At 64.4% G+C, this 55,040-nt stretch carries 56 protein-coding genes and 1 tRNA gene (1 of these 57 cut by a window edge); 29 read left to right on the forward strand and 28 right to left on the reverse strand.

Annotated elements, in window-relative coordinates:
- Positions 1-24: 24 nt before the first annotated feature.
- Together NKI49_RS17255 and NKI49_RS17260 are read right to left on the reverse strand one after the other, a co-directional pair.
- Positions 25-2,622 (reverse strand): TIGR02302 family protein, encoded by a 2,598-nt coding sequence (locus NKI49_RS17255; protein WP_352604712.1) that lies wholly within the window; start codon positions 2,620-2,622, stop codon positions 25-27.
- A gap of 116 nt (positions 2,623-2,738) precedes the next feature.
- Entirely contained in the window at positions 2,739-3,677 is a 939-nt protein-coding gene (locus NKI49_RS17260; protein ID WP_352604714.1) for a threonine/serine dehydratase, read from the reverse strand.
- A 50-nt stretch (positions 3,678-3,727) separates the two neighbouring features.
- Between NKI49_RS17260 and NKI49_RS17265 the strand changes: the two genes are divergently transcribed.
- Entirely contained in the window at positions 3,728-4,030 is a 303-nt protein-coding gene (locus NKI49_RS17265; protein WP_352604716.1) for an ArsR/SmtB family transcription factor, read from the forward strand.
- Between the two features lie 52 nt (positions 4,031-4,082).
- Here the strand turns inward: NKI49_RS17265 and NKI49_RS33395 are convergent, their stop codons facing one another.
- From NKI49_RS33395 to argH, 4 genes are all read right to left on the reverse strand, one after another.
- Positions 4,083-4,742 carry a BrnA antitoxin family protein gene (locus NKI49_RS33395; RefSeq protein WP_502899561.1) on the reverse strand — a complete coding sequence of 220 codons (660 nt, stop codon included), beginning with the start codon at positions 4,740-4,742 and terminating at the stop codon, positions 4,083-4,085.
- Between the two features lie 232 nt (positions 4,743-4,974).
- Positions 4,975-6,243, reverse strand: coding sequence for a diaminopimelate decarboxylase (gene lysA / locus NKI49_RS17280; protein WP_352604720.1), 1,269 nt, complete (start codon positions 6,241-6,243; stop codon positions 4,975-4,977).
- Positions 6,244-6,296: 53 nt separating this feature from the next.
- Positions 6,297-6,503, reverse strand: coding sequence for a lipoprotein (locus NKI49_RS17285; protein ID WP_352604722.1), 207 nt, complete (start codon positions 6,501-6,503; stop codon positions 6,297-6,299).
- Between the two features lie 93 nt (positions 6,504-6,596).
- Complete coding sequence (gene argH, locus NKI49_RS17290) at positions 6,597-7,997, reverse strand: argininosuccinate lyase (RefSeq protein ID WP_352604724.1); 1,401 nt, start codon at positions 7,995-7,997, stop codon at positions 6,597-6,599.
- Between the two features lie 35 nt (positions 7,998-8,032).
- Between argH and tlpA the strand changes: the two genes are divergently transcribed.
- The 6 genes from tlpA (at position 8,033) to NKI49_RS17320 (ending at position 14,388) form a co-directional block, all read left to right on the forward strand.
- Positions 8,033-8,713, forward strand: a complete 681-nt coding sequence (gene tlpA, locus NKI49_RS17295) for a thiol:disulfide interchange protein TlpA (protein ID WP_352604726.1) — start codon at positions 8,033-8,035, stop codon at positions 8,711-8,713.
- 348 nt (positions 8,714-9,061) lie between these two features.
- Positions 9,062-10,414: an extracellular solute-binding protein gene (locus NKI49_RS17300; protein ID WP_352604728.1), complete on the forward strand. Its 1,353-nt coding sequence runs from the start codon at positions 9,062-9,064 to the stop codon at positions 10,412-10,414.
- A gap of 155 nt (positions 10,415-10,569) precedes the next feature.
- Positions 10,570-11,454 (forward strand): carbohydrate ABC transporter permease, encoded by an 885-nt coding sequence (locus NKI49_RS17305; protein WP_352604730.1) that lies wholly within the window; start codon positions 10,570-10,572, stop codon positions 11,452-11,454.
- 7 nt (positions 11,455-11,461) lie between these two features.
- Complete coding sequence (locus NKI49_RS17310) at positions 11,462-12,376, forward strand: ABC transporter permease subunit (RefSeq protein ID WP_352604732.1); 915 nt, start codon at positions 11,462-11,464, stop codon at positions 12,374-12,376.
- A gap of 17 nt (positions 12,377-12,393) precedes the next feature.
- Positions 12,394-13,494, forward strand: a complete 1,101-nt coding sequence (locus NKI49_RS17315; protein ID WP_352604734.1) for a sn-glycerol-3-phosphate import ATP-binding protein UgpC — start codon at positions 12,394-12,396, stop codon at positions 13,492-13,494.
- Between the two features lie 63 nt (positions 13,495-13,557).
- Positions 13,558-14,388 (forward strand): phosphodiesterase, encoded by an 831-nt coding sequence (locus tag NKI49_RS17320; protein ID WP_352604736.1) that lies wholly within the window; start codon positions 13,558-13,560, stop codon positions 14,386-14,388.
- A 52-nt stretch (positions 14,389-14,440) separates the two neighbouring features.
- Here the strand turns inward: NKI49_RS17320 and NKI49_RS17325 are convergent, their stop codons facing one another.
- From NKI49_RS17325 to NKI49_RS17335, 3 genes are all read right to left on the reverse strand, one after another.
- Positions 14,441-15,523 carry an ABC transporter ATP-binding protein gene (locus NKI49_RS17325; protein WP_352604738.1) on the reverse strand — a complete coding sequence of 361 codons (1,083 nt, stop codon included), beginning with the start codon at positions 15,521-15,523 and terminating at the stop codon, positions 14,441-14,443.
- Entirely contained in the window at positions 15,520-17,100 is a 1,581-nt protein-coding gene (locus tag NKI49_RS17330; RefSeq protein WP_502899562.1) for an ABC transporter permease, read from the reverse strand. The genes NKI49_RS17325 and NKI49_RS17330 overlap by 4 nt, the downstream gene beginning before the upstream one ends.
- Positions 17,101-17,274: 174 nt before the next feature.
- Positions 17,275-18,282 (reverse strand): iron ABC transporter substrate-binding protein, encoded by a 1,008-nt coding sequence (locus NKI49_RS17335; protein ID WP_352604740.1) that lies wholly within the window; start codon positions 18,280-18,282, stop codon positions 17,275-17,277.
- A 305-nt stretch (positions 18,283-18,587) separates the two neighbouring features.
- Between NKI49_RS17335 and NKI49_RS17340 the strand changes: the two genes are divergently transcribed.
- The 3 genes from NKI49_RS17340 to NKI49_RS17350 all read left to right on the forward strand — a co-directional run bounded on the left by NKI49_RS17340 (position 18,588) and on the right by NKI49_RS17350 (position 21,896).
- Positions 18,588-19,124, forward strand: coding sequence for a sigma-70 family RNA polymerase sigma factor (locus tag NKI49_RS17340; protein ID WP_352604742.1), 537 nt, complete (start codon positions 18,588-18,590; stop codon positions 19,122-19,124).
- A 1-nt stretch (position 19,125) separates the two neighbouring features.
- Positions 19,126-19,764, forward strand: a complete 639-nt coding sequence (locus NKI49_RS17345) for an NrsF family protein (RefSeq protein WP_352604744.1) — start codon at positions 19,126-19,128, stop codon at positions 19,762-19,764.
- Between the two features lie 158 nt (positions 19,765-19,922).
- Positions 19,923-21,896 (forward strand): PAS domain S-box protein, encoded by a 1,974-nt coding sequence (locus NKI49_RS17350; protein WP_352604746.1) that lies wholly within the window; start codon positions 19,923-19,925, stop codon positions 21,894-21,896.
- Positions 21,897-21,969: 73 nt separating this feature from the next.
- Here the strand turns inward: NKI49_RS17350 and NKI49_RS17355 are convergent, their stop codons facing one another.
- The 7 genes from NKI49_RS17355 to NKI49_RS17385 all read right to left on the reverse strand — a co-directional run bounded on the left by NKI49_RS17355 (position 21,970) and on the right by NKI49_RS17385 (position 27,370).
- Positions 21,970-22,848 (reverse strand): 3-hydroxybutyryl-CoA dehydrogenase, encoded by an 879-nt coding sequence (locus tag NKI49_RS17355; protein ID WP_027023277.1) that lies wholly within the window; start codon positions 22,846-22,848, stop codon positions 21,970-21,972.
- Positions 22,849-22,964: 116 nt separating this feature from the next.
- Positions 22,965-23,894 (reverse strand): electron transfer flavoprotein subunit alpha/FixB family protein, encoded by a 930-nt coding sequence (locus tag NKI49_RS17360; RefSeq protein ID WP_352604748.1) that lies wholly within the window; start codon positions 23,892-23,894, stop codon positions 22,965-22,967.
- Between the two features lie 23 nt (positions 23,895-23,917).
- On the reverse strand, positions 23,918-24,667 hold the full coding sequence (locus tag NKI49_RS17365) for an electron transfer flavoprotein subunit beta/FixA family protein (protein WP_352604750.1): 750 nt from the start codon (positions 24,665-24,667) through the stop codon (positions 23,918-23,920).
- Between the two features lie 182 nt (positions 24,668-24,849).
- Complete coding sequence (locus tag NKI49_RS17370) at positions 24,850-25,650, reverse strand: rhomboid family intramembrane serine protease (protein ID WP_352604752.1); 801 nt, start codon at positions 25,648-25,650, stop codon at positions 24,850-24,852.
- A 33-nt stretch (positions 25,651-25,683) separates the two neighbouring features.
- On the reverse strand, positions 25,684-26,265 hold the full coding sequence (locus NKI49_RS17375) for a cob(I)yrinic acid a,c-diamide adenosyltransferase (RefSeq protein ID WP_352604754.1): 582 nt from the start codon (positions 26,263-26,265) through the stop codon (positions 25,684-25,686).
- A 24-nt stretch (positions 26,266-26,289) separates the two neighbouring features.
- Positions 26,290-26,481, reverse strand: a complete 192-nt coding sequence (locus NKI49_RS17380) for a twin transmembrane helix small protein (protein WP_027023272.1) — start codon at positions 26,479-26,481, stop codon at positions 26,290-26,292.
- Positions 26,482-26,503: 22 nt separating this feature from the next.
- On the reverse strand, positions 26,504-27,370 hold the full coding sequence (locus NKI49_RS17385; RefSeq protein WP_352604756.1) for an SDR family oxidoreductase: 867 nt from the start codon (positions 27,368-27,370) through the stop codon (positions 26,504-26,506).
- A gap of 57 nt (positions 27,371-27,427) precedes the next feature.
- Here NKI49_RS17385 and NKI49_RS17390 point away from each other — a divergent pair, with 57 nt between their 5' ends.
- Positions 27,428-28,279, forward strand: a complete 852-nt coding sequence (locus tag NKI49_RS17390; RefSeq protein WP_352604758.1) for a YihY/virulence factor BrkB family protein — start codon at positions 27,428-27,430, stop codon at positions 28,277-28,279.
- 102 nt (positions 28,280-28,381) lie between these two features.
- Here NKI49_RS17390 and NKI49_RS17395 read toward each other — a convergent pair whose 3' ends face one another.
- Together NKI49_RS17395 and gluQRS are read right to left on the reverse strand one after the other, a co-directional pair.
- Positions 28,382-29,395 carry a DMT family transporter gene (locus NKI49_RS17395; RefSeq protein ID WP_352695694.1) on the reverse strand — a complete coding sequence of 338 codons (1,014 nt, stop codon included), beginning with the start codon at positions 29,393-29,395 and terminating at the stop codon, positions 28,382-28,384.
- Positions 29,396-29,418: 23 nt separating this feature from the next.
- Positions 29,419-30,294, reverse strand: a complete 876-nt coding sequence (gluQRS, locus tag NKI49_RS17400) for a tRNA glutamyl-Q(34) synthetase GluQRS (RefSeq protein ID WP_352607289.1) — start codon at positions 30,292-30,294, stop codon at positions 29,419-29,421.
- Positions 30,295-30,369: 75 nt separating this feature from the next.
- On the opposite strand from gluQRS, the gene NKI49_RS17405 reads away from it, so the two are divergent.
- Together NKI49_RS17405 and NKI49_RS17410 are read left to right on the forward strand one after the other, a co-directional pair.
- Entirely contained in the window at positions 30,370-31,011 is a 642-nt protein-coding gene (locus NKI49_RS17405) for a DNA-3-methyladenine glycosylase family protein (RefSeq protein WP_352607234.1), read from the forward strand.
- 129 nt (positions 31,012-31,140) lie between these two features.
- Complete coding sequence (locus NKI49_RS17410; protein WP_027023266.1) at positions 31,141-31,698, forward strand: HNH endonuclease; 558 nt, start codon at positions 31,141-31,143, stop codon at positions 31,696-31,698.
- Positions 31,699-32,072: 374 nt separating this feature from the next.
- On the opposite strand, the gene NKI49_RS17415 is transcribed toward NKI49_RS17410, so the two are convergent.
- Together NKI49_RS17415 and NKI49_RS17420 are read right to left on the reverse strand one after the other, a co-directional pair.
- The gene (locus tag NKI49_RS17415; protein WP_352607237.1) at positions 32,073-32,591 is read right to left on the reverse strand and encodes a disulfide bond formation protein B; all 519 of its coding nucleotides are present in this window, start codon (positions 32,589-32,591) and stop codon (positions 32,073-32,075) included.
- A gap of 66 nt (positions 32,592-32,657) precedes the next feature.
- Positions 32,658-33,245 (reverse strand): YqaA family protein, encoded by a 588-nt coding sequence (locus NKI49_RS17420; RefSeq protein ID WP_352607239.1) that lies wholly within the window; start codon positions 33,243-33,245, stop codon positions 32,658-32,660.
- A gap of 262 nt (positions 33,246-33,507) precedes the next feature.
- Here NKI49_RS17420 and NKI49_RS17425 point away from each other — a divergent pair.
- Positions 33,508-33,592: transfer RNA gene (locus NKI49_RS17425), tRNA-Leu, on the forward strand.
- Positions 33,593-33,805: 213 nt separating this feature from the next.
- Here the strand turns inward: NKI49_RS17425 and NKI49_RS17430 are convergent.
- Positions 33,806-35,086, reverse strand: coding sequence for a GNAT family N-acetyltransferase (locus NKI49_RS17430; RefSeq protein ID WP_352607241.1), 1,281 nt, complete (start codon positions 35,084-35,086; stop codon positions 33,806-33,808).
- Positions 35,086-36,486, reverse strand: a complete 1,401-nt coding sequence (locus NKI49_RS17435; protein ID WP_352607243.1) for a lipopolysaccharide biosynthesis protein — start codon at positions 36,484-36,486, stop codon at positions 35,086-35,088. The genes NKI49_RS17430 and NKI49_RS17435 overlap by 1 nt, the downstream gene beginning before the upstream one ends.
- A 219-nt stretch (positions 36,487-36,705) precedes the next feature.
- On the opposite strand from NKI49_RS17435, the gene NKI49_RS17440 reads away from it, so the two are divergent.
- Complete coding sequence (locus tag NKI49_RS17440; RefSeq protein WP_352607245.1) at positions 36,706-36,837, forward strand: hypothetical protein; 132 nt, start codon at positions 36,706-36,708, stop codon at positions 36,835-36,837.
- 183 nt (positions 36,838-37,020) lie between these two features.
- Here NKI49_RS17440 and secA read toward each other — a convergent pair whose 3' ends face one another.
- Entirely contained in the window at positions 37,021-39,753 is a 2,733-nt protein-coding gene (gene secA / locus NKI49_RS17445) for a preprotein translocase subunit SecA (protein ID WP_352607247.1), read from the reverse strand.
- A gap of 273 nt (positions 39,754-40,026) precedes the next feature.
- Between secA and NKI49_RS17450 the strand changes: the two genes are divergently transcribed.
- Positions 40,027-40,947 (forward strand): peptidylprolyl isomerase, encoded by a 921-nt coding sequence (locus tag NKI49_RS17450; protein WP_352607249.1) that lies wholly within the window; start codon positions 40,027-40,029, stop codon positions 40,945-40,947.
- A gap of 296 nt (positions 40,948-41,243) precedes the next feature.
- On the opposite strand, the gene NKI49_RS17455 is transcribed toward NKI49_RS17450, so the two are convergent.
- Positions 41,244-41,873, reverse strand: coding sequence for a TetR/AcrR family transcriptional regulator (locus tag NKI49_RS17455; RefSeq protein ID WP_352607251.1), 630 nt, complete (start codon positions 41,871-41,873; stop codon positions 41,244-41,246).
- 379 nt (positions 41,874-42,252) lie between these two features.
- Between NKI49_RS17455 and argJ the strand changes: the two genes are divergently transcribed.
- From argJ to NKI49_RS17480, 5 genes are all read left to right on the forward strand, one after another.
- Positions 42,253-43,494 (forward strand): bifunctional glutamate N-acetyltransferase/amino-acid acetyltransferase ArgJ, encoded by a 1,242-nt coding sequence (gene argJ / locus NKI49_RS17460; RefSeq protein ID WP_352607253.1) that lies wholly within the window; start codon positions 42,253-42,255, stop codon positions 43,492-43,494.
- Positions 43,495-43,523: 29 nt separating this feature from the next.
- Entirely contained in the window at positions 43,524-44,276 is a 753-nt protein-coding gene (locus NKI49_RS17465; RefSeq protein ID WP_352607255.1) for a GNAT family N-acetyltransferase, read from the forward strand.
- An 8-nt stretch (positions 44,277-44,284) separates the two neighbouring features.
- Positions 44,285-44,707 carry a (deoxy)nucleoside triphosphate pyrophosphohydrolase gene (locus tag NKI49_RS17470; RefSeq protein WP_352607257.1) on the forward strand — a complete coding sequence of 141 codons (423 nt, stop codon included), beginning with the start codon at positions 44,285-44,287 and terminating at the stop codon, positions 44,705-44,707.
- Positions 44,708-44,868: 161 nt separating this feature from the next.
- Positions 44,869-45,186, forward strand: a complete 318-nt coding sequence (locus NKI49_RS17475; protein WP_352607259.1) for a hypothetical protein — start codon at positions 44,869-44,871, stop codon at positions 45,184-45,186.
- A gap of 107 nt (positions 45,187-45,293) precedes the next feature.
- Positions 45,294-45,473 carry a Flp family type IVb pilin gene (locus NKI49_RS17480; protein WP_352607261.1) on the forward strand — a complete coding sequence of 60 codons (180 nt, stop codon included), beginning with the start codon at positions 45,294-45,296 and terminating at the stop codon, positions 45,471-45,473.
- A gap of 25 nt (positions 45,474-45,498) precedes the next feature.
- Here NKI49_RS17480 and NKI49_RS17485 read toward each other — a convergent pair whose 3' ends face one another.
- Positions 45,499-46,371: a methyltransferase domain-containing protein gene (locus NKI49_RS17485; RefSeq protein ID WP_352607263.1), complete on the reverse strand. Its 873-nt coding sequence runs from the start codon at positions 46,369-46,371 to the stop codon at positions 45,499-45,501.
- A 65-nt stretch (positions 46,372-46,436) separates the two neighbouring features.
- Between NKI49_RS17485 and NKI49_RS17490 the strand changes: the two genes are divergently transcribed.
- The 4 genes from NKI49_RS17490 to NKI49_RS17505 are packed head-to-tail and all read left to right on the forward strand — an operon-like array spanning position 46,437 to position 48,834.
- On the forward strand, positions 46,437-47,237 hold the full coding sequence (locus tag NKI49_RS17490; protein ID WP_352607265.1) for a ComF family protein: 801 nt from the start codon (positions 46,437-46,439) through the stop codon (positions 47,235-47,237).
- Positions 47,238-47,263: 26 nt separating this feature from the next.
- Positions 47,264-47,533: a glutaredoxin 3 gene (gene grxC, locus NKI49_RS17495; protein ID WP_027023243.1), complete on the forward strand. Its 270-nt coding sequence runs from the start codon at positions 47,264-47,266 to the stop codon at positions 47,531-47,533.
- A gap of 12 nt (positions 47,534-47,545) precedes the next feature.
- Positions 47,546-48,412: a carbon-nitrogen hydrolase family protein gene (locus NKI49_RS17500; RefSeq protein ID WP_352607267.1), complete on the forward strand. Its 867-nt coding sequence runs from the start codon at positions 47,546-47,548 to the stop codon at positions 48,410-48,412.
- A complete protein-coding gene (locus NKI49_RS17505) occupies positions 48,409-48,834 on the forward strand; it encodes a DUF1178 family protein (RefSeq protein ID WP_352607269.1) in 426 nt (141 codons plus the stop codon). The genes NKI49_RS17500 and NKI49_RS17505 overlap by 4 nt, the downstream gene beginning before the upstream one ends.
- A gap of 4 nt (positions 48,835-48,838) precedes the next feature.
- Here the strand turns inward: NKI49_RS17505 and NKI49_RS17510 are convergent, their stop codons facing one another.
- Positions 48,839-49,324 (reverse strand): MarR family winged helix-turn-helix transcriptional regulator, encoded by a 486-nt coding sequence (locus tag NKI49_RS17510; protein ID WP_352607271.1) that lies wholly within the window; start codon positions 49,322-49,324, stop codon positions 48,839-48,841.
- Positions 49,325-49,420: 96 nt separating this feature from the next.
- Here NKI49_RS17510 and NKI49_RS17515 point away from each other — a divergent pair, with 96 nt between their 5' ends.
- Positions 49,421-50,311, forward strand: a complete 891-nt coding sequence (locus tag NKI49_RS17515) for a DMT family transporter (protein ID WP_352607273.1) — start codon at positions 49,421-49,423, stop codon at positions 50,309-50,311.
- A 39-nt stretch (positions 50,312-50,350) separates the two neighbouring features.
- On the opposite strand, the gene ubiG is transcribed toward NKI49_RS17515, so the two are convergent.
- The gene (gene ubiG / locus NKI49_RS17520) at positions 50,351-51,100 is read right to left on the reverse strand and encodes a bifunctional 2-polyprenyl-6-hydroxyphenol methylase/3-demethylubiquinol 3-O-methyltransferase UbiG (RefSeq protein WP_352607275.1); all 750 of its coding nucleotides are present in this window, start codon (positions 51,098-51,100) and stop codon (positions 50,351-50,353) included.
- Positions 51,101-51,319: 219 nt separating this feature from the next.
- Between ubiG and NKI49_RS17525 the strand changes: the two genes are divergently transcribed.
- Complete coding sequence (locus NKI49_RS17525; protein ID WP_352607277.1) at positions 51,320-51,877, forward strand: putative glycolipid-binding domain-containing protein; 558 nt, start codon at positions 51,320-51,322, stop codon at positions 51,875-51,877.
- 99 nt (positions 51,878-51,976) lie between these two features.
- Here NKI49_RS17525 and NKI49_RS17530 read toward each other — a convergent pair whose 3' ends face one another.
- The gene (locus NKI49_RS17530) at positions 51,977-52,276 is read right to left on the reverse strand and encodes an antibiotic biosynthesis monooxygenase family protein (protein ID WP_352607279.1); all 300 of its coding nucleotides are present in this window, start codon (positions 52,274-52,276) and stop codon (positions 51,977-51,979) included.
- A gap of 232 nt (positions 52,277-52,508) precedes the next feature.
- On the opposite strand from NKI49_RS17530, the gene NKI49_RS17535 reads away from it, so the two are divergent.
- Positions 52,509-53,762 (forward strand): aspartate kinase, encoded by a 1,254-nt coding sequence (locus NKI49_RS17535; protein ID WP_027023235.1) that lies wholly within the window; start codon positions 52,509-52,511, stop codon positions 53,760-53,762.
- 80 nt (positions 53,763-53,842) lie between these two features.
- Positions 53,843-55,040, forward strand: partial view of a phosphoenolpyruvate--protein phosphotransferase gene (gene ptsP, locus NKI49_RS17540; protein WP_352607291.1) — the 5' portion only. It continues 1,073 nt past the right edge of the window; the window shows 1,198 of its 2,271 coding nt (coding positions 1-1,198); it begins with the start codon at positions 53,843-53,845; its stop codon lies off the right edge, out of view.

Raw genomic sequence — 55,040 nt, forward strand, 5'->3', positions numbered from 1 at the left:
CAGGATTGAAGAGGGCGGCTACCCCTATTTCAGCTCCAGCAGCCGTTCCAGATAGCTGCGCTCGATGTCGGGGCTGAGCGCATTGCCGAGCCGCTTGCGGATCGCTTCCAGGATTTGGCGCGCGCGCTGGACGTCGATCTCGTCGGGTACTTTCACAGAATCGCCGAAATCGGGACCCTGGCTGGCGCGTGGCCGGCCGAGCGGATCACGATCGGCATTCTGCTGGCGGCCGCCTTGCTCGCTGCCGCCCTGGTCGCCTTGCATGGCCTGCATCTGTTTCATCATGTCCTTGGCGCCCTTGCGCAACGCCTCGAGCGCGCGGCCCTGGTGGCCGACAGCCTGGTCGCCTTCACCCTTGCCAAGCGCCTGTTCGGCGTTGCCCATCGATTTGCCGGCCTCGCCAAATCCTTCATTGGGCTCCATGCCCATGCCTTCCAGGCCCTTCTTCAATTGCTCAAGGTCGCTCTTCAGCTGGCCCTGACCTTCCTGCAACTGCTTCAGCGCATCGGCGAATTCCTGCGGTGTCATCGTCTTCGGCTTGGCGAGCGGATCGCGGTCCTGGCCGACACCCGGCTTGTCCTGGTCCTCGCCGCTGCCTTCGCCAAGCTGCTCGTCGCGGTTCTGGCCGCGCTGGCGATCGCCGCGCTGCATCTGGTCCATGCGGAACGTATCGTTCATCATCTCCTGCTGGCGCCGCAGGATATCGCCGAGCTTGTCCATCTGCTGGCGCATCTCGCTGTCCTGCTGCCCGCCCTGCTGCTGACGACCGGCCTGGAGATTGTTCATCATGTCCTGCAGCTGCGACAGCAATTGCTGCGCCTTGTCGCGGTCACCCGACTTCGCCAGATTCTCGATCTGGTCCATCATGCGGTCGATGTCGCTCTGGCGCAGTTCCTGGCCGTTCTGCTGCATCTGCGGTGCGTTCGGATTTTGCTTGGCGCGTTCGGCGAACTCCTGCAGGAACTGGTTCATCGCCTCGCGCAGTTCCTTCATCGCCTTTTCGATCTCCTGGTCGCTGGCGCCGTTCTTGATAGCGTCCTCCAGCGCCTGCTGCGCCTGGCGCAACCGCTTCTCGGCGGCCGAGAGATTGCCTTCCTCGATGCCGAGCGCGATTTCCCAGAGATAGGACACCTCGTTGCGCAACTCGTCATCGCTGTCGGCCTGCTTCAGCCGGCTGCGCGCGCTCATGATGGCAAGGTAGTGGGACATATTGTTGAACGTGTCTTCAGGCCTGAGCGTGATCGCATCCATCAGGTCGAGCACGCGCGGCTTGGCATTGGCGTCGAGCGCCAGCAGGCGGCGCTGTTCGATCACGGCCCGGGCCAGCGGGTTGGTGAACGGCCGCTGCGGCATCACAAGCGTCTTGGTCTCGCTGGTCGCCGTATGCCCGGCATCGTCGGTAGCGACGAGCGCCAGCCTGATGTTGCCGCCGGCCCAGACATGCTCGGTCAGGTCCTTCGAAGTCCTGGCGGCATTCGACTTGCCGCCGCGGCGCGGCAGTGTCAACGGCATCTCGGGCGGACCATAGAGCGGATGCGCGCCCGGCGCCTGCGGGTCGGCCAGCGCGAAAATCGCCTTGGCATTGGCGGCGCCGTAGTCGTCGTCGATCTGGTAGTTGAGTTCGAAGGCGCCGTTGACGGCGCGCTTAGGCTCACCGACAAAACGGATCTGCGGCGGTTTGTCGGGCAGCACCGCGAAGGCCCAGCGGCCGAGCTCGTCCCCGCCGGACTTCAGCGTCAGCGTGCCATCGCCTATCAGCCTATCGGTGAACTGGCGGACCTGGGAAGGCGCCGCCGGGCTTGCTGCCGGCTTGACCGTGGCGGCGAGCGGCGCGCTGGCCGGATCGATCGTGCGCGCATTGCCGTCCTTGGCGGCATAGGCAAGCGTTTCCTCGCCCGACCCGCCGGTCACGCGTAGCGAGACGTCGCTGCCTTCCGGAACGGTAAAGGTTGGCGTCGTCTGGTTGGCGCCGGCGGTCAGGAAGATCGGTGGTTTGCCGGTATAGGCCGGCGGCGTCACCCATGCATCTATGCGCGACGGCAGTACGTCATGCGTACCACGGGCGCTGAACCCGTCGGAGATCCGCCCACCGCTCGGCCCGAAGGAGAAGGCAAAGGCGGTGACGAGCAGGAGCGCGGCCAGCGCGCGCAGCCCCCAGGGGTCGCGCTCCGGCACGCGCGCGCGCGGCAGGTCGGAGCCAAGGCTATCGAGCTTTCGCGCCATGCGCTTCTGGTGCTCGCGCCACAGCGCCTGCGAGAAGCTGGTTTCGCGCCCGCTTGGCCGGTCGGTCTGCACCAGCACGGGGCTGTGCAACAGTTGATTGGCCGCTTCGATCCGGCGGTCGATTTCGGCGTCGCCAGGCATGCGGAAAAAGCGCAACGGATAGAGCGCGGCCAGCGTTGCCATGCCGAATGCAGCAATCAGGCCGATACGCGCGAAATCCGGCAGCCGGGAGAAAATGCCGAGCCAGGAGATGCTGAGGAACAGGCTGGCGACAAGGATGAGCGGAAGCAGCAGCGGCCAGCCACGCTCGACCATCATCGAGACCCGCGTCGCCAGTCGGCTCAGGGCAAGGCGCCCGGCCAGGCCGCGATCGCTGCTGAAGGTGGGTCGTTCCGTCATCGGCCCTTCCTGAAGGCGGGCGGGATAGCCCTGTCCTCGCGACTCGAAGAATACCAGCAAACACGGCAAAGGCGAGGCAGTTTGCAAAAACGTGAAGCCCGCGCGGATGGTTCCCGTCAGAAATTCGCGGGATTTGTGTTTGCTCCGCAGACCAGCACGGCGACGCGCTCACCAGGTGCCGGCGCGTAGCGCCCGGACAGCACCGCAGCGAATGCCGCGGCGCCACCCGGTTCGGAGATGATGCGCGTCCGGTTCCACAGCGCTTTCTGCGCGGCTATGATCTCGTCGTCGCTGACCAGGATGGAACGCTCGACGAAAGCCTCGGCGATCGGAAACATCATTTCGCCGACGCGTTTGGGCGCCAGCGAATCGGCGGCGATGCCTTCTGCCGGCGCGTCGACCGGGCGTCCGGCCTCGAAGGCGCGATGTAGCGTCGGCGCGCCCTCGGGCTCGACGGCAATGATGCGGATGCGGCCGGCAAACCAGGCGGCGATACCGCCGATCAAGCCGCCGCCGCCGACGGCGACCAGCAACGTGTCGACCCGAGGCAAATCGCTTTCGATCTCAAGCCCGAGCGTGCCTTGGCCGATCAGCGTTTCCTCCTGGTTGAAGGCATGGATCTGCAAGGCGCCGGTCTCCTCGGCGAAGCGTTCGCTGGCGGCCAGGGCCTCGGCATAGCGGGCGCCGCCGACGACCAGTTCGGCGCCATAGCCGCGAATGCGCTCCAGCTTGGCCGGCGGGCTCACTTCGGGAACGAAGATGGTCGCCTTGTGACCCAGCCGTTTGGCGGCGTAGGCGACGGCCGCGCCATGGTTGCCGCCCGAGGCGGCGACGACGCCGGCCTTGGGAACCGGCCGTTCGAGCAGGTTGGTGAAAGCGCCGCGCGCCTTGAACGAGCCGGAATGCTGCAGGCATTCGAGCTTCAGGTCGAGCGCCAGGGGCGGGCGGTCGAAGTCGGCCATGTCGACGCGCAGCACCGGCGTGTGGCGCACATAGGGGCGGATGCGCGGTTCCATCGCGGCAATGCGTTCGCGTGTGACGGTGCCCTGCGACATGATCATCTCCCTGGGATTGACAGTAATTAGTAACTTGGCAAAATGGCTAAATGCAAGAGGTCGATGTCTTCAAGGCGATCGCCAACGAACGCAGGCTGCTGGTCCTCGACTGGCTGAAGGATCCGCGGGCGCATTTCCCGCGCCAAGCGGACGGCGATCTGGTCGAGGACGGTGTTTGCGCGCTGCTGATTGCCGAAAAGCTCGGCATCACCCAGGCGACGCTCAGCGAGCATATGCGCGTGCTCACCCAGGCTGGCCTGTTGCGCGCCAAGCGCATCAAGCAATGGACATTCTACCGCCGCGACGAGGACAGGATCGCCGACATCAGAATGCTCATCCAGAACCGGTTGTAAGCGGTCAAGGATTGCGCCGATTTCGGAGTAGGTCGCTCACCCGCAATCCCTCCTAGTCGAGATTGGCTGCCTCGCGCAACGCAGCATTCATGCGTGTCTGCCAGCCAGAACCACTCTTCTTGAAGCTCTCAACAACATCAGGGTCCAGCCTCAGCAATATCGCGATCTTCGTGTGATCCGATCGAGGCCTTCCGCGCCTTGCAGCCAGGTTTGGCTGTGCGTCGGGATCTGTTCGAGCCGCAGCGGTAATGGCTGCGTCTTCCTCGATCGTCATTTCATCCAGAGCGGCCTTGGCCCGATTCAATAGACTTACTTTTGACGGCTCGCTTTTCCCGATCAACGCAGCCTTCCTGACCCTATCCATCTCAGACCCGCCTCCAGCGAACTTCATAGGAGAGGATGCCCGCTTAGCTCTGATGTTGGCGCCACTTTTAGTAGCCGGTTTCGAGGTATTCGACATAGCCCCTGATCTCCTCTTTGGTAGCGCGGCGGAGGGAAATGACTCGAATGTTTCCGCTACGCGGAGTGTAGACGATCTGATGGATCTTGTTGCCAATGAAACCGATCCCAATGACCTCTCCTCGTCATAATCTTCGGTCGCATCTTCGACGATCATGGCATTGTCGAAATCGAAAATTTCGGCGAGTTCGAACGACACCCCATGTTTGGCTTTGTTCCTCCTCGCCTTTTCGTCGTCCCACTTGAACTTCATCACTGTCAGCTCCGACAATTTCTGTATATACAGAAACGCGCCTCTTTTCAAGTGTTTTTGTATATACAGAAACTTTTTCGAGCGAAGCACCACATGCCCGCTATTGGCCTCGGCGGCGTGTTTAACGCCGTCCTGTGGGTCGCATTAGGCAGCTACGAATTCTTCGTTCCGCGACCGGATCGCCGAGGAACCGCTTCTTTCCTTCGTCGGAAGCGATAAGGACGACGGGCTTCTATGCCAGCCAGTCCGGAACCGAATCCAGCCCGATAAGATCGTCATAGGTCGGGCGTGGACGCACGACGTGGAAGCGGTCGGCGTCTACCAGCACCTCGGGCACCAGCAGGCGAGTGTTGTAGGTGCCGGCCTGTACGGCGCCGTAGGCTCCGGCCGTGGAAACGGCAATCAGGTCGCCCGCCTTCAGCCTGGGCAAATCGCGGTCGAGGCCGAGATAATCGCCGGTTTCGCAGACCGGGCCGACCACATCGACCATCATGCGCGGCGCGTCGGCCGGCGGCAGAACGACCGGACGGATGTCGTGGAAGGCATCGTAGAGCGTCGGCCGGATCAGATCGTTCATGGCGGCGTCGACGACCAGGAAATTCTTGGCGGCGCCTTCCTTCACGAAGATCACTTCCGAGACAAGGATGCCGGCATTGCCTGATATCAGCCGGCCCGGCTCGAACATCACCTTCAGCCCGAGATTGGTGACATGCTTCCTGACGATCTGGGCATAGGCGTCAGGCAGGGGCGGCGGGTTGTTGTCGACGCGGTAGGGAATGCCGAGGCCGCCGCCGAGATCAATGTGCTCGATGGCGTGGCCGTCAGTGCGCAGCGCACCGACCAGATCCACAAGCAAGGCAAAGGCGTCGTCGAAAGGCTGCAGCTCGGTGATCTGACTGCCGATATGGGTATCGATGCCGGTGACCTTGATGCCCGGAAGCTGCGCCGCGCGGGCATAGACCTGCCGCGCCCTCTGCCACGGAATGCCGAACTTGTTCTCGGCCTTGCCGGTTGAGATCTTCTTGTGGGTCCTGGCGTCGACGTCGGGATTGATGCGCAGCGAGATCGATGCCACCTTGCCAAGGGCTACGGCGCGGGCCGACAGCAACTCCAGTTCAGGCTCGGACTCGACGTTGAAGCAGAGGATGCCGGCGTTGAGCGCGAAGTCCATTTCGCGCTTGGTCTTGCCGACGCCCGAGAACAGTATCTTGCTTGCCGGGATGCCGGCCGCAAGCGCCCGGCGCAATTCGCCTTCCGACACCACATCGGCCCCGGCGCCGAGCTTTGCCAGCGTCCGCAGCACCGCCTGGTTGGAATTGGCCTTCATGGCGTAGCAGACCATCGCGTCGAGGCCGGAGAAGGCTTGGGCAAACACCCGGTAGTGCCTGGCCAAGGTGGCCGTCGAATAGCAGTAGAACGGCGTGCCGATTTGCGCGGCGATATCGGGGATCGCCACGTCCTCGGCATGCAGCACGCCGTCGCGGTAGTCGAAATGGTTCACGAGACTGGTTCCGGAAAGTTGGAGTGCGATGAGACCAGACGGCCTCATCGGCTCTAGATCAGCGGGTCGAGGATGAACTTCTTGTCCTCGACCGGTTTTTCCGGCTCCGGCGGCACAGGCTGATGGGCTTTTGAAGCATCCTTGCGCGCTTGGACCGCTGCCTCATAGGGCGTGTCGAGACCGCCCCTCCGGCCGCAGGCCGTAACGGCCGCCATCGCCGCCAGCAGCGACAGCGTCAACAAAATCCTGCTTACCGTCATCGATCCATCCGTCCGAAGCTTTTGCCAGCCGCCGCTTTTAGCCGAGTTCGCGGGGTATTGCACCCCGGATATTGCTGGCCGCAATATCCGACATCACGCTTTCGACAATCGCTTTTTCCAGCTGCGGATCTGCTTCCTCACTTCCGATGGCGCGGTGCCGCCGAAACTGGTGCGGCTCTTGACCGAATTCTGCACCGCCAGCACCGAGAATATATCCGACGTGATGCCGGGATCGATCGATTGCAGATCCTCCAGAGAGAGCTTCTCCAGCCCCACTTTCTTCTCTTCCGCCAGCGCCACCGCGCGGCCGGTAACGTGATGCGCCATGCGGAACGGCAGGCCGAGCGTTCGCACCAGCCAGTCCGCCAGATCGGTCGCGGTCGCGTGGCCGGACCCGGCCGCCTTCTTCATGGCAGCGGCGTTGATAGTCATGTCCGAGACCATGCCGGTCATCGCGGCCAGCATCAGGTCGAGCGTTTCGGCGGCGTCGAACACCGATTCCTTGTCTTCCTGCATGTCCTTGCCATAGGTCAAAGGCATGCCCTTCATCACCGTCAGCAGGCCGACCAGATGGCCGGTGACGCGGCCGGTCTTGCCGCGCACCAGTTCGGCCGCGTCCGGGTTCTTCTTCTGCGGCATGATCGAGGAACCGGTGGAGAACGAGTCCGACAACCTGACGAAGCCGAACTGCGGCGTCGACCAGATGATGATTTCTTCCGCCAGCCGCGACAGATGCGTGGCGCAGATCGCGGCCATGCCGAGGAACTCCAGTGCAAAATCGCGATCCGAAACGCTGTCCAGCGAATTGCGCATCGGCTCGCGAAAGCCAAGCGCCTTGGCGGTCTTGTGGCGGTCGATCGGGAAGCTGGTGCCGGCAAGTGCTGCGGCACCGAGCGGGCTTTCGTCCATCCGTTCAATCGCGTCGCGGACCCGCGACAGGTCGCGCGAAAACATCTCGACATAGGCCATGCAGTGATGCCCGAAGGTCACCGGCTGCGCTGCCTGCATGTGGGTGAAGCCCGGCATAACCGTCGCCGCATGTTCCTCGGCCCGTGCCAGCAGCGCCTCGATCAGCCCTTTCAACGCCTCGGCGACGCGAAAGCATTCGTCCTTGACCCACAGCCTCAAATCGACCGCCACCTGGTCGTTGCGCGAGCGGGCGGTGTGCAGCCGTCCGGCCGCCGGACCGATCAGGTCGGCGAGGCGGGCCTCGATATTCATGTGGATGTCTTCCAGCCTGGTCGAGAACTCGAACGTGCCGGCCTCGATCTCTTTCAGGATCGTGTTCAGGCCGTGCGCGATTTTTTCTTGATCGGCCGCCGAAATAATGCCCGTTTGCGCCAGCATGTCGCTGTGGGCGATCGAGCCTCTTATGTCCTGCGCATAGAGTTTGCGATCGAACGAGATCGACGCGTTGATCGCTTCCATGATCGCGGCGGGACCCGAGGCAAAACGTCCGCCCCACATCTGGTTGCTGGTCTTCTTGTCGCTCATCGCTATAACCCGTGCTTCGGAGCAGTTTTGAGAAAATGGCAGACGGTAGTAGATTTTTCCCGGCCCCGCGCCTGATCCTCGCCGCCCTGGTGGCGGGAGCGCTGGCCGGTGCGGTCGCGGTATATGTCAGCGAGAGCCGGTCTGGCAACAATGCCGCGCAGCAGGCAGCGGTCGGCGACAGCAAGGACGATGTTGCCTGCGCCGCCAAGAGCGAGCGCGCCAAGAAGGTCGCGGCCGCGGCCACGGGTGAGGTTGCAGCACTTTTGCCTGCCGATCCGCCGCAATCGATGAAAGCCCTCGCCTTCAATGGTCCGGATGGCAAGCCGATGACGATCGCCGACCAAGCGGGGAAAACGGTGCTGCTCAATCTGTGGGCCACATGGTGCGCGCCGTGCCGCGCGGAAATGCCGGCCCTGGATGCGCTGCAGAGAGAGAAGGGCAGCGACGTGTTTCAGGTGGTCGCCGTCAATGTCGATGCCGGCGACGATGTGAAGCCGAAGAAGTTCCTGAAGGACACTGGCGTCGCGACGCTCGGCTACTACCGGGATTCCACCATGGCGCTGTTCAACGATCTCAAGAAACGCGGCCTCGCACTCGGCCTTCCCGTCACCATGCTCATCGACGGCGAAGGCTGCCTGATCGCCCATATGAACGGCCCGGCGGAATGGTCGGGACCGGACGCCAAACGGTTGGTTGAGGCGGCACTCGGATCGTAAAGAACCAGGCCGAGCTATTCCACGCGAACGGTCGCCGCCTGAGCTTGATGATCGCAGCCCGGGCTGCCATCCGGCGCTGCGACGAGAACGGCAGGCGCGGTTGCACGGGTCAGCCGCACCAACATTTTTAGCCGGGTAATCATGATGGTCTTTACCCCATCGGCAACCGCCCTAGTTGCATAAGGCGCCGGCATGACATCTTCAGGCCGGGGCAACCGCCGAGGGGGAGGAAAGACGGGCTGTCCACAGGCCTGAGGGGCCACAACAGAACTGTCACATACCTTCTCTAAGAGAGCGGGCAAGGACTTGCGCAAGACCCTTGTCAACAGCCATCAAGAGGGAAGAAACATGACCATCATCAAGCGGGGCCTCGCTGCCCTTGCCGCAGGCGCGCTCAGCACGGTGCTTGCGGTTCCTGCCTTTGCGGAGCCGGTAAAGTTCGATTTCTGGTTCGGCCTGTCGGGCGATCTCGCCCGCGTCGTCGACACACTGTGCAAGAACTTCAATGCTTCGCAGTCCGATTATGAAGTCGTCTGCACCAGCCAGGGCAATTACGACGCCACGCTGCAGAATACGATCGCCGCCTTCCGCGCCGGCAAGCAGCCCGCAGTGGTTCAGGTCTACGACGTCGGCACCGCCACCATGATGCTGTCGGGCGCCTACAAGCCCGCCGACAAGCTGATGGAAGAGAACGGCTACAAGATCGACTACGCCGACTATTTCCCCGGCATCGCGCGCTACTACGCGACCTCGAAGGGCGAGATGCTGTCCTTTCCGTTCAATTCGTCGACCCCTTTGATGTACTGGAACAAGGACGCCTTCGCCAAGATCGGCAAGACCGAAGCGCCGAAGACCTGGGAAGATGTCGGCGCCGACCTCAAGGCGTTGAAGGACGCCGGCTATGATTGCCCGATGGCGATCAACATCTCGGCCAACGAAAGCTGGCAGCTGATGGAGCAGTTCTCGGCTCTCCATAACCAGCCGATCGCCACCAAGAACAATGGCTATGACGGCCTCGACGCGCGTCTCGAAGTCAACAAGACCAAGTTCGTCCAGTACGTCACCGATCTCAAGAAGTGGTATGATGCCGGCCTGATCAAGATTAAGTCCAAGGACCTCGGCCAGGACATGGTACAGGCCTTCGCCTCCGGCTCCTGCCAGGTAATCCTGACCTCGGTCGGCGACCACGGCACGGTCGGCAGGACGCAGAAGGAAGGCATGAACTGGGATGTCGCCGAACTGCCGGTCTATGCCGGCACGGAGCGCAAGAATTCGCTCGTCGGCGGCGCTTCGCTGTGGGTGCTTTCCGGCAAGTCGGATGCCGAATACAAGGGCGCTGCCGCCTTCCTCAACTTCATCCACGATCCCAAGACCGCTTTGTTCTGGTCGACCAACACCGGCTACATTCCGGTGACGAAGTCGGGCTTCGACTACATGAAGGGCCAAGGCTTCTACGACAAGGCGCCTTACAAGGGCCGTGAGGTCGCAATTGCCAGCCTGACTGCGTCCGAGCCGACGGAAATCACCCGCGGCATCCGTCTGGGCAACTTCACCCAGATCCGCGCCGAGTTCGGCACGCAGATGCAGGCAATCTTCGCCAACAAGCTCAGCGTCCAGCAAGGCCTCGACACGCTGGTCAAGAATGGCGACGCCATCCTCGACCGCTTCCAGCAGACCTATCCGGGCAAGACGCTGCCCTGAGCCCTGGAATGCCAGGCTGCCCGTCGAAAACCTAGGCGTGATTTTTCGAAAGCCAGTTTCCACTTTTCGGGATCATGCTCGGGTCGACGGGCGGCCGTTTCGTTACTAATCTCACTTTGCTCCAAGCTAGCTGTCAAAGCGGCGCCGGCGGACCAATGGAAAAACGCGTTACTTTCAGCAGGTGGACTGTCGGCATCCTTTTCGCGGTGCCGCAGCTCCTCCTGATCTTCACATTCTTCTACTGGCCGGCAGGCCAGGCCGTGTACTGGTCGCTGACGCTGCAGCAGCCTTGGGGCGGCGGCAACATCTGGGTCGGGCTCGACAATTTTCGCTCGATCCTGTCCAACGCCGATTACTGGAATTCGATCAGCGCCAGCCTTGTCTTTGCCGCTACCAGCACCGGCCTGGCGATGTTCATCGCGCTCGTGCTCGCGGCCTTGACGGACCGGCAACTTGCCGGCTCCCGTTTCTATCGAGTGGTGCTGATCTGGCCTTATGGCATAGCAGCGCCGGCGCTGGCGCTGGCGTTCCGCTTCATCCTGGCACCGGAAGCCGGCTTCATGGCCGTCGTCAACCGGGTCTGGCCCGGCTTCTGGGATCCCGGCCTCGACGGCACGGACGCCATGGCCTCGATTATCGCGGCCTTTTCCTGGAAATATGTCGGCTATAACTTCATCTTCTTCCTTGCCGCCTTCCAAGCCATCCCGCGCTCGCTGATCGAGGCGGCGGCGATGGATGGGTCAGGCGTTCTCAGGCGCTTCTGGGATATCCAGTTCCCGCTGATCACGCCGACCATCTTCTTCCTGCTGGTCATCAACATCACCGAGAGCTTCCAGGATTCCTTCGGCATCGTCGATATCATGACCGCCGGCGGCCCGGCCAACGCGACCAATCTGATGGTCTACAAGATCTATTCCGACGGTTTCAAAGGCTTGGACTATTCGGGCGCCGCCGCGCAGAGCATCATCCTGATGCTGCTCATCATCGTGCTCACCATCTTCCAGTTCCGCTTCATCGAGCGGCGCGTGCACTACAGGTGAGGCGGACATGGTAGAGCGCACACCCTTCCTCAATTTTTTCACCCATCTGATCCTGTTCGTCGGCTTCGTCTTTTGCGTCGCGCCGTTCGTGATCGTGGCGATTGCCGCGTCGCACAATCTCAGGGATGTCAACGACGTGCCGATGTCGCTGCTGCCGGGCAGCGATTTCTGGCTCAACATCAAAACGGCATGGACGACAGCCGACCTCGGCCCCAAGCTGCTGAACAGTTTCATCATGGCTGCCGGCGTCGCGGCAGGCAAAGTGATCATATCGGCGCTCACCGCCTTTTCCATCGTCTATTTCCGCTATCCCGGGCGCACCTTCATCTTCTGGCTGATCTTCGTCACCCTGATGCTGCCGCTGGAAGTGCGCATCGTGCCGACCTACGCGGTCGTCGCCGATGTGCTCTCGCCCTATCAGGCCATCCTTGATGTTACGGGCTTGAGCTGGCTGATCGAAAAGGTGTCGGGCGTGCAGGTCTCGCTCAGCCTCGGGCTGCTCAATTCCTATACCGGCCTGATCATGCCGCTGATCGCCACGGCCACCGGCACGTTTCTCTACCGGCAGTTCTTCCTGACGGTGCCGGATGAGCTGACGGAGGCGGCGCGCATGGATGGTGCCGGCGCGCTACGCTTCTTCATCGATATCCTGCTGCCGCTGTCGCGCAACAATATGGCGGCGCTCGGGACCATCATGTTCCTGTGGGCGTGGAACCAATATTTGTGGCCGCTGCTCATCACCACCGATCAGTCGCATGCGACAGCCGTCACCGAACTCAAGCAGCTTATCCCCAATGTCGGCGGCGCTCCGGAATGGCATATCGCCATGGCCGGCACGCTGATCGTCATGCTGCCGCCGCTGATCGTCGTGGTCGCCATGCAGCGCTGGTTCGTGCGCGGCCTGATCGCCACCGAAAAGTGACCTGGAAAGGACAGCCCATGGCCTCCATCACCATTCGCGACGTGAAGAAGAGCTACGCCAAGATGCAGGTCGTGCACGGCGTCGACCTCGACATCGCGTCGGGCCAGTTCGTCGTCATCCTCGGGCCATCGGGTTGCGGCAAATCCACGCTGCTGCGCATGATCGCCGGGCTGGAGGAGATTTCCGACGGCACGATTGCCATCGACGGCACTGTCGTCAACAGGCTGGAGCCGCGCGAGCGCGGCTGCGCCATGGTGTTCCAGAACTACGCGCTCTACCCGCATATGAGCGTGGCGCAGAATATCGGCTATTCGCTGAAGGTCGCCGGCGTTCCCGCCGCCGAACGCATGCAGCGAATCCAGGCGGTCGCGCGCATCCTGGAACTCGAACAGTTGCTCGATCGCAAGCCGATGGCGCTTTCCGGCGGCCAGCGCCAGCGCGTCGCCATGGGCCGGGCCATGATCCGCGAGCCCAAGGTCTTTCTCTTCGACGAGCCGCTTTCCAATCTCGACGCCAAGCTGCGCGTCCAGATGCGTTCGGAAATCCGCAAGCTGCATCGGCGGCTGAACGCTACGTCGGTCTTCGTCACCCACGACCAGGTCGAGGCGATGACGCTTGCCGACCGGCTGGTGGTGATGAATGGCGGGCGGGTCGAGCAGGTCGGCACGCCAGCCGAAGTCTACAGCCGGCCGGCCAGCCGTTTCGTCGCCACCTTCGTCGGCGCGCCGGCCATGAACATGCTGGAAGGCACGGTCGAGCTCGATGGACTTTCGCTGCTCGGCGGCAGCCGACGCCTGGCTATTGGTCGGGCCGGCATGCCGGTCGGCACGCGGGTCGCGATGGGCATCCGGCCGGAAGCTGTCCGGCTGGTGGCGCCCGGCACGGCGGGCGCGCTTGAGGCGACTGTCGACCTGGTCGAGGAATTGGGCGCCGGGCGGGTCATCTATGTCGATCTAGACGGCGCGCCGTTCTCGGTGATGACGTCGGAGGCCGTGCATCCCGAGCCCGGCAGTGCGGTCGGCCTGAAGCTTCCGCCTGACGACATGCATTTCTTCTCGTCGGAAACGGGAAGCCGCCTCGATGTCTTCAAGGCTTCCGTTCGCGAGCCGGCGCTCTGATTCCCGAGCCCTGTTATCAGCGTCCAGCCCGGCTGCGGCTGGTCAGTGTCCAGGAAATGCGCCATGAAAATCATTCAGGTCACGGACGTCCATCTCGGCCGGCAAGGCGAGCGCCATTATGGCGCCGACCTGCATCAGCGGCTGGCCTCATGCATCGCGCACGTCAATGCGCACCATGCCGACGCAGCACTTTGTGTCTTCACCGGCGACCTGACGGAAACCGGCGCGCCAGAGAGCTATGCCGATCTCAGGTCAGCCTTGAGCGGGTTGTCGGTGCCGTGGCGGCTGCTGCCGGGGAACCATGACCGACGGGCCCCTCTTGTCGCGGCGTTTCCCGAAATTGCCGTCGACGAGAACGGCTTCGTGCAGTCGGCTCACGAAACGGCCGACGAGGTGCTGTTGTTCCTCGACGGCTTGGCGGAAGGACGCATCGAGGGCGAGTTGTGCGACAGGCGGCTTGCCTGGCTCGAAGCCCGGCTCGGAGAGGCGGCCGGCAAGCCGGTCTACGTCTTCATGCACCATCCGCCGGTCCAACTCGGCCTGCCGCAGCTCGATCGGCTCGGCTTGGGGAATCCCGGGCGGTTCCTGGCCCTGATGCGGCGCCATGGCAACGTCCGCCACATCTTCTTCGGCCATGTCCATCGCGACATATCCGGCACCGTCGCCGGCATCCCGTTCTCGGCGCAGCGCGGCCTGCACGCCCGGTTCGAACTTGCGCTCGACAGATCGAGCGAGATCGTCGAGCAGGCGCCGCCCTCCTACGCCGTCATCCTCGTCGACAGCGCCAACGAGCGATTGATTGTGCATGGCTGCGATTTTCTCGAGCGGTGGCCCGTTTATTCAGCGGAAAGCGGCACGCTCGTGACAGTGGTCGCCGGGTCGCAAACGGCCTGAAGCAAATCAACGGCGCGGCCTTGGCTGAAACCAAGGGAAGCCTGTCGAACGCTCAGGCGAATACATGCGCCTTTCCCGATACGGTGAGCCGCACGATCTCGCCGATCGCCGGCGCGTCCATGCCGGATTTGCGCAGGATCAGCGGCGTGTTGCCGATCGCGGCGGCGTCGGGCGGATCGGCATTGTTCAAGAGCCGCACCGCGATCGTGCACATCGAGCCGGCGAATTCCGATTCCGTGACCTCGCCGAACAGCATGTCGGGAGTGCCCGACATGCCCTCGCGCGACGTGCGTTTCAGCGCTATCTGCTCGGGCCGCAGCATGATGCGGGCGACATCGCGGCTGTCCGACGTGTCGACGGCGATGCGACCGAGCGGCGAGGTGGCGAAGCCCCCCGAGACCCTTGCCGGCAGGATGATGGCGTCGCCGAGGAACTCCGCGATCATCCTGTCCTTGGGCCTGAGGTAGAGCTCGCGCGGCGTGCCGACCTGCGAGAACTTGCCATCGCGCATCACCGCCACCTGGCTGGCGAAGGACAGCGCCTCGGCCTGGTCGTGCGTCACCAGGATGGTGGTGATGCCGGCTGCCTCCAGAAGCTCGGCCACCGCCTTGCGCATCGAAGCGCGCAGGCCGGTGTCGAGCGCCGAGAACGGCTCGTCAAGGAGCATCAGCCGCGGCTTCATCGCCATGGCGCGGGCGAGCGCCACACGCTGCTGCTGGCCGCCGGAGAGTTCGTGCGGGCGGCGCTTGAGGATCGCCTTGTCGAGCCCGACGATGTAGGCGAGCTCGGTGATGCGCTCGGTGCGCTTGTCCTCGCCGCGGCGCATGCCGAAGCCGATATTGTCCGATATGGTCAGATGCGGGAACAGGGCGCCGTCCTGCGCCACCAGGCCGATACCGCGCCGGTGCGCCGGCACGGCGGCACCGCCATTGGCCAGCACCTCGCCGTCGAGCACGATGCGGCCCTGGTCAGGCGCCTCGAAGCCGGCGATCAGCCGCAGCAAGGTCGTCTTGCCGCAACCGGACGGGCCGACGATCGCGGTGCGGCTACCGCTGGCGACGCTCAGATCGACGCCGGCAAGGGCTGCGACCGGGCCATAATGCTTGTGCAGGTCCTTGAGTTCGAGAAAGCTCATCGTCCAGCCATCCGTTTCGACTGGACATAGAGCAGCCAGGTCAGCGGCAGCGACATCGCCACCATGATGAAGGCGTAAGGCGCCGCAGAGGCGTAATCGATCTCGCCGCTATAGGACCAGAACGCCATCGCCAGCGTGCGGGTGCCGTTCGGCGCCAGCATCTGGGTCGCGGTCAGTTCGTTCATGATGCCGAGCGCCACCAGCGCCATGCCGGCAGCCGCGCCCGGCGCCGACAGGCGGATCGTCGTCGACCAAAGCGCGTTGAGCGGCGGACGGCCGAGGCTGGACGCGGCGCGTTCGAGCTCGACCGGCGCCTGCGCGATCGACGCCCGCAGGCTGACCAAAGCGCGCGGCAGGAACATCAGCGCATAGGCGACCAGGATCGTGAACAAGGTCTGATAGAGCGGCAGGGCGATGCGCACCGTAATGGTAACCAGGGCCAGCGCGATCACCACCCCGGGCAGCGATCCGACGATGTAGTTGCAGCCCTCCAGCAGGCGCTGCAGCGGACCCGGCGCACGGATCGAGATCCAGGCCATCGGCATGGCGGCAAGGGTGGCGAGCAGCGCGCCGGCAAGCGACAGGAACAGCGTCTGGCCGAGCGCCAGGCCGATTTCGTCGAAGCGCCAGACATCGGCGCCGCCGGCGACGAGCCAACGTCCGATGGTGACGAAGGGCACGCCAAGCGCCAGCAGCGTGGTGACGACAAGCAAGACCAGACTTGGGACCGTGGCGCGTCCGAGGCGCGTACGCTGTTGATATCGCGCCGCGCCGGAGCCGACGCGGGCATAACGCTCCTCGCCGCGCACCAGCACTTCGAGGCCGAGCAGCACGAAGCAGCAGCTCACCAGCACGCCGGCCAGCATGTTGGCGGCCGGTCCGTTGAAAGTCGACTGGAACTGGTCGACGATCGCGGTTGTGAAGGTGTCGAAGCGGATGAAGACATAGAGGCCGTACTCGGCCAGAAGGTGCAGCCCGACCAGCAGCGAGCCGCCGCAGATGGCGAGCCGCAATTGCGGCAGCACGACGCGCCGAAACACACGCCAGGGCCCAAGGCCGAGTGCCGCCGCGGCGTCCTCCAGCGCGGGATCGAGGCGGCGCAGCGCTGCCGACACCGGCAGATAGAGAAACGGGAAATAGGCGATTACGGAGACTAGCACGCCGGCCCACAGGCCGTGCAGCCTGGGCACCATGGTGATCCAGGCGTAGCTGTGCACGAAAGCCGGAATGGCGAGCGGCGCCACGCACAGCCATGCCCAGAGCCTCGCGCCGGGCAAGTCGCTGCGTTCGGTCAGCCAAGCCAGCGCGACCGACAGCACGATAGCGATCGGCACGGTCAGCAGGACCAGCAGGCCGGTGTTGACCAGAAGTTCGCCGACACGCGCCCGGAAGACCAGCGCCGCGACCGTTTCCCAGCCGGTCTGGACCGCGATCAGGATGATGAAGGCAGGCGGCAGCAACGCCAGCAGCGACACCAGCATGGCGGCGGCGACCAACCACGGTGCCGCACGCCGCTGTGCCCTTCGACGCATCTTGGGCGGCAGGCCAGAGCGCGCCAGATCGACCGCGGGCTGCATCAGTTCAGACGCCATGCCGCTGCCGCCCGGCGGCAGCAATTGAAGGACCGCAAATCACGGCCGGGAACACAGCGTGTCGTCATCGACGAATGCCATCTCGAAAAACAAAATCACTCCCGCGGAACATCAATCCCGCGGGAGCGTGGTCGTTGTCCTTATTAGGACGAACGACGGCTAAAGCAAGCCGGCTGCCGTCATCAGGTCGGTGACCTTCTTGGAGTTCAGCGTCGCTGCGTCGATCTTCGGCGCTTGCAAATCGGCCAGCGGCACCAGCTTCGGATTGGACTCCGCACCCTTGCCGACCGCGTATTCGAAGGATGTTCCGTTCTTCAGCACGTCCTGGCCGCCTTTGGCGGTCACCCACTTCAGGAAGGCCTGAGCTTCCTTGGGATGCTTGCTGGAGGCAAGCACGCCGCCGCCTGAGATCGAGACGAAAGCGCCCGGATCCTGGTTCTTGAAATAGTGCAGCGCGACGTTCTTGCTGTTCTCGCCGGTCTTGGCCTGGTCGCCGAAATAGTAATAGTGGTAGATCACGCCGCCTTCGATCTCGCCGGCGTTGACCGCCTTCATCACTGTGCTGTTGCCCTTGTAGGCGGTGAAGTTCTCCTTCATCGCCTTCAGCCAGTCGGCCGTCGCGGGTTCACCCTTGAGCTGCAGAAGCGCGCTGACGATGGCCTGGAAATCGGCGCCCGAGGGCGAGGCGGCCCAACGGCCTTTCCAGCTCGGATCGGCAAGGTCGAGCAGTGACTTGGGCAGTTGATCCGCCTTGAGCTTGGTCGTGTTATAGGCAAAAACGGTGCTCCGCGCGGCCACGCCGACCCATTTGCCGCTGGACGCCTGGTAATCTTGGGGGACCTGCGCCAGCGTGTCGGCGTCAACCGGTGCGAACAGGCCGGCGCTCTCGACCAGCGCCATGGCCGGCGAATTCTCGGTCAGGAACACGTCGGCGGGCGAGGCGGCGCCCTCGGCGACGATCTGGTTGGAGAAGTCGCTGTCGCCGCCATTGCGCAAGGTGACCTTGATGCCGGTTTCCTTGGTGAACCCTTCGGCCCATTCCTTGGCCAGGCTCTCGTGCTGGGCGTTGTAGACGATGATGCCGGCATCTTCGGCCGTCGCCGGACCGGCGATCAGGCTGATTGCAAGTGCCGCTGCACCGGCAAGGGCGGAAAATGTGTATGTCATGGCATCATCCTCGGTCTCGTTGGTCGTAGCAGGCTGCACCTACCGATACCTGACACCAATAGTCAACATTGATCGCCTGCTTCAATCAGCCGCTGGTGGGTGACGGTCGGCTCCAGGAGGACAATTCCGCGTGATGGGCAATGCCCGGATCGATGGCACCCGCCAGGGAGTTCCGGCAAGGCCGTCGCCCAAGCAGCGCCGCCGCCCGCGAACTTTCGTCATCTTCCGGTACTTTGGCTTGGACATTATTTCGCCAGCCACGTAACAAATCAGTGCCGAGGCGCGAAAATTGGGGGAGTACTCTTGTGACCGGCAAGGATGAGGCCGAGCTTTCCCGGCTGATACGAGCCGCGATCGCGGGAGATGAAAGGGCCTACGCCGACTTTCTCCACCGGATTGCCGCGCTGGTTCGCGGGTTTGTCAGGCGCAAGATCGTGCAGGGCGGGGTCGATCCCGAGGATGTCGTGCAGGAAACCTTGCTGGCCATTCACGTGAAAAGGCATACCTGGCGCCAGGACGCGCCGGTGCTGCCCTGGGTCTATGCGATCGCCCGCTTCAAGTTGATCGATGCGTTCCGGCGGCGCGGACGGCGCATCGAGATCGATGTCGACGATATCGCCGAGACGTTCGCCGAGCCGGAAACGGAGACGGTCAGCGAACGCGACATCAACCGGGCTCTGGACGGTCTGCCGCCGGCGCAGCGTTCCGTGGTCTCGGCCGTGTCGGTGGAAGGCCGCTCGATCGGCGAGACGGCGACAAAATTCGGCATCAGCGAGACGGCCGTGCGTGTATCGCTGCATCGGGGGCTTGCTGCCATAGCCAGGCGGTTCGGGCGGGAATGACATGAAGACGGATGATCTCATCAAGGCGCTGGACGCCGATGCAAGCAGCAAGGCGATGCCGCTGCGTTCGGCCTGGTGGCTGGCGGCCGGTGCGGCCATCGTCGTCGCGGCGGCCGTTTTCCTGCTGACGATCGGTCCACGGCCCGACTTCATGGTGGCCGCGCACACGATGCGCTTTCTCTCCAAATTCGTGTTCACCATCGTGCTGGCGGTCAGCGCCTTCGCCCTGATCCAGGCTCTGTCGACGCCCGGCGCCTCGACAGGCCGGGCGGTGGCTTCGATGGTCGCAGCGCCGCTGCTGGTCGCGCTGGCGGTGGTTCTGGAACTGTTTGCCGTGCCGCGAGCCGATTGGGCAACACGCCTCGTCGGCTCCAACATGATGATCTGCATGACTTTCATCCCGCTGATCGGCATCGGCCCGCTTGCCATCTTCCTGTGGATGCTGCGCTACGGCGCGCCGACACGGCCGGTGCTTGCCGGCACGGTCGCGGGCCTGCTCGCCGGCGGGCTGGCGGCGACTTTCTACGCCGCGCACTGTTTCGATGACTCGCCGCTTTTCGTCGCCACCTGGTACACGATCGCTATTGCGGTGCTCGCGTTGCTTGGTGCGCTCGGTGGGCGGTTTTTCGTGCGCTGGTAGCAGGGCGACCGCAACTCCTCGCATACCGATCCTTAATCATGCCGGCAATTGTTTGCCGGTTTCCAATACAGTCGGTACCCCGGTCGCAACGTTTCCTTAAAATCGATCCTTCTAAGGTTTCCAAGGGAAAAGCGATTGCCCACGGGGGTGGCTCTGTCGTGACGTTGCGAGGACTGATCGGACCGAGGTCCCACAAACATGCAGCGCTGGCGCTGCTTGTGCTCGGCTTTGCCGTGGTGGTGGTTTCACTCGCGCGGCTGGACCTCGAAATCGAGGCGCTCAAGCTCTGGCTGCTGGTGTCGGTCGCGGTGGCGGTCGGCGCACTTATCCTTGCCGGCCTGTTCATCGTTCGTATCTCCGATGACCGGCGGCGGATCGCCGAAAGCGAGCAGCGTTTCCGCCGCGCCATGGAGGATTCGGCGATCGGCATCGCCGTTGTCGGGCTGGACGGGCGCATTCTTCAGACCAATCCGGTCTTCGCCACCATGCTTGGCTACAGCCGCGAGGAGATCGAGGCGCTGACCTTCTTCGAGATCACGCATCCCGACGATATGCAGATCGGACGTGAGACGATGGATGGCCTGAAGGCAGGCAAGCTCTCCTCCTTCCATTTCGAAAAGCGCTATCTCAGGAAAGACGGCACGCCGGTATGGGCTCGTCTTTCCGGTTCGGTCATCCGTGACGAGAAAAGCCGCCCGCTTTACCTGGTTTCGCAGATCGAGGACATCGACGCGCGCAAGCAGGCCGAGGCGCGCATCGCCGAAGCGGAGACACGCTGGAATTTCGCCCTGGCCGGCGGGGGCCAAGGCGTCTGGGACTTCGACATGCGCAAGGGTGGCACGACCTATTCCTCGACCTGGGTCAGGATGCTGGGCTATGCGGACGGCGAACTCGATGGCGACCCCGACCGTTGGCTGTCGATGATCCATCCTGATGATCGCGAAACCGTTGCCGAAGCGGACCGCGCCCATCTCGACGGCAAGACGCCGTTCTTCGAAGCCGAATTCAGGATGCGCCACAAGGAAGGCCACTGGGTGTGGATCCTCGACCGCGGCAAAGCCATCGAGCGCGACGCCGAGGGCAAGCTCGTCAGGGCGATCGGCAGCCTGACCGACATCACCCGGCGCAAACAGGCTGAAGAGCGCCTGACCGTATCGGCCGCAATGCTCGCCGATGAAAAGGAACGCCTCAGGGTGACGCTGCAATCGATCGGCGATGCCGTCATCTGCACCGATGCCGCGAACCGCGTCACCTTCATGAACCCGGTTGCCGAAAAGCTGACCGGCATTGCCGGCGAAGAGGCTCTCGGCAAGACACTCGGCCATGTCTATTGGGCGGTCGACGAGGAGACGGGACAGCGGATCGGCGTGACGCGGCCCGCGACCGGCGGCCAGGGACCCTCCGACCAGAACAGCCGCGCGGTGCTGATCCGGCGCGACGACACCCGCTGCAGCATCCGTCAGATCGTGTCGCCCATCATGAATGAGCGCAACGAATTCTGCGGGCTGGTCATCGTCTTCCAGGACTTCACCGATGCGCGCGCCCTGCAAAGGCAGCTTGCCCACGCCGCCGCGCATGATGCGCTGACCGGCCTTGCAAACCGCTCGAGCTTCATCCGCACCATGGAGGACCTGGTCGGTCAGGCCCGCAAGGATGGCGCCATGGCGGGGAGCAGCGAGCACCAGTTCATGTTCATCGATCTCGACCATTTCAAACTTGTCAACGACACGGGCGGACACGCGGCGGGAGACGCATTGCTCAAGCGGGTCGCCGAGGCTATTCGCGGCGCGCTTGGTCCCGAAGATATCGTCGCGCGGCTTGGCGGCGACGAATTCACGGTCATCCTGAAATCGGGTTCTGCAGCCGGCGCCAACATTGCGGCGCGCTCCATCATCGGTGCGATAGCCGGTTTGGATTTCACCTGGGACGGCCGCGCGCACTCGATCGGCGCCAGCATCGGATTGGCCGCGATCGGCGCCGATTGCGGCGAAGCCGACGAGATCATCGCCAGGGCGGACGCCGCCTGCTATGCGGCCAAGGCGGCAGGCCGCGGATGCGTTCGCACGGCGCCGGGCGGAGAGGTCATCGACGACAGGTCGGAGCTGCCCGAGCCGCTTGCGGCGGCATCGTGAGGCGGCATCCGCCGGCTTCGATCAGATCGCCCCGACAAAACGCACATCGCCCGGGCGGGCGCCCGGCACGGTGTCAGCGCGTCGGAACGGGATGCTCGCCGCGATAGTCGTAGAAGCCGCGCCCGGTCTTGCGGCCGAGCCAGCCGGCCTCGACATATTTCACCAGCAGCGGGCAGGGGCGGTACTTCGAATCCGACAGGCCGTCATGCAGCACCTGCATGATCGACAGGCAGGTGTCGAGGCCGATGAAATCGGCCAGCTGCAGCGGGCCCATCGGATGGTTGGCGCCGAGCCGCATGGCGGTATCGATGGCGTCGACCGAGCCGACGCCCTCATAGAGCGTGTAGATCGCCTCGTTGATCATCGGCAGCAGGATGCGATTGACGATGAAAGCCGGAAAATCCTCCGAGACGGTGATCGTCTTGTCGAGCTGCCTGACATAGGCCTTAGCCGCCTCGAAGGTCTGGTCCTCGGTGGCGATACCGCGCACCAGCTCGACCAGCTTCATCAGCGGCACCGGATTCATGAAATGGATGCCGATGAAGCGCTCCGGCCGGTCGGTCTGCGCGGCAAGCCGCGTGATGGAGATCGACGAGGTGTTGGTCGCCAGGATGGCTTCGGGATTGAGCTGCGGGCAAAGCTGGGCGTAGATCTTGCGCTTGACCGTCTCGTCCTCGGTCGCGGCCTCGATGACCAGATCTGCGCCAGCAAGATCCGCCATCGCCGGTGCCGAGGCAATGCGCGCCATCGCCTCGTTGCGCTCCTTCTCGTCGAGTTTGCCGGAGCCGACCTGGCGGGCCATGTTGCCGCTTATGGTGGCGATGCCCTTCTCGATGCGGTCGGGCGATATATCGTAGATCAGCACCTTGTAGCCCGAAAGCGCGGAGACATGGGCGATGCCGCCGCCCATCTGGCCCGCGCCGATGATGCCGATCGTCTCGATCTTGCTCATTACACCGATCCCGTCAAAAGGCCTTTGCAGCCTGCTTTTGTGCGGTGCAAACTAAAAGGGCGGGGCGACTTCGTCTACCCCACCCTTGGCAATTTAATACGCTTCGGCAGAAGGCGTCAAAGCGCCTTTTGCAGTTCCGGCAGGATGACGAAGAGGTCGCCGACGAGGCCGTAGTCGGCAACCTGGAAGATCGGCGCTTCCTCGTCCTTGTTGATGGCGACGATGACCTTCGAATCCTTCATGCCGGCAAGGTGCTGGATGGCTCCGGAGATACCGACCGCAATGTAGAGGTCAGGCGCCACGACCTTGCCGGTCTGGCCGACCTGCCAGTCGTTCGGCGCATAGCCGGCATCGACGGCGGCGCGCGAAGCGCCGACCGCGGCGCCGAGCTTGTCGGCGACCGGCAGGATGACCTCCTGGAACTTCTCGGAAGAGCCGAGCGCGCGGCCGCCCGAGATGATTATCTTGGCCGAGGTCAGCTCCGGACGGTCAGTCTCCGACAGCTTGTTCTCGACGAAGGCCGAGAGGCCTGGATTGGCCGCCGCCTTGACGGTCTCGACAGCAGCCGAGCCGCCCTCGGGCGCCGCCTGGAAGGAGGCAGTGCGCACGGTGATGACCTTCTTGGGGTCGGTCGACTGCACCGTCTGGATGGCATTGCCGGCATAGATCGGGCGCTTGAAGGTGTCCGGCGACACCACTTCGATGATCTCGGACACCTGCGCGACATCGAGCAGGGCGGCGACCCGCGGCGCGACATTCTTGCCCGACGAGGTGGCCGGGGCGATGACGGTGTCGTAAGCGCCAGCCAGAGACACGACGAGTGCGGCGAGCGGTTCCGCCAGGCGCTCGGCGAGTTCGTCGGCTTCGGCCAGCAGGACCTTGCCGACGCCCTTCAATTTGGCGACGGCGTCGGCCGCGCCCTTGGCGCCCTTGCCGGCCACCAGCACATGCACGTCCGAGCCTATCTGCAGGGCGGCAGAGAGCGCCTTGGCGGTCTGGTCCGAAAGCGTAGCGTTGTCGTGTTCCGCGATGAGGAGAATTGCCATTTTTCTGTTCCTTTCCCGATCGCTTACAGCACGCCGGCTTCGTTCTTGAGCTTGTCGATCAGCTCGGCGACGCTCTTGACCTTGACACCCGCCTTGCGGCCGCCCGGCTCCTCGGTCTTGATTACCTTCAGCCGCGGCTTGACGTCGGCGCCGTAGTCGGCCGGGCTCTTCTCGTCGAGCGGCTTCTTCTTGGCCTTCATGATGTTGGGCAGCGAGGCATAGCGCGGCTGGTTGAGGCGAAGGTCGGCGGTCACGATCGCCGGCATCTTCAGCTCCACCGTCTGCAGGCCGCCGTCGACTTCGCGGGTCACCTTGGCCTTGTCGCCCTCGAGCACGATCTTGGAGGCGAAGGTGCCTTGCGCCCAGCCGAGCAGTGCCGCCAGCATCTGGCCGGTCTGGTTCGAGTCGTCGTCGATCGCCTGCTTGCCGAGGATGACGAGGCCGGGCTGCTCCGCCTCGACCACGCCCTTCAGCACCTTGGCGACGCCGAGCGGCTCGGTCTGCTCGTCGGTCTTGACCAGGATGGCGCGGTCGGCGCCCATGGCGAGCGCGGTGCGCAAGGTTTCCTGTGCCTGCTGCGGGCCGATCGACACGACGATGATCTCTTCGGCCTTGCCGGCTTCCTTCAGCCGGATCGCCTCTTCGACCGCGATCTCGTCGAACGGGTTCATCGCCATCTTGACATTGGCGAGTTCCACCGCCGAGCCGTCAGCCTTCACGCGAACCTTGACGTTCGCATCCACCACCCGCTTCACGGGCACAAGGATCTTCATTTGCCTGTCACCTCTCTTGAGATAGTTGGGCGCGCTATAACAGCCCGCGCCCCTTCTGAGTTGTCGAAAGCCGACATTCCGGATGGAAATTCTGGTCTTTGACCGCCTTAGGCTGCGGCGGAAACGCTTCCGTAGTTGCGGCAACCCTGCTCGTCAATACGCTGCAAGGCGCTCAAATCGGTTCAGTCCGGATTGGAAGAGTTTCCTCGTCCCCAGCGTGGCGCCATGGCGGACGGCTCGGGCGCTACCGGTTCAGCGGCAACCGGCGGCTGGTCGACGGCGGCAATCACGGCATCCTCGTCGGCGCCGGCAAACAGCGGAACGCCGCGGCTGCGCAAGACAAGCACCAGCACGGCTCCGGCGATGATGCCGCCGATGTGGCAGGCCCAGGAAATCTGGTCTTCGCCGCCGGCGGCGAACATGACGACCTGAAACAATACCCACAGGATGAGCGGGATAAAGGCCGGAATGCGCAGCGGAATGCGGGCAAAGGCAAGCACCCAGACTTTCACCCGGGGATAGAGGATGAGATAGGCGACGACCACGCCGGCAATCGCACCCGACGCACCGATCAGCGGCACTTGCGAGTCCCAGGCGATGAGCCCCTGGAAGGCAGCTCCCGCGACCGCGCACAGGAGATAGAAGATGAGGTAACGGACATGGCCGAGCGCATCCTCGACATTGTCACCGAACACCCACAGGAACAGCATGTTGCCGCCGAGATGGAAGATATCGGCATGCAGGAAGGAATAGGTGAGGTAGCTCAGGCCTTCGGGGATGACGATAAAGCGGGGGTCGAGTTCCGCCGTGTCATGGACGACGGAGGGGATGAAGCCGAGGCCAAGCACGGCGGCGTTGGTGAAGTTCTCGCCGCCGAGCGCCGTGGCGCAATAGACCAGCGCGTTGGCGACGATCAGGCCGATAGTCACATATTGCAAGCGGATGTGCCGCAGCCTGTTGGTGTCATAAAGCGGGATGAACATCGGTCCCTCGTCCCCTTCCGCTTTTCGATCCGTTCAGCGGTTCTTGCCGGGAACCCATAGCACGTCGGCATTTCCGTTGTCATTGACCGCGCGGGCGGCGACGAACAGGAAATCCGAGACACGGTTCATGTATTTCAACCCCTCGCGGTTGACGTGTTCGTGCGGCTGCTGGGCGAGCGCCACCATCAGCCGTTCGGCCCGCCGCGCCACGGTGCGGGCAAGATGAAGTGCGGCTGCCGCCGGCGTGCCGCCGTTGAGCACGAAGGATTTGAGCGGCTGAAGCTGCTTGTTGAGGAGGTCGATGTCCTTCTCGACCCGGTCGGTCTGCGAAGCAATGATGCGCAGCGGCTCATAGCCGAGCGGCTTGCCGTCATCGGGCACGGCAAGATCGGCGCCGAGATCGAAGAGATCGTTCTGGATGCGGGAAAGCATGGCGTCAATCGCCGGGTGGGTCTGCGCGGTGTGGATTCGGGCCAGGCCGATGCAGGCATTGGCTTCGTCGACCGTGCCGTAGGCATCAACCCGCAGATCGGATTTCAGCCGCCTTTCGCCGGTGCCGAGACCCGTGGTGCCGTCATCGCCGGTGCGGGTATAGATCTTGTTGAGCTTGACCACGTCGCCTCCCAGCGGCCGGTATCCTCATTTGCGGGTGAAATACACAGCCAGCAGGATAAACGCCAGCGCCACGGCCTGCAGCAGAACACGCGCCTGCATCAGCTTGTTCGAGGTGACGCCGGAACCGCCGCGCATCATGTTGATGAGGCCCCGGATCAGCACGATCGCCACGGCGACCATGACCACAATGGCGAGGATATTGAAGACGGATGCCATTTTCGTTCCAGTTCCTTTGCGTTCAGGCGCGCTTGGCGAGCAGGCGGTAGAGCATCGACGCCGGCAGGATGCGTTTGAGCATGGCGCCGATCCTGGCGGGCACTGTTACCACATAGTGCGGACGCGGGCGCCGCGACAGAAGCGCATGGCGCAGCGCCGTGTAGACCACTTCCGGTCCGGGCTTCGACGCCGATTGGCTGCCGCCGGCGCGCAGCCTCTCCAACTGCACCGCGTAGTCCGCCCGATGCACGGAATTCTCGTGGTCGATGTTCTTCAGGAACCACGCCAGGCCATTGCTGGCGATCTTCGATTTTACCGGTCCGGGTTCGATCAGCGAAACGTGGACGCCGCTGCCGGCCAGTTCCTGGCGCTGGCAGAGCATCAGGGCCTCGAGGGCATGTTTCGACGCCGAATAGGCGCCGCGAAAGCGCACCGGCGCGAGGCCCAGGATCGACGAGCAATGGACGATGCGGCCGTGGCCCTGGCGGCGCATCACCGGCACGATCCGGCGGGTCAGATCATGCCAGCCGAAGAAATTGGCCTCGAACTGCTCCCTGAGCGCCGCGACGGCCAGGTCCTCGACGGCGCCGGCCTGAGCGTAGGCGCCGTTGTTGAACAAGGCGTCGAGCCTGCCGCCGGTGCGGTCGAGCACGGCTGCCACCAGCGCCTCGATCGATGCCGGTTCGGTGTAGTCGAGATAGAAGGCCTCGATGCCGTCTTCTTCGAGGGCGGCTATATCCTCGGATTTTCGCGCCGTCGCAAAGACCCGCCAGCCTTCCGCCTTCAGCGCCCGGGCACAATAGGCGCCTATGCCGGAAGAGGCGCCGGTGACGATGACGGTGCGCAATTCCTTCGCGGCAATATGAGCAGTTTGACCAAGGGTTGCCATTTGCCGCATTCCCTTCCCATATTCGCGGCGTCGAGACAATCGAAGGGAACGCAGGACTTGTTGCGGAAGATCGTCGCCCTGCGCCGCGTGCTCTATGATGCCATCGGTCATTTCAATACCGACGATGGCTGGGCGATGGCCAGCCATCTGGCGATCACCTCGCTGATGGCGCTGTTCCCATTCCTGATCTTCGCCACGACGCTGGCAAGCTTCCTCGGCGCGCAGGCGTTCGCCGACACGGCGGTGCACCTGGTCTTCGACACCTGGCCCGAGCAGATCGCCAAGCCGATCGCGCGCGAGGTGCTCAACGTGCTCACTGTCAGGCGCACCGATCTTTTGACCTATGGCGTGCTGCTTGCCGCCTATTTTGCCTCGAACGGCATCGAGGCGCTGCGCACCTCGCTCAACCGCGCCTATCGGGTGTCCGAGACGCGCGGCATCATCTACCGCCGGGTGCAGAGCATCATCTTCGTGCTCATCGCCACCGCCGGCTTTCTGGCGATCAGCGTGCTGCTGGTTTTGGCCCCGCTGCTGGCGAGGCTGGCCGAGGCCCATATCGAATGGATCAAGCCCTATATGGGCACGATCACGCTATGGCGTTACGTCATCGCCTCGGTGGTCATTGTCGGCGGGCTGTTTGCCGTGCATTTCTGGCTGCCGGCGGGCAAGCGCCGCTTCGTTTCGATCATACCGGGTATCGTCTTCACCTTGGCGGCATGGCTTGTCGGCTCGACCATTTTCGCCACCTACCTCGAGCATTTCTCGTCCTATGTGACGACTTATGCCGGCCTCGCCTCGATCATGATCGCGGTGGTCTTCCTCTACATGCTTTCGGCGATCTTCATCCTCGGCGGCGAGCTCAATGCCGCGATCAGCCGCTATCTGGAGGCGCGCGCCCGGGTCGGTTGAGCCGGATACCCGGCCGGATTGAAGATCTGCGGAATTGAAGAAGAGGAATTGAGGAATTGAGGAAAAAACGCGGCGCGCTTCTTCTTTCAACTCATCAATTCCTCAATTCCTCAATTCCTCAATTCTCCCCTTGGCCTGCCGCGCCGTGGCCAGGCCGACGCCGAAGGTTGCGATCGCCATGCCGGCGATCTGAAGCGCATTGAGCTGTTCGTCGAACAGGGCCCAAGCAATGATGGCCGTCACCGCCGGCACCAGGTAGAACAGCGAGGCCACTTTCGACATCTCGCCGTCGCGGATCATCACCATCAGCAGGAAGATGGCGCCCAGCGACAGTACCAGCACCAGCCAGGCCATGGCGAAGATCAATTCGCCGTTGATGACGACGGTGCGGGTCTCGAAGGCAAGCGAAGCCAGGATCATTACCGAGGCGCCGCCGACATATTGCCACATGGTCGCGGCGACGAGATCGCCGCCGGAAGCGAAGCGCTTCTGCCAGATCGTGCCGGCGCTCATGCCGAGCACCGAGACCAAGGAGGCGGCCAGTGTCGCCGCCGTCACGCCGCCGCCAAGCGCGCCGAGCTTCGGCCAGAGCACGATGACGATGCCGATGAGACCGATGCCAAGGCCGGCCCAGTGGCGCGGCAGGATCGCCTCACCGAGGAACTTGCCGGCAAGCACAGCCGTGATCAGCGGCTGCAAGCCGACGATCAGGGCCGAAAACCCGGCCGGCATGCCCCTGTGGATGGCCCAGAAGACGGCACCGAGATAGACGCCATGCATCAGCACGCCGGCGCCGGTGGCGTGCAGCGCCTCCTTGCGGGTGGCTCTCTTCGAGCCAAGCACCAGCATCAGGACCGCCAGCAGGGCCGCGGCCAGGACGAAACGCCCCGCGAGGAAGGTGAACGGCTCCGCCCACGGCATGGCATAGCGCGCGCCGATGAAGCCGGTCGCCCACAGGACAACGAAGGTGGCGGGGATGAACCGCTTGACGTGTGTTTTCAGGGGATCCGCCGCGCTGGTGAGAGTTGACCGTGGCGATGCTCTAATCCCGTTCGATCGGCCGTGCAAAACGAAACGATTGATCCATGCATCACCGGAATTCAATGGGCGGCGCATCGGGACGCGTCGCGCAGCCAGGATCAAAGCCCGACCATCCGCCTGATGTCGCCGGGCGACGCGCCGGCATCGCGCAGGGCGGCAAGGCCGGCGTCCTTCAGGCTCTTCGACAGCTTGCGTCCGTCCGGTCCGAGGATGAGCCGGTGGTGGAAATAGGCGGGCTGCGGCAATCCAAGCAATTCCTGAAGCAGGCGCTGCACGCCGGTGGCCGAAAACAGGTCTTGTCCGCGCACGACATGGCTGACGCCTTGCAGCGCATCGTCCATCACGACTGCGAGGTGATAGCTGGTCGGGACGTCGCGGCGCGCGACGATCACGTCGCCCCAGTCCTGCGGGCGGGCTTCGACGGCGCGCGTCGCGGTCAGCGTCTCATCGACGAATTCTGTCCATGCGAGATGCTTGCCGACACGCGCCATGGCGGCGTCGACGTCCAGCCGCCAGGCGAAGGGCGCGTTCCCGGCGATCCGCCGCTTGCGTTCCTTCGCCGGCAGCGCCTTGTCGGCCGGGGGATAGAGCGGCACGCCGTCGGGATCGCGCGGCCAGTCGCGTCCGCGCGCTTCGCTGTCGGTGATGAAGGCGCGGATCTCGCCACGGCTCATGAAAGCGGGATAGACGAGTTCCTCCCGGATCAGCCGGTCGAGCACTGCCGCGTACTCGGCGAAATGTTGCGACTGGCGGCGCACCGGCTCGTCCCAGACCAGCCCCAGCCATTTCAGATCGGCAAGCATGCCGGCCTCGTATTGCGGCGTGCAGCGCGCCGTGTCGATGTCTTCCATGCGCAGCAGCAGCCGGCCGCCCGCCGCGGTCGCCAGCTTCTGGTTGAGCAGCGCCGAATAGGCATGGCCGAGATGCAGTTCGCCATTGGGGCTTGGCGCGAAGCGGAATGTCAGGAGCGTCATCTCTGCGGCGGCAATCGGGTTGTGCTGCTGTTTTGCCAATTGCTACCGTGCGCCCGGCTCAGGAACAAGAAAAGCATGCAGCGCATCGCGACACTGGACGACATTGCACGCGGGCTCGATGCGCTTTGCGTGATCGACCCGCGGCTTGAGAAGGTGCGCGGCATGGCGGGCGACGTGCCGCTGCGGCTCTCCGAGCCGGGGTTCCGCAGCCTGGCCTCGATCATCGTCTCGCAACAAGTGTCCCGCGCCAGCGCCGACGCGATCTTCGGCCGCCTGACCAGGCTCGCCGACCCGCTGACGCCGCAGGCGATCCTTGCCGCCGGCGAGGCCCTGTTTCGCGAGGCCGGCCTGTCGCGGCCCAAGCAGCGCGGCCTGATCGCGGCTGCCCAGGCCGTGGCCGACGGCCTCGACCTGCATCACCTCTGTTTCCTCGACGCGGAAGAGGCGATCGCGGCGATGACGGCGGTGCCCGGCATCGGGCCGTGGACGGCGGAAGTGTATCTGTTGTTCGCCGCCGGCCACCCGGACATCTTTCCCGCCCGCGACGTTGCCTTGCAGAGCGCGGTCGGCCACGCGCTCGGCATCGACCCGCGTCCGCCGGAGAAAACACTGATTCGGCTCGCCGAATCATGGAGCCCGTGGCGAGGTGTCGCATCGCGGCTTTTCTGGTCCTATTATCGCGAAACCAGGGGCAGGGACGCCGCGCCCCCTGCCTGAATCCGCGACAAGGCATCAAAAACATGCGGTTTTGGCACTTCGGCGACGTGACAATCCGCTTCACATCCCTGTCATGTCGGGCTTACAGTATCAGCACCGATCGGTTGTAGAACCAAGGAGGTCAACAAGGTGACGGTTGCCGTATCTCCGGATGGGCTTCCAGCGCTGGTGCTGAATGCGGATTACCGTCCGCTCAGCTATTACCCCCTGTCGCTCTGGTCCTGGCAGGACGCCATCAAGGCGGTGTTCCTCGACCGGGTGAACATCGTCGCCGAATATGAGCACGCCGTGTCCTCGCCGACCTTCTCGATGAAGCTGCCGAGCGTGGTCAGCCTGAAGGCATATGTGAAGCCGTCCAGGCATCCGGCCTTCACCCGCTTCAACGTGTTCCTGCGCGACCGCTTCCAGTGCCAGTATTGCGGCACGCCGGACGACCTGACGTTCGATCATGTCGTCCCGCGCCATCGCGGCGGTGCGACCACCTGGGAGAATGTCGTCGCCGCCTGTTCGCCCTGCAATCTCCGGAAGGGCGGCATGATGCCGGCGCATGCCAAGATGTGGCCGCTGCAAAAGCCCTACCAGCCGACGGTGCACGATCTGCACAATAACGGCCGCCTGTTCCCGCCCAACCATCTGCATGAAAGCTGGATGGATTATCTATACTGGGATGTCGAACTGGAGCCGTAAGATCGTCCGGGAACTCGGGAGGCTGGCCGCCTGAAGCGATTTTCTGCGCTTCTCACAGACTTACCAGACCATGACCATCCGACCCGATATCGGAACAACTCGGCCGCTCATCTATGAGCAGCTTCGCGTTTAAGGACCGCCTTCCCCCACTCCGTCGCTGCTTCGCAGCGCCACCTCTCCCCCCTCCGGAGGGGGAGGAAGGGAGCCCAAAAGGCTCGCGCCTTCCTCTACCCCGTCGATCGGGGGAGAGGTGTCTCGGCGAAGCCGAGGCGGAGTGGGGGTCGACCTAGCTCGGACGTCGAAAGCCGCGCCATGCGACTCAGCCTGCCGAATTTTTGCTCGAACCCTGCGTCGCGTTGCTTAATTGAATTGGGTCAGTCGCGGGAAAGCGCGACGCGGAAGGCGATGGCTGCCAGCACGAGGCTGGCGATGGCGTTCCAGCCGGCCAGCGACAGGCCGAGGATGCGCAAGGCCGCCTTGTCGCAGGAGGGCGGCACGAATTTGTCGAGCGCGTCGAGCACGCCCTTGCCGCCGGTGTCGACCGGGCCGGCGCCCGCCGTGCAGTCGGTCGGGCCGGCCCACCACTGCCATTCGACGCCGGAGTGGTAGACGCCGAGATAGAGGCCGTAGAGCATCAGCAGGCCGCCGACGGCCAGCAGGCCACGCGTCAGCCAGCCGGGCGCACGCAGCATCGAAGCAAGCCCCGCCAGCAGCATCAACGGTGCGCCGATGTAATAGGGCGTGCGCTGTTCGAGGCAGAGATGGCAGGGGATATAGCCGCCTATATATTGGAAGGCGAGCGCCGAGCCGACGGTCGCGGCCATGGCGACCGCGAGAAACAAGGCCGTGCGTGTCCGCTGGCGTCCGGTGTCGGCATTCATGGTCGCTGTCATGGGTCGTTCCGTTGTGTTCGCCGCTTGCCAGGCCTTGTCCGCGTCACGCACCCCGGCCGGCGCGGATCAGAAGGCGTATTTGACCACGATATAGAGCAAAATCAGGGCGGCCGCCGCCGCGCTGGCGATCAGGCCAAGGCGCTTTTCGATGAATTCGCGGATTGGTTCGCCATAGTGGCGCAGCAGCCAGGCCAGGAGCAGGAAGCGGGCGCCGCGCGCCACGATGGCGAGCACGATGAACAGCGCCAGATTGACGCCGATGACGCCGGAGAGAATGGTCACCACCTTGATCGGCGGCAGATGGGCGGCACCCGACGTGATCAGCATCAGGATGATAAATCCGACGCCCGATGAGGTGCGTAGCGCTTCGAACTCGTCATACTTGCCGTAGAATTCGAGGATGGGCCTGGCCACCGCGTCATAGGCGTAGTGGCCGATGAACCAGCCGGCGATGCCGCCCAGCACCGAGGCGACGGTGGCGATCAGCGCATAGCGGTAGGCGCGGTCCGGCCGCGACAGCGCCATCGGCAGATAGAGCACGTCGGCCGGCACCAGGAACACCGAGCTTTCGACGAAAGCGATGAAGGCCAGCCACCATTCGGCGGATTTGCGCGCCGCCAGCGACAAGGTCCAGTCGTAAAGTCCGCGAAGCATCGGCACTCCTAATGCATGTCGCCCAAAAGGCGCGCAGCGGGTTTGGCGTAACGGCGTGCATGAAGACAAGGCCCCAAAGCGCGCACGATCCACTCCGCCGGGGGCGCCGCCTGTCTAGAAAGATTTTCCGCGCTGCACAATGGCAGCCCGGTCACGAAATCGAAAGGCGCAGTTGGTCGCATCCGGGGCGTCCGCGAATTGGCCAGTTGACGAACAGGCCTCCGACCGTATAGTCCGCGCCCATCCAGGCCGTCCGGCCTGAGCCCCTATGGCGGAATTGGTAGACGCGCTCGACTCAAAATCGAGTTCCGCAAGGAGTGCTGGTTCGATCCCGGCTAGGGGCACCACCCTTCGCTCTCCGAGCTTCGGGTGGCGAGCCAATCCGCAATTTCGCCGAACTCACCGCCGCCGCAGCAAGCTCTTCATCCGGTTGCGCAGCAGGCGGGCCATGTTTCGGGTCTCGGTAGAGGTGCAGTTGCGAGGCAGCCCTGGCGGGCGGGCCGGTCGGCGTCCGGCGCTCTGCGAGCTTCGGGTGGCGAGCCACTCGAAATTCGCCGAACTCACCGCCGCCGCAACAAGCTCTTCATCCGGTTGCGCAGCAGGCGGGCCATGTTTCGGGTCTCGCGGTAGAGGTGCAGTTGCGAGGCGGCCTGGCGGGCGAGCCGGTCGGCGTCCGGCGTCAGCCCGATCACCAGCGTACCTATCGGCTTGCGCTCGGTCCACAGCCTGCTCATCACCGGATGGTCCGGCACCGCGCAGGAATCGGTCATCATGATGTTGGGGTCGTCGAGATGCCGCCGCGTCACCTCGATCATCAGCAGCGTGCCCGGCGAATAGGTGGCGAGCGTCTCGTCATAGGCGGTCTTCCAGGTATAGGCGACGCCGGCCTCGACGAAGACGATCAGGCAGGCGACGGTACGGCCGTCGAGCGTCAGCGAATGGATGCGGCACATGTCCTGCTCGGCCAGCCGGTGCACGGCTTCGCGGGCGAAGGCGGCACGGAAGCGGTCGATCGCCATGGCGGTGCGCTCGCGGCCCTTCCAGCCGGCCGCTTCCAGCGTCAGGAAGCTTTCGATGGCGTGGCGGATCTCGTCGGGGCCGCGCGCCACGACATGCTCCAGCCTGCCGAGGTCGCCGAGGCGCCGCTTCAGGCGGCGGAACTCGCGATAATGGTGCGAGCGCAGCGAGGCCTTGAGATAGTCGTCGCCGTCGGCCTCGCTCTCCAGCACCGGACGCAGCATCTGGCCGGTGGTGACCAGCATCAGGCCGCGCGTTTCGGCCACGGTGCCGATCAGGCTCGCCACCGGACCGTCGAGCCTGATGTCGGGCAGGACGAGGACTTTCGGCAGCTTGAGGTGCGGGCGCGACAGCATCGAGAAGAAGTCCTCGACGACGCCGACCGGATCGTCGCGGTCGATCAGCGGCGTGCCGAGCGGGCCGAACGGGCTCGACCAGGTGCGCATGACCGGCACGCCGAGCGGCACCACCGGCCGCTCGACCGAGATCGGCACCAGAAGGCGCAGCCGGTTGCGGTATTCGTCGCCGTCGCGGATCACCGCCAGCCGCACCTCCCGGTCCTCCAGCCGAGGCATGGCCGGCGCCAGGAAACGCGGGTTGAAGAAGACGTTGGGCTCGATGGTGCGGGCGCAGAGATAGTCCAGTTCCTCGACCAGGTCGAAGCCGGCCGACGCCGGATAGATGGCCAGCTTGCGCTCGGGCCTGTTGTTGGCAAGGATCTCGATATGGGCGGGGTCGGCGTCGCGCGCCAGGCCGGCAAGCCCCGACACCATGGCCCCGGCGCTGCCGCCGCTGGTTTCCTCGATCAAAGGGGTGGCGGCCATTACGCGGCTCCTTTGGCAGGCACGAAGATCGCCATGACGATGCCGAGCTTGCGCCAGACCGTGAAGGACAGCGCGCCGGCCTCGAAGATCATGGCGAAGGCGGTGGCCATGGCCGCGCCCCACAGGCCGAACAGCGGGATCAGGATCACGTTGAGCCCGATGTTGAAGGCCAGCGTCATGGCATAGACGGCGGCGCAGATATTCTGGTTGCCGCTCATGGTGAGCAGGCTTTCGCACGGCCCGACGGCGGCCCGCGCGACGACGCCGAAGACGAGCAGGAACAGGAGCGGATAGCCCGACGTGAATTCGGGGCCGAACAGCACCAGCATCGGTTCGCCCAGCAGCAGCACCAGCAGCGCCATCAGCAGCGACGGCCAGAACGTCCACGACACCGTCTCGCGGGCGAAGGCGGCGAGCTTTTCCGGTTCGCCATGGGTGAACTGCGCATAGCGCTGGGCAACGCCTGCCTTGACCGCGAAATAGACGAAATGCACCAGCGCCAGCGTCTTGACCGTGGCGAAATAGACGGCGACATCGTCGGGATCCATATAGGCGCCGACCATCAGCACGTCGGCATTGGTGAGCAGGAAGAAGAAGCCCTCGACCAGGAAGATCGGCAGCGACACGATGAACCACTGCGCGAAATGCACCTTCATCGGCCCGGCCGGGATGTTTCTTTCCAGGCGCCGAGTGACGCCGACGAGCTGTCCCAGCGTGGTGGCATAGGTGGCGGCGATCGAGGCGAAGATCGCGGTCCTGGCGTCGGGGCCATAGCCGGCATAGAGCATCAGCGCCATGAACAGCAGGATCAGCACCGGCCGCACCAGATAGGTCGGCGACAGGGCGAACAGCGCCCAGCTGTTCGCCCTGGCCTGGCCCTGCAACAGATCCGACAGCGCGATCATCGGCAGGCAGATGACGCCGAGGATGAACGGCACCACGTAGTAATTCTCGATCCACGGCGAGGCGAGCCAGACGCCGAGCGCGCCAAGGCCGGCGATCAGCGTCGAGGCGACCAGCACGAACAGGCGGCTGGCGACGACGATGCCGCGCAATTCGTCCATCAGGCCGCGCTCGCGGTATTCGGGAATGAAGCGGATGACGGAGGTATGGAAGCCGAGACAGGCGAGGTTGCCGACGATGACCATCGTCACCCAGACGAGGACGAAGATGCCGTATTCGAACGAGCCCATCCAGCGCGCCATCAGCACCTGGCTGACGAAGGCGATGACGGCGCTGACGATGCGGATGGAGAAGGCGATGACCGACATGCGCCCGGCCTCGCCGCGCTCGTCGGCGGTGAACAGCACGGCATCGATGCGGCCAAGCAACGGCTCCATGCGCAGCGCCAAGCGCTGCGGCAAGAACCGCCCGGCAGTCGTTGCCGCGGAAAAGCGCACTCCGATTACTCTCCGTTTTCCGCTTCTTTTCAGGCGTGGGTGTAGCGAAGACACCTTAAGAAACGGTTGGGTGAGTGTCTCCTTCGCCCCGTCACTATACGGGGAGAAGGTGCCGGTCCACCCTCCGCAGCTGCTGCGGAGGACGGGCAGGCGGATGAGGAGCCGCGCCGGAATTCGGAGATTTTGCGCCAGGCTTACTCAGATGCTCGACGCGAGGCCGTGCGCGACGGGGCTCCGGTCATCGACCTGATCGATGGCGACGCGCTATGCGACCTGCTCAAGGATCAGAAGATCGGCGTGCGGATAAAGATGGTCGAGGAAGTGACCGTCGCGGCATTCGCGAGGTTCTAGAGCGCAGAGCGGCGCGACATCGCCCCCCTCTGGCCTGCCCGTCCTCCGCAGCTGCTGCGGAGGGTGGACCGGCCATCTCCCCCTGGGGAGATCGGCTAATCTTTGAAGCCGGCGCTGCCCCTCATCCGGCCCTTCGGGCCACCTTCTCCCCGTGGAACGGGGAGAAGGAAGAAAGCGGCGCCTTTACGCAAAAGCCCCGTGGCAGTGCTTGTATTTCTTGCCGGAGCCGCAGGGGCAGGCTTCGTTGCGGCCGACCTTGCCCCAGCTTGCCGGGTTGTTCGGGTCGCGGTCCTCGGGAGCGACGATGGCGGCTGTTTCCGGACGGACCAGAAGGGCCGTCTCGCCACCTTCGAAATCGTTCTCGCCGGTGGTGCCGTCGATATGCGTGCCGAACATGTCGGGGGCTTCCGGCGGCGGTGCTTCGGCTGCCTGGCGGACCAGTTCGACGCGCATCAGCTGCGCGGTGACGGCCTGGCGCAAATTGCCGAGCATCGCCTGGAACAGCTCGAACGCCTCGCTCTTGTATTCCTGCAGCGGATCGCGCTGGGCGTAGCCGCGGAAGCCGACGACCGAGCGCAGATGGTCGAGATTGACGATGTGCTCGCGCCACAGATGGTCGAGCGTCTGCAAAACCACCGAGCGCTCGACATAGGTCATCACCTCGGGCCCGAAACGCTCGGCGCGTTCCTTGGCGGCGGCTTCGGCGGCCTGCGCAATGCGCTCGCGGATGTCGTCCTCGGCGATGCCTTCTTCCTTGACCCAGTCCTCGATCGGCAGGTCGAGATTGAGGAACTCGGCGACCTCGGCCTTCAGCCCGGCGACATTCCACTGCTCGGCATAGGCGTTTTCGGGGATGGCCTTGGCGACGATTTCGTCGATGACGCCCTCGCGCATCTCGGCGATGGTTTCCGAGAGGCCCTCGCCGTCCATCAGCTCGATGCGCTGCTCGAACACCACCTTGCGCTGGTCGTTGGAGACGTCGTCATATTTCAGCAGGTTCTTGCGGATGTCGAAGTTGCGCGCCTCGACCTTCTTCTGCGCCTTTTCCAGCGCCTTGTTGATCCAGGGATGGATGATCGCCTCGTCTTCCTTGAGGCCGAGCTTCTGGAGCATGCCGTCCATGCGCTCGGAGCCGAAGATGCGCATCAGGTCATCCTGCAAGGACAGGAAGAACTTCGAGCGGCCGGGATCGCCCTGGCGGCCGGAGCGGCCACGAAGCTGGTTGTCGATGCGGCGCGATTCATGGCGTTCGGTGGCGAGCACGTAGAGGCCGCCGGCGGCGAGCGCCTTTTCCTTCAGCCGCTCGACATCGGCGTTGATTTCCTTTTCCCGCGCCTCGCGCTCGGGGCCCTCGGGCATGTCGCCCAGTTCCTCGGCGATGCGCATCTCGGCATTGCCGCCGAGCTTGATGTCGGTGCCGCGGCCGGCCATGTTGGTGGCGATGGTGATGGCGCCAGGCTTGCCGGCCTGGGCGACGATCGCCGCCTCGCGCTCGTGGTGGCGTGCGTTCAGCACCTCGAAATCCGTGAAGCCTTCCTTGCGCAGGCGCTCGGCCAGCTGCTCCGACTTCTCGATCGAGGTGGTGCCAACCAGCGTCGGCTGGCCCTTGGCGCTGGCTTCGCGGATCTCCTTGACGATCGCCTTGTATTTTTCCTCGACCGTCCGGTAGACCTCGTCGTCCTCGTCCTTGCGGATGACGGGCAGGTTGGTCGGGATCTCGGTGACTTCGAGGCCGTAGATGTTGCCGAACTCCTCGGCCTCGGTCAGCGCCGTGCCGGTCATGCCGGAAAGCTTCTTATAGAGGCGGAAATAGTTCTGGAAGGTGACCGAGGCGAGCGTCTGGTTCTCCGGCTGGATGGCCACGTGCTCCTTGGCTTCCAGCGCCTGGTGGAGGCCTTCCGAATAGCGGCGGCCCGGCATCATGCGGCCGGTGAATTCGTCGATGATGACGATCTCGCCATTGCGCACGATATAGTCCTTGTCGCGCTGGAACAGCTGGTGCGCCTTCAGCGCGTTGTTGACGTGATGGACGATGGCGACGTTCTCGACGTCGTAGAGCGACTCGCCCTTCAGCAGGTCGGCATCGCGCAGCATGTTCTCCAGCTTCTCGGTGCCTTCCTCGGTGAAGATCGAGGTCTTCTGCTTCTCGTCGATCTCATAATCCTGCGGCTGCAGCTGGATGATGAAAGTGTCGATGGTGTTGTACATTTCCGAACGGTCCTCGAGCGGACCGGAAATGATGAGCGGCGTGCGCGCCTCGTCGACCAGGATCGAATCGACTTCGTCGACGATCGCGTAGTTGTGACCGCGCTGCACCATCTGGGCGCGCTCGTACTTCATGTTGTCGCGCAGATAGTCGAAGCCGAGTTCGTTGTTGGTGGCATAGGTGACGTCGGAGGCGTAGGCGACGCGGCGCTCTTCGTCGGACAGGCCATGGACGATGACGCCGACCGAGAGGCCGAGGAACTTGTAGACGCGGCCCATCCATTCGGAGTCGCGCGTGGCGAGATAGTCGTTGACGGTGACGACGTGGACGCCGTTGCCGGCAAGCGCGTTGAGATAGACCGGCAGCGTCGCGACCAGGGTCTTGCCCTCTCCGGTGCGCATTTCGGCGATGCCGCCATTGTGCAGCACCATGCCGCCGATCAGCTGGACGTCGAAGGGGCGCATGCCGAGCACGCGGCGCGCCGCCTCGCGGGCCGTGGCGAAGGCCGGTATCAAAAGATCCTCAAGGCTGGCGCCGTTGGCGATGTCCTGGCGGAACTTCTCCGTGCGGCCGGCGAGATCGGCGTCGGAGAGCGCCCGCATCTCGTTTTCCATGGCATTGATCGCCTCGACGCGTGGCCGGGTCGATTTGACCCGGCGGTCGTTGGAGGAACCGAAAACCTTACGGGCGAGACCGCCGAGACTGACCATCCAATGGTCCTTTCGATAGAATTCTCAAACTTGAGACAGGCGCCGGCCGGCCCCATCAAATCCACGTGAATGCACCGCCTGAACACGGGCAAACACAAAAAGCGCCCGGAAAACGGTTCTGGACGCAAAGTCGTTGGACAGATAAGAGGGGGCTCAACTGATGTCAACGCCGCGCTGGCCCTGCCGGTCGCGCCAAATTCCGCCACAATCTGGCCGATCTGGAAGCCGCCCGCTCTTTTGCAATTCTGCTAATCCTTCACCGGAGTCATGTTTATGTCCTTGTTGTTCCGCCGCGCGTCGTTCGCCAGCCTTGGCCTGGCATTCGGGTTGTCGGCTCTTTGCCTGTCGCCGTCGATGGCGCAGGAAGCCGCTCCCGCCCCGGCAGGTGCCGCACCCGCACCTGCGGCGGCTCCGGTCGATCCCAACACCGTGGTCGCCACGGTCAACGGCCAGCCGCTGACGGAGGCCGACCTGGTGCTCGCCGAGGGCGAGCTGTCGCAGCAGTTCGCGCAGCTGCCGCCCGAACAGCGCCGCGCCGCGGCGCTTTCGGCGGCCATCGAGATCCGCGTCATGGCCGCCCAGGCGGTCGCCACCGGCCTCGACAAGGATCCCGACTTCCAGCGCCGCATGGCCTTCCTGCAGCAGCGCGCGCTGCATGGCGAGATGGTCGAGAAGGGCGTCGTCGACAAGGTCACCGATGCCGAGGTCCGCGCCCGCTACGATCAGGAGATCGCCAACACGCCGCCCACCAACGAGGTGCATGCTCGTCACATCCTCGTGAAGACGAAGGAAGAGGCCGAGGCGATCATCAAGCAGCTCGACGGCGGCGCCGACTTCCAGAAGCTCGCCAACGAGCACACCAGCGATCCCTCAGGCAAGTCCAATGGCGGCGATCTCGGCTGGTTCGGACCTGGCCAGATGGTGCCGGAATTCGACAAGGCGGCCTTGGCGCTCGAGGTCGGCAAGTACACCGAGCAGCCGGTGCAGTCGCAGTTCGGCTGGCATGTCATCAAGCTCGAGGACAAGCGCACCAAGCAGCCGCCGGCCTTCGACGACGTCAAGGACCAGGCCAAGCAGGCGGTCATCCGCGACAAGTATTTCGCGCTGGTCAAGTCGCTGCGCGCCGGGGCCAAGGTCGAGATCCCCGATGCCAACCTGAAAAAGACCATCGATACGCTGGAAAGCGCCAAGTAAGGCTCTGCGGCAGGTAGGGCATCCGCCCCGAGTTTGCCCGTCGGGCGTCGGCGCCGCCCCTCATCGCCCTGCCCGTCCTCCGCAGCAGCTGCGGAGGTGGACCGGGCACTTCTCCCCGTATAGTGACGGGGAGAAGGACGGCCGTCATCGATGGTTTCGCCAATCGCCGGCGTTGAAGAACGGCGCCAAGGCCGAAATTTGCCCCTTCTCCCCGTCACTATACGGGGAGAAGATGCCGGCAGGCAGATGAGGGGCGGCGCCAAATTCGACGATTGGCTGCCTTGGCAATCGCCTGATCATGACAGGGCGCCGTGCTTCGTCCTGTCACTCCTGCCGGGCGCGGCTATGCCCCGCGTTACATAGCGCACCACCTGGCGAATCGTCGCTTCGGGCTCGTCGAGCCGGTTGATCAGCAGATGCCTCCAGGCATAGGAGGCGACGAGTTCGGCGACCAGTGCGGCGTCGACATCGGCTGCGACCTCGCCCCGCGCCTTGGCGCGTTCGATGATCTGGCCGGTGTGGACGCGGCGTCCACCGGCGTAGCCGGCAAGGGCTGCGGCCGCGGTGTCATCGGATTGCGCCTCGGCGATCAGCGATTTGAACACGCTGCCCGACGATGTCTCGCGCCAGTGCGAGAACAGGTTCATCAGGAAGCCGACCAAATCCTCTTCCAGGCTTCCGGTATCGGGAGTTTCGACGCGTTTCTGGCGCTGGTAGACTTCGAGCAGCAGCGCGGCCTTGCTCGGCCACCAGCGATAGATCGTCGGTTTGCCGGCGCGCGCGCGGCGCGCCACGGCCTCGATCGAAAAGCCGGCATAGCCGGCCTCGACCAGCACGGCCTCGGCGGCATCGAGAATGGCGCCGGCGCTGTCGGGATTGCGCCGCGCGCCGATCGATTTGCGCGGCGTGTCCGCCTCTCCGGCCATGGCTGTGATCCTTCGCCAATAATTTTGCAGGGAATATACGTGACCCGACGGTTAAACGAAACGGCCCGTTTCGAGCTGCTGCCCGTTTTCGAGCCGCTGGAAGCAATCCGGTCCAACGGATTTCCTTCGGAGCGCTCGCCGGCGCGTTGGTGGGAAACATCAAAACGAAAACCCGCCGTTTGGCGGGTCATTGGCGCAAATTTGCACCATAGGTAAATATCTACCATAGCTGCACTCACCCTGTCAAGAAAAAATTCCTATCATGAAAGCTGCCGGCCGGGCCGGACTGGCCGTCGTCAGGCGACGAAAACGCCCTTGCGCCGGCGCGTCGTATCGGGCAAACCGGCCTTCCCCTTGCGATTTTCCCGCCCGAGGCCCCATGTCCACGTCGATTTCCCCGCTTGCGCCGAAGAAATATCCGCAGATGCCGGCCATAGACGGGGTGCGCATCGCCACCGCCGAGGCGGGAATTAAGTACAAGAACCGCACCGACCTGCTGGCCATGGTCTTCGACGCGGGCACCGCGGTCGCCGGCGTGTTCACCAAGTCGAAATGCCCCTCGGCGCCGGTCGATTTCTGCCGGCAGAACCTTGGCGCCGGCAAGGCGCGGGTGCTGGTCGTCAATTCCGGGAACGCCAATGCCTTCACCGGCAGGAAGGGACGGGAGTCAACCGCGCTGACCGGCGAGGCGGCGGCCAAGGCGGCCGGCTGCACCCCAGGCGAGGTCTTCCTGGCCTCGACCGGCGTCATCGGCGAGCCACTCGACGCCCAAAAATTCAGCCATCTGCTCGCCGGGCTGGTCAGCGGCGGCAAGCCGGACCTGTGGACCGAGGCGGCAAAGGCCATCATGACCACGGATACCTATCCGAAAGTGGCGACGCAGACGGTGAAGCTCGGCGACGCCGACGTCACCATCAACGGCATCGCCAAGGGCGCCGGCATGATCGCGCCCGACATGGCGACGATGCTGTCCTTCATCGCCACCGACGCGCCGATCGCGGCCCCGGTGCTGCAGGATCTGCTGTCGCGAGGCACGGCCAAGACCTTCAACGCGGTCACCGTCGACAGCGACACCTCGACCAGCGACACGTTGCTGCTCTTCGCCACCGGCAAAGCCGCGAAGCGCGGCGCGCCTGATATCACCGATCCCAAGGACGCCCGTCTCGGCGCGTTCCGCCGGGCGCTCGGCAAGGTGCTGAAGTCGCTGGCTTTGCAAGTGGTGCGCGACGGCGAGGGCGCCCGCAAGCAGGTCGAAGTCAACGTCACCGGCGCGAAATCGGCCCGCTCGGCCAAGCGCATCGCGCTGTCGATCGCCAATTCGCCGCTGGTCAAGACGGCGGTCGCCGGCGAGGACGCCAATTGGGGCCGCGTCGTCATGGCGGTCGGCAAGGCCGGCGAGCCCGCCGACCGCGATCGCCTGTCGATCTGGTTCGGCGACAACAGGCTGGCGCATGAGGGCGAGCGCGACCCGGGCTATTCGGAAGAAAAGACCTCGGCCTACATGAAGCGCGACGATATCCGCATCCGCGCCGATGTCGGCATCGGCCGCGGCAAGGCAACGGTGTGGACCTGCGACCTCACCAAGGAATATGTCGCCATCAATGGCGATTACCGGAGCTGATCGAGTTGGTCTCGCGCCACCCGGCGAGCATGCTCGCGACCGTGCGCCGCTACGAGGCGGCAGGCTTTCGCGCCTGGCCGGCGGCGGCCGTCCACTATGACGGCACCTGGGTGGTGCGGCTGACCGCCGGCCATCCGGCCAAACGTCTGAATTCGGTCAATCCGCTCGATCCCGGCGACACCCAGCACATCGCCGACCGCATCGGCCGCGCCAGCCGCCGTTTCGACGCCTATGGACGGCCGCTGACGTTCCGCATGTCGCCGCTGTCCGGTCCCGATCTGGCCAATCATCTCGACAAGGAGGGCTGGAGCCGATTTGACGAATCGCTGGTCATGCGGCTGCCGCTGGCCGACGCGCAACTCGACGCCGCCATGGATCAGATTCCGCTCAAGGACATCAGCCGCTTCATCGGCGCGTCGCTCAAGGTCAGCGGCTCGGACGTTGCGCTGCGGCCTGGCCTGTCGGAGATCATCGGCGCCATCCAGCCCGAGGCCGGGCTGTTCGCGCTCGAGGACGGAGCAGAGCCGCTGGCGACGCTGATCTGCGTGCATGACGGCGATCTCGCCGGCCTGTTCGAGGTCGCCACCGACAAGTCGGCGCGCAACAAGGGCCATGGCCGCAACCTGATCCTGTCGGCGCTGAAATGGGCGCGGCTGCGCGGCGCGCGGGAAGCGTGGCTGCAGGTCGAGGCCGGCAATGTGCCGGCGCTGGCGCTCTACCATTCGCTCGGCTTCGACGAGGTCTATCGCTACCACTACCGCCGGCCGCCTGTTCATGGGTGAAATCGGCCATGAATGATGTGACGATCGCCGGCAAGCGCCTGCTCCTGGTCGCCGCCTGCGCGCTGGTCGATGCCGACGGCCGGGTGCTGCTGGCGCAGCGGCCCGAGGGCAAGCAACTGGCCGGCCTGTGGGAGTTTCCCGGCGGCAAAGTCGAGCCCGGCGAGACGCCGGAGCAGTGCCTCATCCGTGAACTGCACGAGGAGATCGGTATCGAGACCGAAATTCCGTGCCTGGCGCCGCTCACCTTCGCCAGCCATTCCTATGACGACTTCCATCTTCTGATGCCGCTCTTCATCTGCCGCCGCTTCCGCGGCATCGCCCAGCCCAGGGAAGGCCAGGCGCTGAAATGGGTGCGGCCAAAGCAGATGCGCGATTATCCGATGCCGCCGGCCGACGCGCCGTTGATCCCGTTCCTCATCGATCTTCTGTAGGACACAGCGGTTGTAGCGCACAGGCCGGTTTTCGTTTCGGGCGCCGGCGCGACTTCTCGGTCCGGACCGTTGCCGCATAAGCCAGTGTTAATCGAAGATTTATCTTGCCGTGAAAAATTGTGGCATCGCGGCCACACCGCGCATTCGCTGGGAGCCACAAAATGAGCCTGGACAGGGATTGGGATTCGATCCGGCCCGACCGCAGCTTTCGCGCCGCCGATGCGGGCATGGGTATACTGCGCGTCACGCTGCTGTTCGGGTCCGCCGCGGTGGCGCTGGCGCTGATCGCGACGCCTTTCCTCGACAGTCAGACGCGTTCGCAGTCGGCCCGCGACGTTTTTTCCGGCGGTCTCGACATGACGGCCACCGGTTCGATCAGCCATCGCGGCACCTATACGGTGCGCCGCAGCGTGCTGCAGGCGCAACCCGATTCGGTTTGCATCATCCGGTCGGACGGCAGGCGCAGCGGCGACTGCTGAGGGTTAACAGATTGCGGAAAGGCGACGGTTTCATCGCCTGTTAAGCCTTTGCCGTTAACCTTTCTTAACAGATCGGCGGTAAGGTCGGGGCCAGAGGGATTGAGGTCATGAAAGCAGTGCTACTGCGATTTCTGAAGGACGAGACCGGCGCCACGGCCGTCGAATATGGCCTGATCGTCACTGTATTGTCGCTGGCGATCGTTGCCGGCATCGGTCAGGTCTTCAACGCGATCACCTGGCTGTTCAGCGACAACGGCAGCAGGCTTGCGAACGCCTTCGCGCCCTGACCTGGCAGGCTGCGCCTGACCCCGATCATTGTCCGTCGGGAACCTCCAGTATTGTCTTCAGCGAGACCTTGGCCGAACCCGGCTTCAGTGGCTTTTGCTGCGAAGCGTCGGGCGCCCAGCCGGACATCCAGACGATCGAGAAACTTGCCCTGACGCGGCCGTCCGGATCGGAAAACCGTTCGGCGTAGATTTCCGCCGCGCGGGCAAACAGCCTGCGCGAGCCCGGCCGACGGCTGCGGTCGGCGAGCGCGCTGGTTTCGCCCATGGCACGCAGATCCGCCATCAGCGCGAACAGATCGGCATAGCGCACGGTGACCGTCTCGACGTCGGCGACCGGCAGCGCGAGGCCGGCGCGTTGCAGAAGCGCGCCGGCGTCGCGCACGTCGGTGAAAGGAACGACGCGCGGACTGGCGCCGCCATGGAGCTCGGTTTCGGCGGCAAGCAGGCTTTCGCGCAATTCCCCGAGCGTGCCGGCACCTGCAAACGCGCCAAGGAAGAGCCCGTCCGGCCGCAATGCGCGGCGGATCTGGATCAGCATGCCGGGTATGTCGTTCATCGCCTGCAGCGACAGAAGCGACACCGCAAGATCGAGGCTTTGCGGCTCGAAGGGTACTGTTTCCAGCGGGGCGACCAGGCCGGCGGCGCCACCCAGGAAAGCCGCGTGCGTTTCGACGCGGACAATATCCGTCACCTTGCCGCTTTCGGCGAGCATTTTGGCTGCCGCAGGCGTCTGGCAGAACAGCACCGCTGCCTTGCCGAACTTGCGCTCGACGGCACCCAATCGGTCGGCAAGGTCCTCGGCGACGCGGTTCATGAGGAAATCGGCGCCGTCGACCGGATGGGCGAGCGCGCGCCGCTTGTGCGCCAGCCAGAGAGAAGTATCCATTATGGGCTGCAACTGGAAAATCCTTGTTTGTCCGCACCCCGATATAGTTGGTATACCCGGCGCGGAGCACCAACCACGTGGCCGATCCGATGCCCAAGATCAAGTCCGTCGAGATCAGGAGCCTGGCCCGGTCGGCCCTCGGCTGGCCGGCGCGTATCCTGTTTCCACCGGTCTGTGCGGGTTGCCGGCGGCATGTCTCGCAGCCCGGCGTGCTGTGCGGCGCCTGCTGGCCGAAGCTGCGGCTGCTGGAACGGCCCTGGTGCCCGGTCATGGGCACGCCGTTCACCCACCATATGGGCGAAGGGTTCCTGTCGGCGGAAGCCATAGCCGATCCGCCGCCCTTCGAGCGCGCGCGGGCAGCCGTCGCCTATTCCGGCGTCGCCCGCCAGATGGTGCAAGGGCTGAAATACCAGGACCGCACGGATCTCGGGCCATGGATGGCGCGCTGGATGGTGCGCGCGGGAGCCGATCTCATCGCCGACGCGGACGTAGTGGTGCCGGTGCCGCTGCACTGGCGGCGTTTCTTGCGGCGGCGGTTCAACCAGTCGGCGGAACTGGCGCGGGCGGTTTGCGAGCTCAGCGGCCTGCCTTTCGCGCCCTCGGCCATGCGGCGCGTAAAACTCACCCGTCAGCAGGTCGGTCTGGAGCGACAGGAGCGCGAGGAGAATGTTCGGGCGGCCTTTCGGGTGCCGGTCGAGGCGGAGATCGAGATTGCCGGCCGCAGGGTGCTGTTGATCGACGATGTGTACACCACCGGCGCCACCGTGCGCGCCGCCACCAAGGCGCTGAAAAGAGGGGGTGCGGCCGCGGTCGACGTGCTGACCTTTGCGCGTGTGCTGCCGGGGGACTTTCGGGCCGACGAGTCCGCCCCTATATAAGTCGGCAACGAACAGCGGAATCCGTCATGCCCGATGTCACGATCTACACCCGCATGATGTGCGGATATTGCACGGCAGCCAAGCGGCTTTTGGAGCGCAAGGGCGTCGCCTATACGGAGCACGACGCCTCCTTCTCGCCGGAACTGCGCCAGGAGATGATTTCGCGCGCTCACGGACGCGCGACTTTTCCGCAGATTTTCATAGGCGACACGCATGTCGGCGGTTGCGACGACCTCCACGAACTGGAGGCAGAAGGACGGCTGGACAAACTGCTCGCCAACGGCGCGACGATTTGAGGGGATATGACGATGGGTGTTTTCAAGGCCGCTGCGATCCAGATGCGTTCGGGCGAGAGCCCCGAGCGCAACGCGGTCGATCTCGAACGGCTGGTGCGCGAAGCCGCGAGCCAGGGCGCCACCTACATCCAGACGCCGGAGATGACCGGGGCGCTGATCCGTGACAGGCACGCGCGCGCCGCATCCTTCACGTCGCAGGACAAGGACATCATCGTTTCCACTGCGCACGGGCTGGCGCGCGACCTTGGCGTGTTCCTGCATATCGGCTCGACCGCCATCCTGCGCGCCGACGGCAAGCTCGCCAACCGCGCGCTGCTGTTCGGGCCGGACGGCGCCACGCTCGCGACCTACGACAAGATCCATATGTTCGACGTCGATCTCGACAATGGCGAGAGCTGGCGCGAATCCGCCGCTTACGAACCCGGCACCGAGGCTGTCGTCGCCGACATCGGCGGCGCGAAACTGGGTTTTGCGGTCTGCTATGACCTGCGTTTCCCGCAATTGTTCCGCGCCGAGGCGCTGGCCGGCGCCGACCTGCTTTCCGTACCCGCCGCCTTCACCCGCCAGACGGGCGAGGCGCACTGGCACGTGCTGCTCAGGGCGCGCGCCATCGAAAACGGCGCCTACGTCGTGGCCGCCGCGCAAGGCGGCCTGCACGAGGACGGCCGCGAGACCTATGGCCATTCGCTGATCGTCGATCCGTGGGGCCGCATCATCGCCGAAGCCGCGCATGACGAACCGGCGGTCATCGTCGCCGAGATCGACCCGGCGCAGTCGGTCGCGGCCCGCAAGAAGATCCCCAACCTCAAAAATGCGCAGGATTTCGCCGTCAATGCCGGTTCGGGCGAGACGCCGCGTCTCAGGGGGGCCGCCTCTTGATCCGCTTTTCCCTAGTCTGCGAGCACGAGCACGAATTCGAAGGCTGGTTTCGCAGCAACGAAGATTTCGACACGCAGAAAAAGCGCGGCTTCGTCGATTGCCCGACCTGCGGCTCGCACAAGGTGCAGAAAGCCTTGATGGCGCCGGCGGTGTCGACGGCACGCAAGCAGGAAACGATAGCGCTCGCCATGGGCGAGGCGCAGAAGCAGGCGCTGGCGCAGCTGAAGGCAATGGCCGCGAAAGTGCGCGAGAATGCCGACTATGTCGGCGACAAGTTTGCCGAGGAAGCGCGCAAGATCCATTTCGGCGAAACCGACCCGCGCGGCATCTATGGCGAGGCGACGCTGGAAGAGGCCAAGAGCCTGGCCGATGACGGCGTGGAATTCATGCCGATCCCGGTATTTCCCGACGACCGCAACTGAGCGATCAACTCACACTGCCGATCAGTTTCTCAAGCAGGCGGGCGAGCGTCTGCTGCTCGGCATTGGTTAGGCCCGCAAGTATCTTGTGCTCGTTGGCGACATGGGCACTGACAGCCTCATCAATCAGCGCGAGCCCCTTCTCGGTCAGCCGCACGACGAGGCCGCGCCGGTCGTTGGGGTGCGGCGCCCGCAGGATCAGTCCGGACGCTTCGAGCCGGTCGAGCCGGTTGGTCATGGCGCCGGACGTCACCATCGTCGCTTCATAGAGCGCGGTCGGTGTCAGCGCGTAGGGCGAACCTGAGCGGCGCAGCGTCGCCAGCACGTCGAATTCCCCCGACTGCAATCCAAAGCGCGCAAACAGCGGCGCGAGGCGTTCACGGGCGATAAGCGACGCCGCCTCGTTCAATCGCCCAAGCACGGCCATCGGCGAGACATCCAGATCCGGCCGTTCCCGTTTCCATTGTTCGATCGCCCGCGCTGCCCTGTCCATTGTCTTACCGCTATATATCTTGACGTTAAGCATCTTTGCGTTATCTTACCTCAAGATGCAATGCTGGCCAAGGGCCGCGTACGATAGGGCACGATCATGAAACTTCTCTGGGATTCGGCGCTCGGCCTGCTGGTCGTTACCGGCGGCCTGCTCGGCCTGACGCTGCCCTTCGGCAAGCTCGCCACCGCGGCAGGCGTGCCGGCCATGGTCTGGGCCTTCGTCATTTCGTTCGGTGCCGGCGGCGTGCTGCTATGCGCATTGCTGCTGCGCGGCCAGAGCATCCGGCTCAGTGCGCACAAATTGCGCTATTTCTTCGTCACCGCGGCGGTGTCCTATGCCTTGCCCAATCTTCTGATGTTCTCCGCCATACCGCATCTTGGGGCCGGCTATACCGGCATCATGTTCACGCTGTCGCCCGTGATAACGCTGGTGTTCTCGATTCTGTTGCGTGTCCGGCGGCCCAACATGCTGGGAATAGCCGGCATCGTCGTCGGTTTTATCGGCGCCGTCATGGTGGCGCTGACGCGCGGCGAGGCCGGCCAGCCGGCCGATTTCTTCTGGGTGGTCATGGGATTGCTCATTCCGGTCAGTCTTGCCGCCGGCAACATCTACCGAACGGTCGACTGGCCGAAAGCGACTGGGCCGATCGAGCTTGCCGCCGGCAGCCACCTGGCGTCGGCCGCGCTGTTGCTCGCCGGTATTCTCGCGCTGTTCGGCGTCAAGGCTTTCGCCCCGCTTGGCGCCGTGCCGCTGGTGGTCGTCGCGCAGGTCGCGTCGGCGTCGGCGATGTTCGCCTTCTTCTTTCGGCTTCAGGCGGTCGGCGGGCCGGTCTACCTCAGCCAGATCGGTTATGTGGCGGCGGCCGTCGGGCTGTTTGCCGGCACGATCTTTCTTGGCGAGCACTATCAGTTGCTGACCTGGGCAGGCGCGGTCATCATCACCGCCGGCGTGTTCATCACCACCAGGGCGCAAAGCCAAAAGGCGTAAACGGTATTGCACCCGTCCGCCGCATTCCGCAGTGGTTGGTCAGACCGATGCCTTTTCCGCCAGCACCATGTAGTTGACGTCCATGTCCTTCGACCGCGACCAGCGGTCGGCTAGCGGATTGTAGGTTACGCCGGTTCGGTCGATGACGGTCAGGCCGGCGCCGCCGAGCGCCTTTTCAAGCTCCTCCGGGCGCACCAGCTTGCCGAACTGGTGGGTGCCGCGCGGCAGCCAGCGCAACACGTATTCGGCGCCGATGATGGCCAGCCCCAGCGCCTTCAGCGTGCGGTTTATGGTGGCCACGAACATGATGCCGCCCGGCTTGACCATCTCGCCGCATTTGGCGACGAACAGGTCGATGTCGGCGACGTGCTCCACCACTTCCATGTTGAGGATGACGTCGAATTTTTCACCGGCATCGGCCAGGTCCTCGGCCGTCGTGGCGCGATAGTCGACGTTCACATTGCCCTCGGCCGCATGCAGTTTCGCCACCTCGATATTGGTCGCCGAAGCGTCGGCGCCGACCACTTCGGCGCCGAGCCGCGCCATCGGCTCGCACAAAAGGCCGCCGCCGCAGCCGATGTCGAGAAAGCGCAGGCCTTCGAACGGCCGCGCGGCGCGCGGGTCGCGGCCAAACCGCGCCGCCACCTGGTCGCGGATATAGGCGAGCCGGACCGGATTGAATTTGTGCAGCGGGCGGAACTTGCCATTCGGGTTCCACCACTCGGCGGCAAGGGCGGAGAAGCGTTCCACTTCTCCGGCATCGATGGTCGATCGGCGGGGCTCTGGCATATGGCGGGTCTCCTCGAACGCTAGCAAGTCGGGTTCCCGGCCGGGAAAGTCAAGGCAGGTTTTTTCGCGTGCCGCCAGACGGACCGACAATGGCGTCGCGCGAGCCGGTATTGCCGGCCGCGATTTTGTCAGCACATGGCAGCTTGATCGGCTCGAGAGGGAAACAGGGCTGCTTTTGCGGACGAAGAGGAGGCATTGTCCTCAGACGGGAGTGCGACGATGCGGATCCTCGCTTCAGTCCTCTGGCGCCGGCTTGATCTCGAGGGCCACGACGCCTGCCTGCTTGCGGAAACCGAAGGCGGGCGAAGCCTTAAGGGCCAGGCACTTTTTGTCCAGGACGGCAAACCGTGCGGCCTTGCCTATGAGGTGGATTGCGATGCCGGCTGGCGCACGCGCTCGGCGCGTGTCGACGGTTTTCTCGGCGTGGAAGCCCTGCACTACGAGATCGAGCGGCTTGCCGACGGTCAATGGACGCTGAACGGCGCACGCCAAGCGGATGTCGCCGGTCTTGTCGATGTCGATCTCGGTTTCACGCCGGCTTCGAACCTGCTGGCAATCCGCCGTTTTGAGCTTGGCGTCGGCAAGGCGACGCCCGCACCGGCGGCCTATCTCGCTTTTCCCGATTTCAGGCTCATGCGTCTCGACCAGACCTACCGGCGTCTCGACGCGGTCCGCTACGCCTATGCCGCGCCCGTGTTCGGCTACGATGCGGTGCTTGGTGTCTCGGCATCCGGTTTCGTGCTCGACTATCCCGGCCTGTGGCGCACCGTATCTTGATGTTCAGACGACGCCGGCCGGGAACGGCTCGCCCGACCTGACCTCAGCAGATCTCAAGACATAGCTGCGCCACCTCCCGTACGACGGACGGAACCGAAATCATCTGGAGAGCACGACCGTGGCATGACGCATGTCGACGCTAGCTGGGTCGATCGCCTGCATGGCGTCGCAATCGCCGATCTCGGCCATGATCCGCCCGGCCGCGGCGAGGGCCTGTTCCAAGCCCTGCCACCGCACGATCTCGATCCAACCGTCGCCATCGTCATGCCTGGCCAGATGCCGGCCAAGGAAACCCGGTTGCCGCGCCAGCCAGTCGCTGACCAGGCCATTGGCGGCGACAAATCCCACCTCAGTTCCGGGCTTGAGCCGGAAACGGACGATTTCCAGGGTCTCGGTCATGATATCTCGTCCAGCTTGAGGTACGCGGACCAGCCTATCACAGGGAATATGCCCGGATTGCCAGGAGGCTTGCATCCGGCTGCAACTCCGGCAGGGATCGTTGTCGTCAGCCATCGCTTGCGAAATCTGGAGGTTTTGGCTAAGGAGGCCGCGCATTCAGCGGCCGGCGACAGTCGGGCGCTTTCTTCCGCTTCGGCGTCGAGCCGGCTTCAGTCAAAGGCATTTCGCTTCCATGGCGCGTATCGTGATGAAATTCGGCGGGACCTCCGTCGCCGACATCGCCCGCATCCGCAATGTGGCGCGTCACGTCAAGCGCGAGGTCGACGCTGGCCACGAGGTGGCGGTGGTGGTTTCGGCGATGGCCGGCAAGACCAACGAGTTGGTCCAATGGACGCGCGAAGCCTCGCCGATGCACGACGCGCGGGAATATGACGCCGTCGTGGCCTCGGGCGAGCAGGTGACGGCCGGCTTGCTGGCGATCACCTTGCAGAACATGGGCGTTCATGCGCGGTCCTGGCAGGGCTGGCAGATCCCGATTAAGACCGACAACGCGCATGGCGCGGCGCGTATTCTCGACATCGACGGCGCCTTCCTGGTCAAGCGCTTCGGCGAGGGACAGGTGGCTGTCATCGCCGGCTTCCAGGGCATCGGCCCGGACAATCGCATCGCCACGCTCGGGCGCGGCGGCTCCGACACCAGCGCCGTGGCCATCGCCGCGGCGGTCAAGGCCGATCGTTGCGATATCTACACCGACGTCGACGGCGTCTACACCACCGATCCGCGCATCGAGCCGAAGGCGCGCCGGCTGGCCAAGATATCGTTCGAGGAAATGCTTGAAATGGCCTCGCTCGGCGCCAAGGTTCTGCAGGTGCGTTCGGTCGAGCTTGCCATGGTGCACAGGGTGCGTACCTTCGTGCGGTCGTCTTTCGACGATCCCGATGCGCCCGGAATGGGGGATTTGCTCAATCCTCCGGGAACGCTTATTTGCGACGAGGAAGAGATCGTGGAACAGCAGGTCGTCACCGGAATTGCCTATGCCAAGGACGAAGCGCAGATTTCGCTGCGTCGCGTCGGCGACCGGCCGGGCGTCGCCGCCGGCATCTTCGGCCCGCTGGCCGAGGCCAACATCAATGTCGATATGATCGTCCAGAACATTTCCGAGGACGGCAAGTTCACCGACATGACCTTCACCGTACCGTCCGGCGACGTCGACAAGGCGCTTGCCGTGCTCGACCGGCTGAAGGCCGAGGTCGGCTACGATGTCGTGCAGTCGGAAGCCGGCATGTCGAAGGTTTCGGTCATCGGCATCGGCATGCGCAGCCATGCCGGCGTCGCCGCCACAGCCTTCAAGGCGTTGGCCGACCGTTCGATCAACATCCGCGCCATCACGACCTCCGAGATCAAGATTTCGATACTGATCGACGGTCCGTACACGGAACTGGCGGTTCGTACTTTGCATTCCGTCTACGGTCTGGATAAGCAGTAGCCAGACTGATTTGAGTTGCGTGTGCGCCGGCCGCGGTGGAAACTGGGGCGGGCAAAATGCCCATTGGAGAAGAAGCCGCGATGCGTGACCCGGCCAGTGGCCCGCGCGTTCTGCTGAAACGGCTCCGCGAGCTCATGCAGGAGCCGCTGGAGCCGCAGGAGCGGCTCGACCGGATCGTGCGCGACATCGCCTCCAACATGGTTGCCGAGGTCTGCTCGCTCTATGTGCTGCGCTCCGATTCGGTGCTCGAGCTCTACGCCACCGAAGGTTTGAACCCGAACGCCGTCCACCTGGCGCAGCTGCGGCTGGGCCAAGGCCTGGTCGGCACGATCGCCGCCAGCGCGCGGCCGCTCAACCTGTCCAACGCGCAGGAACACCCGGCCTTCGCCTACCTGCCGGAGACCGGTGAGGAGATCTACAATTCCTTCCTCGGCGTGCCGGTGCTGCGGGCAGGGCGCACGCTCGGCGTGCTGGTGGTGCAGAACAAGACCATGCGCCACTACCGCGACGACGAGGTCGAGGCGCTGGAAACGACGGCGATGGTCATCGCCGAGATGATCGCCACCGGCGACCTGGCGCGGCTGACCCGGCCGGGCCTTGAGCTCGACCTGCGCCGCCCTGTGAGTTTCACCGGCCTGTCCTTCAACGACGGCGTCGGGCTTGGCCACGTCGTGCTGCACGAGCCGCGCATCGTCGTCACCAATCTGTTCAACGAGGACAGCGAGGAAGAGGTCCGGCGGCTCGACGCCTCGCTTGGTTCGCTCAGGCTCTCCATCGACGACATGCTGGAGCGCCGCGACGTCGCCTTCGAAGGCGAACATCGCCAGGTGCTGGAAGCCTACCGCATGTTCGCCAACGACCGCGGCTGGGTGCGCCGCCTGGAAGAGGCGATCCGCAACGGCCTGACGGCCGAGGCGGCGGTGGAAAAGGTGCAGAGCGACATGCGAGCCCGCATGCTGCACATGACCGATCCGTATCTGCGCGAGCGGATGAGCGATTTCGACGATCTCGCCAACCGGCTGCTGCGCCAGCTGATGGGGCGCGGCCCGGAGGACGTCGCCGCCTCCTTGCCGAAGGACGCCATCATCGTCGCCCGCTCGATGGGCGCGGCCGAACTGCTCGATTATCCCCGGGACAAGCTGCGCGGGCTGGTGCTCGAGGATGGCGCTGCCACCAGCCACGTCGTGATCGTCGCGCGCGCCATGGGAATTCCGGTCGCCGGCCAGATGAAGGGCGCCGTTTCCATGGCGGAAAACGGCGATGCCATCATCGTCGACG

It is taken from the genome of Mesorhizobium sp. M0587, assembly GCF_040320945.1.
Classification (GTDB): domain Bacteria; phylum Pseudomonadota; class Alphaproteobacteria; order Rhizobiales; family Rhizobiaceae; genus Mesorhizobium.

What these genes read in the sequence shown, in the direction of transcription:
- NKI49_RS17395 (WP_352695694.1), bottom strand. Translation starts at nt 29,395, where the DNA reads ATGCGCCGCCCATTGAATTCCGGTGATGCATGGATCAATCGTTTCGTT.
- NKI49_RS17470 (WP_352607257.1), top strand. Translation starts at nt 44,285, where the DNA reads ATGAATGATGTGACGATCGCCGGCAAGCGCCTGCTCCTGGTCGCCGCC.
- NKI49_RS17355 (WP_027023277.1), bottom strand. Translation starts at nt 22,848, where the DNA reads ATGAGCAAGATCGAGACGATCGGCATCATCGGCGCGGGCCAGATGGGC.
- NKI49_RS17405 (WP_352607234.1), top strand. Translation starts at nt 30,370, where the DNA reads ATGCAGCGCATCGCGACACTGGACGACATTGCACGCGGGCTCGATGCG.
- NKI49_RS17450 (WP_352607249.1), top strand. Translation starts at nt 40,027, where the DNA reads ATGTCCTTGTTGTTCCGCCGCGCGTCGTTCGCCAGCCTTGGCCTGGCA.
- NKI49_RS17510 (WP_352607271.1), bottom strand. Translation starts at nt 49,324, where the DNA reads ATGGACAGGGCAGCGCGGGCGATCGAACAATGGAAACGGGAACGGCCG.
- NKI49_RS17330 (WP_502899562.1), bottom strand. Translation starts at nt 17,100, where the DNA reads ATGCAGCCCGCGGTCGATCTGGCGCGCTCTGGCCTGCCGCCCAAGATG.
- argH (WP_352604724.1), bottom strand. Translation starts at nt 7,997, where the DNA reads ATGAGCGACAAGAAGACCAGCAACCAGATGTGGGGCGGACGTTTTGCC.
- NKI49_RS17370 (WP_352604752.1), bottom strand. Translation starts at nt 25,650, where the DNA reads ATGTTCATCCCGCTTTATGACACCAACAGGCTGCGGCACATCCGCTTG.
- NKI49_RS17525 (WP_352607277.1), top strand. Translation starts at nt 51,320, where the DNA reads ATGCGGATCCTCGCTTCAGTCCTCTGGCGCCGGCTTGATCTCGAGGGC.
- NKI49_RS17415 (WP_352607237.1), bottom strand. Translation starts at nt 32,591, where the DNA reads ATGACAGCGACCATGAATGCCGACACCGGACGCCAGCGGACACGCACG.
- NKI49_RS17285 (WP_352604722.1), bottom strand. Translation starts at nt 6,503, where the DNA reads ATGACGGTAAGCAGGATTTTGTTGACGCTGTCGCTGCTGGCGGCGATG.
- NKI49_RS17300 (WP_352604728.1), top strand. Translation starts at nt 9,062, where the DNA reads ATGACCATCATCAAGCGGGGCCTCGCTGCCCTTGCCGCAGGCGCGCTC.
- NKI49_RS17260 (WP_352604714.1), bottom strand. Translation starts at nt 3,677, where the DNA reads ATGTCGCAGGGCACCGTCACACGCGAACGCATTGCCGCGATGGAACCG.
- NKI49_RS33395 (WP_502899561.1), bottom strand. Translation starts at nt 4,742, where the DNA reads ATGAAGTTCAAGTGGGACGACGAAAAGGCGAGGAGGAACAAAGCCAAA.
- NKI49_RS17345 (WP_352604744.1), top strand. Translation starts at nt 19,126, where the DNA reads ATGAAGACGGATGATCTCATCAAGGCGCTGGACGCCGATGCAAGCAGC.
- NKI49_RS17455 (WP_352607251.1), bottom strand. Translation starts at nt 41,873, where the DNA reads ATGGCCGGAGAGGCGGACACGCCGCGCAAATCGATCGGCGCGCGGCGC.
- grxC (WP_027023243.1), top strand. Translation starts at nt 47,264, where the DNA reads ATGCCCGATGTCACGATCTACACCCGCATGATGTGCGGATATTGCACG.
- NKI49_RS17305 (WP_352604730.1), top strand. Translation starts at nt 10,570, where the DNA reads ATGGAAAAACGCGTTACTTTCAGCAGGTGGACTGTCGGCATCCTTTTC.
- NKI49_RS17310 (WP_352604732.1), top strand. Translation starts at nt 11,462, where the DNA reads ATGGTAGAGCGCACACCCTTCCTCAATTTTTTCACCCATCTGATCCTG.
- gluQRS (WP_352607289.1), bottom strand. Translation starts at nt 30,294, where the DNA reads ATGACGCTCCTGACATTCCGCTTCGCGCCAAGCCCCAATGGCGAACTG.
- NKI49_RS17530 (WP_352607279.1), bottom strand. Translation starts at nt 52,276, where the DNA reads ATGACCGAGACCCTGGAAATCGTCCGTTTCCGGCTCAAGCCCGGAACT.
- secA (WP_352607247.1), bottom strand. Translation starts at nt 39,753, where the DNA reads ATGGTCAGTCTCGGCGGTCTCGCCCGTAAGGTTTTCGGTTCCTCCAAC.
- NKI49_RS17420 (WP_352607239.1), bottom strand. Translation starts at nt 33,245, where the DNA reads ATGCTTCGCGGACTTTACGACTGGACCTTGTCGCTGGCGGCGCGCAAA.
- NKI49_RS17315 (WP_352604734.1), top strand. Translation starts at nt 12,394, where the DNA reads ATGGCCTCCATCACCATTCGCGACGTGAAGAAGAGCTACGCCAAGATG.
- NKI49_RS17360 (WP_352604748.1), bottom strand. Translation starts at nt 23,894, where the DNA reads ATGGCAATTCTCCTCATCGCGGAACACGACAACGCTACGCTTTCGGAC.
- NKI49_RS17480 (WP_352607261.1), top strand. Translation starts at nt 45,294, where the DNA reads ATGAAAGCAGTGCTACTGCGATTTCTGAAGGACGAGACCGGCGCCACG.
- NKI49_RS17255 (WP_352604712.1), bottom strand. Translation starts at nt 2,622, where the DNA reads ATGACGGAACGACCCACCTTCAGCAGCGATCGCGGCCTGGCCGGGCGC.
- NKI49_RS17430 (WP_352607241.1), bottom strand. Translation starts at nt 35,086, where the DNA reads ATGGCCGCCACCCCTTTGATCGAGGAAACCAGCGGCGGCAGCGCCGGG.
- ubiG (WP_352607275.1), bottom strand. Translation starts at nt 51,100, where the DNA reads ATGCCAGAGCCCCGCCGATCGACCATCGATGCCGGAGAAGTGGAACGC.
- argJ (WP_352607253.1), top strand. Translation starts at nt 42,253, where the DNA reads ATGTCCACGTCGATTTCCCCGCTTGCGCCGAAGAAATATCCGCAGATG.
- NKI49_RS17385 (WP_352604756.1), bottom strand. Translation starts at nt 27,370, where the DNA reads ATGGCAACCCTTGGTCAAACTGCTCATATTGCCGCGAAGGAATTGCGC.
- NKI49_RS17365 (WP_352604750.1), bottom strand. Translation starts at nt 24,667, where the DNA reads ATGAAGATCCTTGTGCCCGTGAAGCGGGTGGTGGATGCGAACGTCAAG.
- NKI49_RS17325 (WP_352604738.1), bottom strand. Translation starts at nt 15,523, where the DNA reads ATGAGCTTTCTCGAACTCAAGGACCTGCACAAGCATTATGGCCCGGTC.
- tlpA (WP_352604726.1), top strand. Translation starts at nt 8,033, where the DNA reads ATGGCAGACGGTAGTAGATTTTTCCCGGCCCCGCGCCTGATCCTCGCC.
- NKI49_RS17265 (WP_352604716.1), top strand. Translation starts at nt 3,728, where the DNA reads ATGCAAGAGGTCGATGTCTTCAAGGCGATCGCCAACGAACGCAGGCTG.
- NKI49_RS17320 (WP_352604736.1), top strand. Translation starts at nt 13,558, where the DNA reads ATGAAAATCATTCAGGTCACGGACGTCCATCTCGGCCGGCAAGGCGAG.
- NKI49_RS17500 (WP_352607267.1), top strand. Translation starts at nt 47,546, where the DNA reads ATGGGTGTTTTCAAGGCCGCTGCGATCCAGATGCGTTCGGGCGAGAGC.
- NKI49_RS17535 (WP_027023235.1), top strand. Translation starts at nt 52,509, where the DNA reads ATGGCGCGTATCGTGATGAAATTCGGCGGGACCTCCGTCGCCGACATC.
- NKI49_RS17335 (WP_352604740.1), bottom strand. Translation starts at nt 18,282, where the DNA reads ATGACATACACATTTTCCGCCCTTGCCGGTGCAGCGGCACTTGCAATC.
- NKI49_RS17465 (WP_352607255.1), top strand. Translation starts at nt 43,524, where the DNA reads ATGCTCGCGACCGTGCGCCGCTACGAGGCGGCAGGCTTTCGCGCCTGG.
- NKI49_RS17380 (WP_027023272.1), bottom strand. Translation starts at nt 26,481, where the DNA reads ATGGCATCCGTCTTCAATATCCTCGCCATTGTGGTCATGGTCGCCGTG.
- NKI49_RS17515 (WP_352607273.1), top strand. Translation starts at nt 49,421, where the DNA reads ATGAAACTTCTCTGGGATTCGGCGCTCGGCCTGCTGGTCGTTACCGGC.
- NKI49_RS17475 (WP_352607259.1), top strand. Translation starts at nt 44,869, where the DNA reads ATGAGCCTGGACAGGGATTGGGATTCGATCCGGCCCGACCGCAGCTTT.